The sequence below is a fragment of the Gluconacetobacter asukensis genome (genome assembly GCF_014174375.1).
Taxonomy (GTDB): domain Bacteria; phylum Pseudomonadota; class Alphaproteobacteria; order Acetobacterales; family Acetobacteraceae; genus Gluconacetobacter; species Gluconacetobacter asukensis.
In genome coordinates, this window is the sequence record NZ_JABEQE010000009.1 from 114,984 (window position 1) to 167,962 (window position 52,979).

Genomic DNA, 52,979 nt, shown 5'->3' on the forward strand with positions numbered 1-52,979 from the left:
GGGAGGCATCGGCCGGGCCGGCACTGTAGGCGGAAAGCGTGTGACCGTCCGAGGCGGTCAGGGTAATGGTCTGGCTCATGGGCGGGTCCTTTTCTGTGCCAACGATGGCCGGTAGAGTGGCGCCATGGCTGAGATCGTCAATCTGCGGCTGGCGCGCAAGCGTAAGGCCCGCGCGGAACAGGCCGCCGTGGCGGCGACGAACCGCGCCCTGCATGGCAGGACGGCCGCCGAGCGCGATCGCGACCGGCAGGAGGCCGATCGGGCCCGGCGCACGCTGGATGGCGCGCGGCTGCCCTCCGGGACCGAGCGGGACGGGCAGGGCTGACATGACCCTGGCGGCCTGCCAGCCCTGTGCTGTCAATGTTGGGCGGTCAATGTAATGTGAGACAGGTCGAGGCATGGCGCAGTGCCGGAGGGCCGATCAGGGCCTGCTGCGCCACCTTGACCGAGTGCAGTTGGCCCTCCAGCGAACGGGTCCAGAAATCGAGAAACCGGCGGAGCTGCGGATAGGACGGCGCCAGATCGAGTTCCTGCCAGATATAGGTCTGGAGCAGGGTCGGATGGTCGGGAAGGCGATAGAGGATCTCGGCGGTCGTCAGGCGGTAGTCGTTGAGCTGGAGCCGCAAGGACATGGACACCTCGGTGCGGGATCGACGGTTGTGGATACATCGTCAGCCTGCGGGATCGGCCGGGCGCATTTCAACAAAAATTCTTTATTCCCAGAAACTTGGCAGTCATCGAAAGAAAGTGCTGCCAAAGCGTTGACATGGGCGGGGTGGGCACCTACCTGTTTGTTGGCACTCTCGCAAGGAGAGTGCTAAAGCGACGCGGCTCTGGCGCGCGTGCCAACCCGGTGGCGTTGCTTATTCAAGGGCGTTACCTTTTTTGATGTGGAGCGATCCATAATGACGAATTTTCGGCCCCTGCATGACCGTGTGGTCGTCCGTCGCCTGACCGGCGAAGAGAAGACGGCTGGCGGCATCATCATCCCCGACACCGCCAAGGAAAAGCCGATGGAGGGCGAGGTCATCTCGGTCGGCCCCGGCGCGCGGAACGAGCAGGGACAGATCGTCGCCCTCGACGTGAAGGCGGGCGACAAGGTGCTGTTCGGCAAGTGGTCGGGCACCGAGGTCAAGATCAATGGCGAGGAGCTGCTGATCATGAAGGAAAGCGACATCATGGGCGTGATCGCCTGAAGTCCTTCCTCTTTCCTTTCTGATCGACGAGTTTCCCACAGGAGAATTCTAAAATGGCAGCCAAGGACGTAAAGTTCGGCGGTGACGCACGCCAGCGCATGCTGCGGGGCGTGGACATTCTGGCCGACGCGGTGAAGGTGACCCTGGGCCCGAAGGGCCGGAACGTCGTGCTCGACAAGAGCTTCGGCGCGCCGCGCATCACGAAGGACGGTGTGTCGGTCGCCAAGGAAATCGAGCTGGCCGACAAGTTCGAGAACATGGGCGCCCAGATGGTGCGCGAAGTGGCCTCGAAGACCAACGACGTCGCCGGTGACGGCACGACGACCGCGACCGTGCTGGCCCAGGCCATCATCCGCGAGGGTGCCAAGGCCGTGGCCGCGGGCATGAACCCGATGGACCTGAAGCGCGGCATCGACAAGGCCGTCAAGGCCGTCGTCGAAGAGCTGAAGAAGAACACCAAGAAGATCACGACCCCGGCCGAGACGGCGCAGGTTGGCACGATCTCCGCCAACGGCGAGCATGAGATCGGCGAGATGATCTCGCAGGCCATGCAGAAGGTCGGCAGCGAGGGCGTCATCACGGTGGAAGAGGCCAAGGGCCTGCACACCGAGCTGGACGTCGTCGAGGGCATGCAGTTCGATCGTGGCTATATCTCCCCGTATTTCATCACGAATGCGGAGAAGATGGTTGCCGATCTGGACAATCCCTACATCCTGATCCACGAGAAGAAGCTGTCGTCGCTGCAGCCGATGCTGCCGCTGCTCGAGAGCGTTGTGCAGTCCGGCCGTCCGCTGCTGATCCTGGCGGAAGATGTCGATGGCGAAGCGCTGGCGACCCTGGTCGTCAACAAGCTGCGTGGCGGCCTGAAGATTGCTGCCGTCAAGGCGCCGGGCTTCGGTGATCGTCGCAAGGCGATGCTGGAAGACATCGCGATCCTGACCGGTGGCCAGGTGATCAGCGAAGATCTGGGCATCAAGCTGGAGACCGTGACCCTGGCGATGCTGGGCCGCGCGAAGAAGGTCCGGATCGAGAAGGAAAACACCACGATCGTCGAGGGTGCCGGCGCATCCGACGACATCAAGGGCCGTTGCTCGCAGATCCGCGCGCAGATCGAGGAGACCTCCTCGGACTACGATCGCGAGAAGCTGCAGGAGCGTCTGGCGAAGCTGGCCGGTGGCGTTGCCGTCATCCGCGTCGGCGGCTCGACCGAGGTCGAGGTGAAGGAGCGCAAGGATCGCGTCGACGACGCGCTGCATGCGACCCGCGCCGCCGTCGAGGAAGGCATCGTTCCGGGTGGTGGCACGGCGCTGGCGCGTGCGTCGACCGCGCTGAGCCATCTGGAGTTCCACAATGCCGACCAGCGCGTCGGTGCGGAGATCATCCGCAAGGCCCTGCAGGCTCCGCTGCGCCAGATCGCCCACAATGCGGGCGAAGACGGTGCGGTGATCGCCGGCAAGGTGCTGGAAGTCAGCGACTACAACTATGGCTTCGACGCCCAGATCGGCGATTACAAGGATCTGGTCGCGGCCGGTATCATCGACCCGACCAAGGTCGTCCGTACCGCGCTGCAGGATGCGGCGTCGGTTGCCGGCCTGCTGATCACCACCGAAGCGATGGTGGCCGAGAAGCCGGAAAAGAAGGCCCCGCCGGCTCCCGGTGGCGGCATGGGCGGCATGGGCGACATGGATTTCTAAGATCCATCAGCCTGCCGGTCCGGGCTTCGCGCCCGGGCCGGATGCTGCCGGTTTCGGCAAGAAAAGAAGGGCCGTCCGTTCGCGGGCGGCTCTTTTTTTGTTCGACAACAGGGATTCGGGTCTCGCATCCTCTCATTCCGGAGGCTGGAAGATCGGCATGGCGATGACATGACATGCTCGTTTTTTAGAATTTCCGGCGTTCGGATGGTTTGACAAACCGGCAGGGTTCGTGCGCCCATAATCGCATCTGGATCGATGCTGATCGTCGGCGGGTGGGCCCGTCGGGTATCGCGTGTCGGACGGACATCGATCGAGCGGCATCATGCCGGCAACAAGGGACGAAGTGACTATGGCGACGGGTACCGTGAAGTGGTTCAACGCAACCAAGGGTTTTGGCTTCATCATGCCCGAGGACGGGGGCAAGGATGTGTTCGTGCACATCACCGCCGTCCAGGCGGCGGGCCTGCGGGGGCTGAATGAGAACCAGCGCGTCAGCTATGACGTCGTGACCGAGCGCGGCAAGGCGGCGGCATCGAACCTCAAGCCGCTCTGACGGCAAGATTACGGGGCGGGGGGCCCTGCGTGCTCCCCGTCCGCCGAGGCGCGCAGGAATGCTTCCAGTTCCCGCGCGGTTTCGGCAAGGCCGGCCCGGCGGATGACGACGCCGTCGGGGAAGGCCGACATCAGCCGTGATGGCGCCCGCCGGTCGAGCAGGACGAACGCGCCCCGGTCGCCGGTGCTGCGGATCAGTCGGCCGAAGGCCTGGCGCAGGCGCAGGCGCGCGATCCGGTCGTCATATTCGCCCGGCGCCCCGTGCGACAGATGCGTGCGGCGCTCGCGATGCAGGATGTCGGGGCGGGGCCATGGCACGCGCTCGAACACCACCAGACGCAGCGACCGGCCGGGTACATCCACCCCGTCGCGCATCGCATCCGTACCCAGCAGGCACGAATTTTCTTCCGAACGGAAGATATCGACCAGTGTGGCGTTATCCATGCCGTCGACATGCTGGGCATAAAGCGGGATGCCCGCTTCCTCCAGCGGTTGCGACAGGCGCCGATGCACGGCACGCAGGCGGGAAATCGCCGTAAACAGGCCCAGGCCTCCGCCACCGGCCGCCAGGAACAATGTACGATAGGCTGCGGCGAGTGCGCCGATATCGTCATGGGCCACGTCGGTCACGATGAAGGCGCGGCTCTGGTGCCGGTAATCGAACGGGCTGGCCAGCGATGCCCGCAGCGCGGGCGAGGGGAGGTGGCTGGCGCCGGTCCGGGCCTCGGCGGCCTCCCATGCGCGTTCGGCTTCCTCCGGGTCGCCTCTTCCGTTTTCGTCGCGCAGGGTCGCGGAGGTGAGCAGGACCCCGTGCGCCGGCGCCGCCAGCACGGTGGCGAAGGGAATGGTCGGGTCCAGCCAGTGGCGGTGCAGTCCGACATCCTGCTCGCCGGGTCGTTGTCCCTCGCGCCGGTCCATGCGGATGAAATCGACATATTGCGGGGCGCCGAGCTGGGTGTCGTCACGCGTCTCGCCGATCGCGCGCAGCATCGCGCTCCATCCGTCGACACGGCTCAGGGCGCGGCGGCGCATCGTCCGCACGGCGGCTTCGATCCGCTCGCGCGTGGCGGGGTCGAGTTCGCCCGATTCGTCATCCAGCCGCTCCAGCAGCCGATCGACCAGGGTGCGCAGGGCGACCGACAGCCGGTCCAGTGCCCGGGCCAGCGTGGCTGCGGCCGGCGACACGTTCTCGGCCAGCGGGTGCAGGTCGCATTCGATGGAGCCCTGCTGCATGGCAGGCGACTGGGCGGGGTCGCCGGCCCGGCTGCGTGCCAGGACCTGGCAGGCCAGCAGGTGCAGGAACTGTTCGCACGGATTGGGCAGGGTCTCGGGAGAGGGCGCCGCTATCGAGGCCGGATCGTCGGCGGGTGGTGCAGGTGTGGATGCGCGCAGCATGTTGGCCAGACGGCCCGACCAGCCGGGCGCGGGCAGGGCGTGGGCAGCCTGCAGGACGGCATCCAGCGGGGATTCCAGCCTGGCATCCCCCACTACCAGATCGTCCAGGCGGCGTTTCAGGCCACGGGCGCGGGAGCGTGCCCCTTCCGCCCCCAGAAGCCAGCGGCGCAGTTCCGCCGCTTCCAGCCCCGAGAGTTCGACGGAGAAGGCGCTATCGGCCGCGTCCATCACATGATGGCCTTCGTCGAACACGTAGCGGGTGGGGATATTGTCTTCGTCCGAGGCGGTGTCACCGCCCATGGCGTGCCATGCGGCCTGGGTCATCACCAGCGCATGATTGGCGATGACCAGGTCGGCCTGGCGCGCGCGCCGGATCGAATGTTCGACGAAACAGCGTTGATAATGCGGGCAGGCGCCGTGGATGCACTCGCCCCGGCGGTCCGCCACGCCTGCGATGGTGCCGCGCCCGAACAGGTCGCCGAACCAGCCGGGCAGGTCGCCGCCCATCAGGTCGCCATCCGCGGTGATACCGGCCCAGCGGGCCAGCAGCGACAGCGCGACGATGCCGCCTGACGGGCCGCCCCGATTGCCGGCGATATTCACGGCCTCTTCCATGTTCAGCAGGCACAGATAATTCTCCCGTCCCTTGCGCAGGACGACATGCTGTCGCCGGATGGCCGGGTCGGGGTAGAGGCGCGTCAGTTCGCCTTCGATCTGGCGTTGCAGGTGCCGTGTATAGGTGCTGATCCAGACGGAGCCGCCATTGCGTTCGGCCCACAGGCTGGCGGGGGCGACATAGCCCAGGGTCTTGCCGGTGCCCGTTCCCGCTTCGGCCAGCACCATGTGCGGGTCGCCCCGTGTCAGGCGCGGGGCGAAGGCGGCGCTGGCCGCGCCGGCGAAATCGGCTTGGCCGGCGCGGGTTTCCGCCTGCGCGCCCAGCATTTCCGCCAGCCGGCGGCGGGCATCGGTGATTGGCACCGGCAGGCTGGACGGGGCGGGGCGGGGGGCGGTTTCCTCCCATTTCGGCAGGCGGCGCCAGACGCGGATGGCATCGCCGGGTTGCAGAGCTTCCGCCGGGAGCGGGTGGGTGGCATGCAGGGCCGCCAGCACGCTGGGGCCCCATGCCCAGCCGGCATGGTCCATCCGCACCGCCAGCGCAGCCATTTCCTCGCCGGCCGGGGTCGGCTGTCGGGCGGCGATGTGGTCGAGCAGGATATCGGCGAGATCGGGCAGCAGGTCGGCTTCTGCCCCGCCGATCCGCGCATCGTCCAGTCCCAGGGCCAATGCCAGCCCACGTGCCGTGGGCGGGACCGTCCGGCCGGGCATGGCGAACAGGAACAGTTCCAGCAGGTCGAGCCATGGTGTGGGCTGGGGCAGCGGGGGAAGGCCCAGCCGGCGTGCGGTCAGCGGTGCATGCACGACCATGGGCGGCGGCATGTCGCGCAGCAGGCGTGCGGCTTCCTCTCCCGGCACGGTCAGCAGCTCGCCGTCTGGAGTCAGCAGCGAACAGGTGCCGTGGCGCGCCACCAGGGCGGGCGGGAGGTCCGGGGAGGGGGGCGGTGTGGCCATCAAGGGAACATATAGGGGACAAATCGCCGTCTGTCGCCCATCTGGCAGACAGATGATGTATGGTATGGATTGACCCATCAGGTTTCAGTTCATAGCTTCCGGCGCATCATGTCCGATCAGAACCGTCTCGACCCCGCTTCCCTGCCCAAGGCCTGGCCGTTCGAAGAGGCGGCCAAGCTGGCCGCCCATGTCGAACGCAAGGCCCTGCCGGCCGATGCGCCCGCCCTGCTGGAAACCGGCTATGGGCCTTCGGGCCTGCCGCATATCGGCACCTTCGGTGAGGTCGCGCGGACCTCCTGGGTCCGGCAGGCCTATACGCGCCTGACGGGCCGGTCGACGCGGCTGCTCGCCTTTTCCGACGATATGGATGCGCTGCGCAAAGTGCCGGACAATGTGCCGAATGGCGACATGCTGCGCCAGCATCTGGGCAAGCCGCTGTCGCGCATTCCCGATCCGTTCGGCACGCACGAATCGTTCGCCGCGCACAATAATGCACGGCTGCGCTCGTTCCTGGACGGATTCGGCTTTGAATATGAATTCGCGTCTTCCACCGAGTATTATGCCAGCGGCCGGTTCGATGCGGCGCTGCGCCGGGTGCTTGAGGTGCATGACGAGATCGTCGCGGTTATCGCCCCGACCCTCGGCCCGGATCGCCGGGCGACCTACTCCCCCGTTCTGCCGGTTCATCCGCGTACCGGGCTGGTGATGCAGGTGCGCATGGACGGCATCGACCCCGTTGCCGGGACAGTGCGTTGGACCGACGAGGATGGCGAGACGTTCGAGACCCCGGTGACCGGCGGCCATGCGAAGATGCAGTGGAAGGCCGACTGGGCCATGCGCTGGTTCGCGCTGGGCGTGGATTACGAGATGTCGGGCAAGGACCTGATCGACAGTGTGAAGCTGTCGGGCAAGATCTGCCGCATCCTGGGCGGCGAGCCGCCGGCTGGCCTGACCTATGAGTTGTTCCTGGACGAGAACGGCCAGAAGATCTCCAAGTCCAAGGGCAACGGCATCTCGGTCGAGGAATGGCTGCGCTATGCGCCTGCCGAGAGCCTGGGCCAGTATATGTTCAACGCGCCCCAGCGGGCGAAGCGTCTGTTCTTCGACGTCATTCCCAAGGCGGCGGACGAATATCTGGCCAATGTCGCACGCGCCCGGACGCAGGGGGATGATGCGGCGCTGCTGTCCAATCCGGCCTGGTTCATCCATGCCGGGAAGATCGACGACAGCGCGGGCAGCCCGCTGACCTTCGCCATGCTGCTCAATCTGGCCAGCGTGGCGAACGCGGAGACGCCTGACGTGCTGTGGAAGTTCATCCATCGCTATGACGAGGCGGCCTCGCCCGAGACCTGCCCGATGCTGGCGCGGCTGGTGGATCACGCGATCGTCTATTACGCGGATTTCGTGCGTCCTTCGAAGACCTATCGCGAGCCCGACGCGCGGGAGCGTGCGGCGCTGGCGGATCTGGCGGAGATGCTGCGTGGGCTGGATGCCGGGACGGCGGACCCCGATACGCTGCAGAACCTGGTCTTCGAGATCGGCAAGCGCCATGGGTTCGAACCGCTGCGCACCTGGTTCGGCTGCCTGTACGAGGTTCTGCTGGGCCAGACGGAAGGGCCGCGATTCGGCATTTTCATCGGATTGTACGGTGTGGCGGAAACCGTGGCGCTGATCGAGGCGGCGCTGCTTCGGGCGTCGGCGGGGACCGCGTCTGTCGTCGCCGGTTGACGCACCGGCGATGAGTTCTGCCATGGCCGGGTTCGCTCTCTCATGGTTCTGAATTGCTCCCTGCCGCCGGAGGAGCCGGCGCCGCCGACACCGGGCTGGCGACGCCTGTTGCGACACCTGCCGCATGTCGTGGGCCTGGGCCTGATGATCGCTGCGATCGTCGTGGTCCAGCACGAGGTGCGGGACCTGCATTGGGATGACATCCGCGCGGCCCTGGGGACGATACCGGCCACGACCATGATGCTGGGGATCGGCTGCACGATCCTGTCCTATTTCATCCTGTCCTTTTACGATTGCCTGGCGGTCTTGCAGGTCGGTCGCCGGTTGTCGTTCCGCAGGGCGGCCTTCGCGTCGTTCTGTTCCTATGTCCTCTCGCACAATCTGGGCTTTGCCGCGATCTCCGGGGCGGCGGTGCGCTTTCGGCTGTATGGCAACTGGGGGCTGGGGCCGTTCGATATCGCGCAGATCATTGCCTTCTGTTCCGCGACCTATCTGCTGGGGGCGGGGGCGCTGATCGGTGCGGTGCTGCTGCTGGAGCCCGGCGCGGTTCCGGTCATCGGGGCGCATCTGCCGCATCTGGTCCTGTCGGGGATCGGGCTGCTGCTGTGGGCGGGGGTGGCGGTCTATATCATGCTGGGGCTGTGGCTGACGCAGGTGCGGATCTGCCGCTGGACCATCGTGCTGCCTCGGCCGGCGATGGCGTTTGCCCAGATGCTGGTCGCGGCCGCCGAAGTCGCCGCCACGGCCGGGATTGCCTACATCTTCCTGCCGCCGGGGATCGGGCTGGGCTATGGCGTGTTCCTGGCCATCTATATCGCTTCCTACACCGCCGGGCTGGTGGCCAGCGTGCCGGGTGGGCTGGGCGTGTTCGATGGTGCGATGATGCTCGCGCTGGGGGCTTACCTGCCGCCGTCGCAGATCGTCAGCACCATTCTGGTCTTCCGGCTGTTCTATTACATCATCCCGCTCTTCCTCGCCGGGCTGATGTTCGCGGGGCATGAGCTGTTCCTGCGCGGTGATGCCGCCCTGGCGCGCAAGGCGGCGCCTCGTGCGCCCCGGCGTGGACCGCGCGAGGTCCGGCCGAGCCATGTGATCCGCGAGAGCGAGGCTGATTTCTCGGTTGTCGTGGCGACGGGGGCGGTCTCGATCTGCGGCGCGCTGCTGATCGCGCTGACGATCCTTGATCCCGCATCCTGGAGCAATGCCGGCGGCCTGCATCATCTGGTGGGCGTGGCGGGCGACTATCTGCTGTCGCTGATCGGGGTGGCACTGATCGGCCTGGCGGTGGGCCTGTCGCAGCGTGTGACCCTGGCGTGGAAACTGACATTGGGCCTGCTGGTCGGGGCTGCCGCGCTGACCCTGCTGCGTGGGGCGTCGCTGGCCGTGCCGGGCATTCTGGGGCTGGTGGCGGTCCTGATCGCGCCGTTCCGCAGTTCCTACTATCGGCATGCGCGGATCTTGAGCGAACCGCTGTCGTTTCGTACCGGACTGTCGCTGGTGCTGCTGATCGGCTGCGTGTTGGTGCTGGTCTGCTCGGGGCCGCAGGACGAGGTTGGCGGAAGCTGGTGGGAAGTGATGTTGTTCACGGCCTCTCGCGGCGTCGCGCAATGGGTCATGGGGCTGGCCGTCGTGCTCGGCCTGGTCATGATCGGCCGGCTGGTTCGCCCCGGCCGGATCGCGGTACTGCCCTGGGATAGCGCAGGCGAGGCCGAATATCGCACGCTGGACCATGCGGCGGACGATCTGGGGCCGATCCAGCCTGCCGGGCTGATCCCCGGTGAGTCCGGCCTGGCCCTGCTGCCGTTCCTGAGGACGGAGAATTTCCTGATTGGCCTGGGTGATCCCGCCGGGGCATCGACCGACTGTGCCTCGGCCATCTGGTGGTTGCGTGACCTGGCGGTGCAGGAGCGCAGGCAGCCGGCATTCTGGCAGGTTGGGGCCTCGATGCTGGATGTCTACAACGATCTGGGCCTGACATCCTGGCCGCTGGTGGAAGAGACCGGGGACGATCTGTATCTGTGCTGCGTGCCGCAGAGCGTGCAGCATGTCATTTCCGTCATGCAGACCGCTGGCGCCGCACCCGCACTCCGGCTGGACGGGGCTTGACTGGCGGGCCGGTCTGGGAAAGACGATAGGCGGCTTTCGACTGGTGGCGACTGGTCGGGCATTGCCGCACGATCGCTCCCTGGAATGCGTTCCGATGTCCCCAGCTCTTCATGCCATTCCTTCCCTCGGCTGGAAGGACGCGCTCTCGGTCTTCAGCAATACGTTCCTGCTGGCGTTTCCCGCCCTGTTTTCGATCGTCAACCCGATCGGTGCCTCCCTGATCTTTTCGCAGGTGACGGCAGGGCGGGAGCGGAGCGAATCCCTGGCGCTGGCCCGGACGGTCGCGTTCTATTCGGCGGGGCTCCTGATCGCCTCGATCTGGGCCGGCAGCGCGATCCTCGCCTTCTTCGGCATCACGGTGGATTCGCTGCGCATCGCCGGCGGGCTGGTGGTCGCCGTTCGTGCCTGGTCATTGCTCCAGGCACCGGAGGAAGCTGCCGCGCGCAAGGAGAAGCAGGCCATGCAGGGCGGGCGAACTGTCGCCGTTCCGAGCTGGACGGAGATGGCCTTCTTCCCGATGACCATGCCGTTCACGGTGGGGCCTGGTTCGATCGCGGTTGCCATTGCCCTGAGCGCCTCGCGGCCGGCATCCCCGGCGTGGCTCGTCTTCTACCTGGCTGTCTCGGTCGCCGCGATCGCGGTGGCCGCCACGGTCTGGCTTGCCTACGCCTATGCCGAGCGGCTGGTCGTGATGCTGGGTGTGACCGGCGCGCGGATCGTCTCGCGCCTGGCTGCGTTGATCCTGTTGTGCATCGGCGTGCAGATCCTCTCGGCCGGGATCGAGGGGCTGGTTGTCACCATCATGCACGCTGCGGCGGCGTCCTGACCTATTTGGGTTCCGCCAGCAGGGGGGCGATGGCGGCGCGCAATGCCGGCAGCACCTCTGCCGCGAACCATGGTGTGCGGCGTTCCCAGGCCCCGGTGCGCCACGAGGGATGCGGCAGCGGGAAATAGCGGGGGAGATAGGCGCGGAAATCGCGCACCCGGTCTTCCACCCGGCCGGGCCCCAGGGCCGCCGCATGGGCGTAGGACCCGACCAGCAGGGTCAGGGTGATATCGGGCATGCAGTCCAGTAGCCGTGCCCGCCACAGCGGGGCGCATTCCGGCCGAGGGGGCCGGTCGCCGCCCTTGGGCAGGCGCCCCGGATAACACAGGCCCATCGGCAGGATGGCGATGCGGCTGGAATCGTAGAAGGTCTCGCGATCCATGCCCAGCCAGCCTCGCAGCCGGTCGCCGGAGGCGTCGTTGAACGAGATCCCGGTTTCATGAACCCGCGTGCCGGGGGCTTGGCTGGCGATCAGCAGGCGGGCGGTGGTCGAGACATGGAGGACGGGCCGTGGCCCCAGCGGCAGGCTGTCGGCACAGACCCGGCACGCCCGTATCTGTGCAACCAGGGAGGCCAGATCCTCCGCCGCCTTGTTCTGCTCCGTCATGATCCCAGGGTTTCGGCCACCCATTGGGGAACCATGCGGGTCGCCGGCCCCACCAGCGTACGGTCGAAGAGGGCGGGGATGGCGGGGGCTTCCAGATTGATGTCCAGCGTGTCGGCATGGTCGCGGACTTCGGCGATGAAGCCGGCTGCTGGATAGACGGTGCCGGATGTGCCGATCGTCACGAAACGGTCGCAGGCGGCCAGGGCTGCCTGGATACGCTCCATATGCATCGGAATCTCCCCGAACCAGACGATATCGGGCCGCAGGGTGGGGCGGTGGCAGGCCGGGCATGGGGTCTGGGGCAGGTAGTCATCCAGCCATTCGGGTGTGGCACCGCAGGACATGCAGCGGAGGCGCCGCAATTCGCCATGCATATGCACGACATTGCGGCTGCCCGCGCGTTCGTGCAGGTCGTCGATATTCTGGGTGACGATCAGGATCTCGCCATCCCAGCGCCCGTCGCGTGCGGCCTGTTCCAGGTACGCCAGCGCCCGATGGGCGGCGTTGGGTTCGACATGCGCCAGTTCCGCGCGTCGCCCGTTATAGAAGCGGCTGACCAGCATCGGGTCCCGCTGGAACCCTTCCGGGGTGCAGACATCGTTGATGTCATGCCGGCTCCACAGGCCGTCGGCATCGCGAAACGTCTCCAGGCCCGATTCCCGGCTGATGCCGGCGCCGGTCAGGACGACGATGCGCTCTGCTGGATGAGGCTGGGTCATCGCCTCTCTATGCCCGATCGCGGCGCATAAGAAAACCGCCGCGGGGAGGCCCCGCGGCGGCTGAACAGAGACCTGGCTGGTCGGGGCGCGATTACTGCGCCTGATCCACCCCGGCGTGGGTCTGCGGGGCGAAGGTCCAGCCTGCGCCGTAAGGCTGCGGGTGCAGAAGCAGCCAGCTGCTGCTCGGTGCGCCGAAGCCGACGCCCGCGACCGCGGCACCGGTGTCACGCAGCTTGGCGACATCGGCCGCCGTCACGTTCGCCGGGGCGTGGTTGCCCCATCCGGTACGGATGAAGTTGACCACATCCGCGATCTGCTGGGCCGACAGGGTCTTGCCATAGCCCGGCATGGCCACGGCCGACGGTGCCCAGTTGGTCGGCGGCAGCACGCCACCATGCACGACCACATTGACCAGCGAGGTCGGGTTTTCCGTCACCACCACCGGGTTGCCGGCCAGCGGCGGGAACATGCGGGCCACGCCGCCGCCATCGTTGCGGTGGCAGATGGCGCATTCACGCAGATAGACGTCCGCGCCGGGCGATGACGCGGTCTTGCCCGCGTTCAGCATGTCGGCGGTCGAGGCGTCATACGTGTAGCTGCCCTGTGACGGCGGAACCGGCGGCAGGCTCTTCAGGTATTTCGCCATCGCGTGCAGATCGTCGTCGGTGAAATACTGGGTGCTCCAGCCCACCACGTCGGCCATGCCGCCGAACACGGCGGAATGGTCGATACGGCCAGTCTTCAGGAAGTAGTACAGGTCGTCCTCTGACCATCTGCCGATGCCGACCACCGGGTCGTTCCGCAGACTGGGGGCCACCCAGTTGTCGATCGGCGCACCGCCGGCCAGGAAGACCGCGCCGCCGGTGGCATCGAGCGCCTTTTCCTGCATCGCGAAGCCGCGCGGGGTATGGCAGGCGCCGCAATGGCCCGGACCGGTGACCAGATATTCACCGCGTGCCACGACCGGATCGGTGCCGGCAGCCGGCTTGAAATCGGCCGGCGCCGGGGCGAACAGGGTCCGCCAGATCGCCAGCGGCCAGCGCATGGACATGGGCCACGAAATCTCGTTGGCCTTGTTGGGCTGCGCCACCGGCTTCACGCCATGCATGAAATACGCATAGAGCGCGCGCATGTCGTCCTGCGTCATGCGCGCGAAGGCCGGATAGGGCATGGCCGGGTAGAGCGTCGAGCCGTCCTTGCGGATGCCGTGGCGGACCGCCTGGTCGAATTCCTCGAAACTATAGCCGCCGATACCGTCGGAGCTGGGCGTGATGTTGGTCGAGTAGATCGTCCCGATCGGGCTCTTGATCTCAAGACCGCCGGCATAGGCCTGCCCGTGCAGGGCGGTATGGCAGGCCACGCAGTCACCCAGGCGGGCGACATAGGCACCCTTGTCGACCAGCGCCTGATCCGGCGCCTGAGCCATTGCGGCCGTGGCAAGGAGGCTGAACGCCGCCGTGCCGATCGCAACCTTAAGCCTGTTGAGCATTCTGTTCACCATGCGTCGCGTTGATGCGGAAAAAACGGAAGATCGAGCGGAAGCGTCTCATTGAGCGGGAATGCCTTCCGCGTTCTTCCGGGCATCAACCTCCCTCTGGTAGGTTTCATTGGCGCGCTTCAGCAGGAACTGCCGGATGTCCTCGATCTGCGCGGGGGACATCGAGGAATCGAAGCGGTCCATGCCGTAGGCCGTCAGCGCGCCGCGACCGACCACGTTGTAGAACGCGTCCTGGTGGCGGATCGCCCCGGACCAGCGCAGGTCGGGCAGAACGCCGCCGGCTTCGCCATTGTCGCCATGGCAGGCCGCGCAATAGGTCTGGAATTCGAAATAGCCGTTATCGGTTCGCTTCTGGTCGAACTCGGCGGGCGGCTTGACCGGCAGGAAGCCCTTGTCGTTCTGCGGCGGCAGCTTGGCGTTGCCGTCCAGCGAGAAGGCGATGACGCGGGAATGGTTGACGGTCCAGCCGCCGGTACGCGCAAGCCCGCCCAGGAAGAACGGATAGATGCCGCCCCAGCCCACTTCGACGGCGACATACTGCTTGCCGTTCGCCAGATAGGTCACCGGCGGGGCGATGATGCCGCTCTGCGCCGCGAAGCTGAACAGGTCGGTGCCGTTCGTCGCGTCGTAGGCGTGGAATTCGCCGTTTGCCAGGCCCTGGAACAGAAGGTCGCCGCCGGTGGCCACGATGCCGCCGTTCCACGGCCCCTTGTGGTCGACGCGGAAGGCTTCCTGCTGCTTGAGCGGATCCCAGGCGACGATCCAGCCCTTCAGGTCCTTGATGAAGGCGTCCTTGGCGTCCTGCTTGTCGAGAATGCCGACCTTGTTCATGTCCAGGCCGAGATTCCAGCTGTCGGGATGGGCCTTGAAGCCGCCGACCTGGTTCGAATACAGGAACGGAACCTGCTGCGCGGGGATATAGACCAGGCCGGTGCGGGGGCTGAAGGCCATCGCCGCGAAATTGTGGCCGCCCAGATCGCCCGGGATGCCGTACCAATCCTTGCCGTTCAGGGTGTAGAGCGCGTCGGGATTATAGATCGGGCGACCGGTCTTCGGGTCCAGGCCGCTGGCCCAGTTCACGTAGACATAGTTCTTGCCCGACAGGAATTCGCCGGTCTTGGCGTCGATGACGTAGAAGAAGCCGTTCTTGGGCGCATGGACGATGACGTGCCGCATCTGACCGTTGATCGGCAGGTCGAGGGTCATGATCTGCTGGACCGAGGTGAAATCCCACTGGTCCATCGGCGTTTCCTGGAAGTGCCAGACATACTCGCCGGTATCGGGCTTGATCGCGACGATGCTGCCCAGGAACAGATTGTCGCCCTTGCCTTCGGAGCGGTACTTGTAGTTCCAGGGAGAACCGTTGCCCACGCCCAGATAGACCAGATCGGTCACCGGGTCATAGACGATCGAATCCCACACGGTGCCGCCGCCGCCCTGCTTGGTCCAGGCGCCGGTCGGGCTCCAGGTCTGGTAGGCCTTGTTCATCAGCACGCTGTCCGAGGCCGCGTTGTCCGGCTTGTTCTCGGGATTCGGCACGGTGAAGAAGCGCCAATCCAGCTTGCCCGTCTCGGCGTCGAAGGCGGAGACGAAGCCGCGGGCGCCGAATTCCGAACCGCCATTGCCGATGATGACCCGGCCCCGGGCGATACGCGGCGCGCCGTCGACCGTGTAGGAACGCTGATTGCCGAGCGCGCCTTCGGTGGGGATGGTGTTGACGCTCCAGACCAGCTTGCCGGTCTTGGCATCCAGCGCGATCAGGCGGCCGTCGAACGTGCCGAAATAGACCTTGCCGTTCCAATAAGCCGCACCGCGGTTGACGGTGTCGCAGCAGCCCTTGTCGGCGATGTTGCCGGGCACGCGCGGGTCATAGGCCCACAGCAGCTTGCCCGTGGCCGCATCGAGGGCCTTCATCTTGCTCCAGTTCGTCGTCGCGTACATGACGCCGTCGACCACCAGCGGCGTGCCTTCCTGGCCGCGATTGGTATCCAGATCGTAATACCAGGCCAGCTTCAGGTTGCCGACGTTGGAGCGGTTGATCTGGTCGAGCGGGCTGTAGCGCTGCTCGGAATAGGTACGACCGTATGTCATCCAGTCGCCCGGATGGTCATCGGCATGGATGATCGCTTCTCCGGTATCGCCTGAAGCTGGGTCAGCCGCAACGGCGGCATAGCCGCACAGAGTGACGGCGCATATCGTTCCGGCGGCAAGCGTTCCTCGCAGAGAACGTCCTTTCCGGAAAGCAGCTCGCATCATGTCCGATGTCCTCGTGACAATAAAAAAACAACCCGACGGCCCCGGTCCCGGACCGGGAAAAATCAGGCCCAGTGCGACCATACTGATGCTGTAAATTCAGTCTTCTGACGATTTTGTGTTTTTCGGGCGAAGGACTGAGGCTGGGCGGCACCGTTGATCGTTGCAGACCCTGCCATGCAACAGCATGATATGTCTCATTATATTGATTTCACGTCATTTTTCAATGCGCAGATCAGGTATGCGTGATACATGGTCAGCCGGTGGGCGAAACATTAATATGCATTAATGTAATTAAATATATGCGCCATGTGAATGGATTACGTTCATAGTTTTGTGAGGAGAGACGATTCGCACTTCCATCATCCCGCCAGATCGTATTCGGCCAGACTCTCGTAAATCGGCTCGTCCGGACCCCGCAGGGACCGGAAGAGGGTCAGGCGCGGGATGTCGACCGGCTGGAGGGGGAGGGTGGACCATCGGGCCAGCCAGGGAGCCAGCATGTCCGGCGACGGGGTCGCGATCGTGCCGATCGTGACATGAGGCACAAAGCGCCTTCGTTCGACCGCCAGGCCGGCGGCGCGGCGCATGGCCGTATCCACCTTGCGATGCAGGTGCAGCAGTGCCGGGCTGCGCTCGATCCCGATCCACAGGGTCTGCCGGCCGCCATCCTGCTCGAAAATGCCTGGCGCGGTGGGCTGCAGGCGAACGGAGGGGGCGCGGATCGCCGACAGGGCCATGTCGATATCCTCCAGCCGGTCGCGGCCCGAGACCTCGCCGATGAAGCGGAGCGTGACATGATAGGTGGCGGGATCGACCCACCGGACGCCGGCGAGGCTGCCGCGCATGGCCGCGATCGCTTCGCGGAGCGGCGATCCGATGTCGAGGGCGATGAAGAGTCTCACTGTCGTGCCTCGTGCGGGAAGGTTTTCGCGATTCCGTCCATTGCCTTATAGTATACTGGTCGTTGTGGGGGCGGCTCTGTTGCAGAAAAGTCATCCGGAAGCGAGATGATTTTCCTTGAAATATCGCCCGTTCCCCCCACATCTCTGACATGTTGCGTCCGGAATTGCCCGGACAAAGGAAGGATGTCATGGCTTTCAGCCCGGATTTTCGAACAATGTCCCGACCCGCTGGCACCGGGGTCGGCGCTGGAGTCATCGACCAGGGGCTGCGTGCCTATATGCTCCGGGTCTATAACTGGATGGCTTCGGGCCTGGTACTGACCGGGCTTGTGGCCTATCTGGTCGCCAATACCAGCCTGCGCGCCGCGTTCTTCGCTGCTGTGATGACGCCCAACGGGGTGGCCGTGCGGCCGACCGGACTGGGCATGCTGGCGATGATCGCGCCGCTGGGCTTTGTGCTGGTCATGTCGCTGGGGGTGAACCGTCTGTCGCGGCAGACGGTGCAGATGCTGTTCTGGGCGTTCTGTGCAGTGATGGGCGCCAGCCTGTCCAGCATTCTGCTGACCTTCACCGGGGTATCGGTGGTGCGCGTCTTCTTCGTCACGGCCGGCACATTCTCGGCGATGTCGATCTGGGGATATGTCACGAAGACCGACCTGACGCGCTTCGGCTCGTTCCTGATCATGGGCCTGTTCGGGCTGGTGATCGCGGGGCTGGTGAACATGTTCCTGCACAGTTCGATGGTCTATATGCTGTACAGCATCGTCGGCGTGTTCATCTTCATCGGCCTGACCGCCTTCGATACCCAGCGGATCAAGATGACCTATCAGCAGGTTGCCTATTATGACGGGCCGGACGGTGCGGCCAAGCGCGCGGTCTATGATGCCCTGGCGCTGTATCTGAACTTCATCAACCTCTTCCAGTTCCTGCTGCAGTTCATGGGTGTGCGCAGCAACCAGGATAATTGAGGGCGCGCGCGAATCCGCCTTTCGATGTCTTGGCCGGAAATCAGGCCCCGCCTCACGGCGGGGCCTTTTTTTTATCCTGTGGCCGAAGGTGGGAGAAAAACGGACCGGGCCCGCGAACGGTGTGGAAATTCGGCTAAAATAAGACTTATTCTTCCATGGAAAGAGTGCGATGACGTGTATGTGATGTTGGGCATGTCAGATTACCACATTGAAATAAAACGATTTAATTTGGATACTTTGGCGTATTCGAAATAATCTGAAACATTATGTGAAGGCTTGCTTGTGAGGTCCATCCAGTCGGATAAGGCGGTAAGAGAACTATGAACGAAAGGATAGCTGCGCAGACAGGACGCTCGAAGCACGCGGCGGCACATGAGGCGCCAGTTCGGCCCTGCGGGATGGAAAAGAGGCTTGACCGTTCCGATCCTTGATCAAGATCAAGGCCAAGAAGCCGGCGGCTAATCATGACGGGATCGATCCGGCGAAGGCCTCCTATTCCGAGAGGGAGGTAGACGGCGGTTTGATATCAACGGATGTAACATACGGCGAGAGACCCGCACCGGGATTCGCGGCAGACGTGAAACATGGCCGTTGTTGCTTTGGGGGCCCGTGAACGAAGCGAGCATATGAGCAAGGGTGATGTCGAAACCAACGAGGCGTGAGATGAAGAAAAAAATCTTGCCAAGATTATCGAGTTTATTGTGTTTGTCCTCAGCGTTCCTCTTGGCGGGATGTGACTGGGCACTGCTCGACCCGAAGGGCACCGTGGGTGTCCAGGAGAAGAGCCTGATCCTGACCTCGACCTATGCGATGCTGCTTGTGGTCATACCGGTCATCGTTCTGACGCTGCTGTTCGCGTGGCAGTACCGCCAGTCGAACACGAGTGCCGAATACCTGCCGAAATGGTCGCACTCGAACAAGATCGAAGTCGTGATCTGGGTGGTTCCGTCCCTGATCATTCTCTTCCTGGCAGTGCTGACCTACCAGACCTGTCATTCTCTGGACCCCTACCGTCCGCTCGAAGAAGAAGCCAACGTGAAGCCGATTCACGTCGAGGTTGTCGCGCTGGACTGGAAGTGGCTGTTCATCTACCCCGACGAGGGGATTGCCACGGTCAACCAGGTGGCCTTTCCGGTGAATACGCCGGTCGACTTCCGGATCACCTCCGATGCGGTGATGAACTCGTTCTTCATTCCGCAGCTTGGCTCGCAGATCTATGCCATGGCCGGCATGCAGACGCAGCTGCACCTGGTGGCCAATACCGCCGGCAACTATCTCGGCGAGTCCGCGAACTTCAGCGGCCGGGGCTTCTCCGACATGCGCTTCCGCGCGCTGGCGCTGAGCAACGACGACTACGCCGCCTGGATCCAGAAGGTGAAGGCAGCGTCCGAGCAGCTCGACAATTCGAACTATCCCAAGCTGGCCGCGCCCAGCGAGGCGAATCCGGTCGAGTATTTCTCGCATGCCGAACCCGGCCTCTTCGACCAGATCGTGGCCAAGTACAACAATGGCATGGTCATGGATAAGAGCACGGGCAAGATGTTGCATGTGCAGTCCGCGATGTCCGACATGAATATGAAGGAATAGGACCGATGTTAGGAAAATTAAGCTGGTCGGATATTCCGATCGATGTGCCTATCCTTGTTGGTACCTTTGCCGGTGCCGCGATCGCCGGTCTGGCGGTGCTTGGGCTCATCACCTATTACGGCAAATGGGGCTATCTCTGGAAAGAGTGGCTGACCTCGGTCGACCATAAGCGTCTGGGCGTGATGTATATCGTGCTGGCGCTGGTTGCCCTGTTCCGTGGCTTCGCGGACGCCATCATGATGCGCTCGCAGCTCGCGCTGGCCTATGCCGGCAATCCGGGCTACCTGCCACCGCATCACTACGACCAGATCTTCTCGGCCCACGGCACCATCATGATCTTCTTCATGGCGATGGCGTTCATGACCGGGCTGATGAACGTGATCGTGCCGCTGCAGATCGGCGCGCGCGACGTGGCCTTCCCCTTCCTGAACTCGCTCAGCTTCTGGATGACGACCATCAGCTTCGTGCTGATCAACGTGTCGCTGTTCATCGGTGAGTTCTCGCAGTGCGGCTGGCTGGCCTATCCGCCGCTGTCCGAGCAGCAGTTCAGTCCTGGTGTCGGTGTCGACTACTATATCTGGGCGGTTCAGCTTTCGGGCGTCGGCACACTGCTGACCGGTGTGAACTTCTTCACCACCATCGTGAAGATGCGGGCCCCGGGCATGACGTTCATGAAGATGCCGGTGTTCACCTGGACCATCTTCTGCACCAGCGTGCTGATCATGCTCTCGTTCCCGATCCTGACTGTGGCCCTGGGCCTGCTGGGTCTGGACCGTTACCTCGGCATGCACTTCTTCACCAATGACGGTGGCGGCAACCAGATGCTGTATCTGAGCGTCATCTGGGGTTGGGGGCATCCGGAAGTCTACATTCTGGTTCTGCCGGCCTTCGGTGCGTTCTCGGAAATCACGCAGACCTTCTCGCGCAAGCCGCTGTTCGGCTACAACACCATGGTCTATGCGACCTGCTCGATCATGGTCCTGTCGATGGTGGTGTGGCTCCATCACTTCTTCACCATGGGTGCCGGCGCCAACGTCAATACGTTCTTCGGCATCATGACGATGATCATCGCGATCCCGACGGGCGTGAAGATCTTCAACTGGCTGTTCACCATGTATAAGGGCCGCGTCGAGTTCCACGCGACCATGTACTGGGTGATCGGCTTCATGATCACCTTCACCATCGGTGGCATGACCGGCGTCATGCTGGCCATCCCGGCTGCCGACTTCGTGCTGCACAACTCGCTGTTCGTTATCGCCCACTTCCACAACGTCATCATCGGCGGTGTGTATTTCGGCTATGTTGCGGCGATGAACTTCTGGTTCCCCAAGGCTTTCGGCTTCAAGCTGAACGAAGCGTGGGGCAAGCGGGCGTTCTGGCTGTGGTTCGTCGGCTTCTACTTCGCGTTCATGCCGCTCTATGTTCTGGGCTTCGAGGGCATGACCCGTCGTATGAACCATTACGACAATCCGGAATGGTATCCGTGGCTGCTGGTTGCCGAAGCCGGCGCCGTGATGATTGCCCTGGGCATCGTCTGCCAGCTGACGCAGCTCTATGTCTCGATCCGTGACCGCAACCTGGCCGAAAACCGCGATCTGACGGGCGATCCGTGGAACGCGCGCACGCTGGAATGGTCGACCTCCTCGCCCCCGCCGTTCTACAACTTCGCGGTTGTTCCGGTGGTGCATGACCTGGATGCGTTCGCCCACGACAAGGAGGCCGGCATCGATACCCGTGCCGCCGGTTCGAACTACCAGCCGATCCATATGCCGAAGAACACCGCCGCGGGCTTCTTCATCGGCATGTTCAGCCTGATCCTCGGCTTCGCCGCGGTGTGGTGGATCTGGTGGCTGGCGGCCGTTGGCCTGATCGGTGTCATCGCGACCGTGATCGCGCGGAGCAGCAACAACGATGTCGACTACTATGTGCCGGCGTCCGAGGTTGCCCGTATCGAGAACGAGCATACCCGTAACCTTCTGGCGGCACAGGCGGCGGAATAATGGCGCACGATATCACTGCTGATGCGGCCCACGCCCACGAGGAACACCACGAATCTCCCGTGGTGTTCGGGTTCTGGCTGTATCTGATGACCGACTGCATCATCTTCGGAACGCTGTTCGCGGTGTTCGCTGTGATGCGTAACCAGTTTGCCGGTGGTCCCACCGGCAAGGACATCTTCGATCTGAACGGGGTCGGGATCGAGACGGCGCTGCTGCTGCTCAGCTCGATCACCTACGGTTTCGGGATGATCAGCGCGCACCAGAACAAGCTGGGCGCGCTGCGGGGCTGGCTCGGGGTGACCTTCATCCTGGGCCTGGGCTTCCTGTTCATGGAGCTCCGCGAGTTCTCGCACATGATTGCGGAAGGCAATGGACCGGATCGCAGCGCGTTCCTGTCGGCCTTCTTCACCCTGGTCGGGACCCACGGTCTGCACGTGACCTGCGGCCTGCTGTGGATGGCGGTTCTGATCGTCCAGACGGGTGGGAAGACCGTCCTGTCCGAGCGCATGACGAACAAGCTGACCTGCCTCAGCCTGTTCTGGCACTTTCTGGACATCGTCTGGATCTGTGTCTTCACCTTTGTCTATCTGATGAGTGTGATCTGATGGCTGACGCGCATACGGACCATTCGGGAGCGAGCCACGGAAGTGTAGGGTCTTACCTTACCGGGTTCGTCATCTCTGTCCTGCTGACGGTTGCCGCCTTCGGTGTCGTGATGGCACACAGCTTCTCGCCCTCCGGGACGATTGCTGCCATTGCGGTGCTGGCTGCGGTGCAGATCGTGGTTCATCTGGTGTTCTTCCTGCATATGAACACGTCTTCGGAGCAGCGCTGGAACGTGATGGCGTTTGTCTTCACCGTCCTGACGGTCTTTATCCTGATCGTCGGCACGCTGTTCATCATGCATGACACCTCGATCAACATGATGTCGCGCTGATATCCGCCTTCCCGGGTGCCGCAAGGCGCCCGGACCGGCTGGATGCCAGACATGAAAAAGGCCGGTGAGGGAAACCTCACCGGCCTTTTTCATGTCCGTGCCGGAAGTGTTGGATTCAGTTCAAATGAGGCCAAGTGGTGTGGCGGCACGAGCGAATCTGGGATTGCTCGCTGAGAAGCGGTTGCATGCTGGCCACGCGGATAAATGACGGACAAATTCGGTCAGGAAAACTTCTCTGCCGCCATCATCTATGAGGTTCTCGCATCACAAAGGATCAGAACCGATGCCGCTCGCCATTCCGTACACGATTTAGGGATTATTCTTTTCGTATAACTCTCTACTTGGGGCGCACGTTTATGACGCAATTTTGCCCCATTTTTGCCTTCTTTACAAAATGAAACAAAAATGCTTAATCGCTATTTGGGAATGATTTCTTTCGAATAGCGGCATTCCCGGATGCGATGAGAGATGTATATATGAGAAATTCAAGAATTTTCGTTTCTTGTGCTTTAGCTGCGCCATTGGTCCTGTCCGCTTGTGCGACGCCTGGTGACGAGAACAGAGCCGACACTTACAATGCGGCTCAAGTCAACCAACGGCAGTTGGCTCATGTGATCAATATTCTTGCTGTAATGCCTGCCCGGGTCCAGGTCAGCAATGCGCAAAACCAACGCACTGCGCAGATCGTGGGGGGACTATTGGGCGCCGGTCTTGGTGCCGGCCTCGGCGCGGGTGTAGCGCATTCGACCACAGCTGGGGTGCTGGGCGGCCTGGGTGGCGGCGGCGCCGGCGCGGCCGCCGGGTCTCTCGTTCCCGGGCAGACTCTGGTCGATGGCGTTTCGATTACGTATCAGGACGGCAATCAGACCTTCAGCTCCGCTCAAGTCGGACGTTTGTGTGAATACGTGCCGGGCAAGGCTGTCATGATTCAAGGGAGCCCAACCGAAACCCGCGTTCAGCCCAACCATGAGTGCCCTCCGCCGCAGAAATCATGATCTGAGGAAATGTAATGAAACGGGTTGCCTTACTCGCGTTTCTTGCCCTGCCGTGCTCCGGTTTCGCGCAGAGCCTTACCGACCAGATTAATGCGGTTTCCGCCGCGCAGGATCAAAATGAGGCGGCGGCACGTCAGGCTTGGGCAGCACAGCAGGCGGAATTGCGGCGTCAGGAGCAGGCGCAGGCCGCTAGGGTTCAGGAGGCTCGGCGTCAGGCTGAAGCCGTTGCGGCTGCTCGGCGTGTCAAGTTGGAGGCGCGTGAGGCCAAGGATGAGGCCTACGCGGACAAGCTGCGGGAACTGGACCTCCAGAGCCGGGAACTGGATCTTCAGGCGAAAAAGACGGATGTCTCTCGTGAAAACGACATCATCAACAGCACGCTGAAGCAGAAGGACGCCACAACTGATCTGACGCAATCCCAGGCTGATGCGAACAGGAATGTTTCGCAGGGTGCGAAGGTGTTGATGGAGAAAAATGGCGCCAAAGCCGAATTGGAGGGCCAGGCTGCCGTGAAGAAGGAATCGGGCTGGTTCCATTAGTCCAGGGTCCGATGCACCCTAGTTTTTGGGCGTCGCTCTATTTCGCAGTTCTGATTAACATTCAGCCCGTTCAGGTGGGATCATCTGAACGGGCTTTCTATTCGCATTCGAGATCGTACAATGTGTCGGCCTTGTCGATCATAGTGACGAGACCCAGAGGCCGGGCTGTCGCATTCCACGGCCGCACGCAGCGAGAAAACAAGAATAATCGCCAGTGCTGCCTGCGGATATGCAGCATGGGGCCGTGGGTGGATGCGCCGGTCGAATTGGTCATGAGCAGGACCAGTAACTGCATCTTGAGGCAGATTCGCTCTTCACCGCACGGGATGTCGCCGAAACGCTGAATCTGCCTCGCAATACCGTCTGATCTCTACCGGTTGGAGACCATAATCCTTGATATCAGTCCTTGTGCGGCTCCGGCGACAGGAGGTCCTTCTTGCCGGGCTTGTCCTTCCATTCCTCGGCGTCGGCGGGGGCAGTGCCCTTGCGCGTGATGTTGGGCCATTTGGCGGAATAGCTGGCATTGATCTCGGCCCAGGCGGCAGCGCGGTCGTCGCTGTCGGGAACGATGGCTTCAGCCGGGCATTCCGGTTCGCACACACCGCAATCGATGCACTCGTCGGGGTTGATGACCAGGAAGTTCTCGCCGGCATAGAAGCAATCGACCGGGCACACCTCGACACAGTCCATGAACTTGCAGCGAATGCAGTTTTCGGTGACCACGTAGGTCATCGTTCATCTCCGATTATCTGTAGCTGCGATAACGTCGATCGACGACATCATCAGCCTTGGGGCCTGCGAGGTGCCGCCAACGGGAGCCTCGCCTATGATGGGCGTTGGTATGAAAGTCTTTTGAAGCCATGGCAAGTCAAAGACGCCATGCCGGCCTGTCGGGGCGCGGCGACGGTCAGTCCACGGGCGACAGGGCCCGCTCCGGCACGATCTCGTAGAGCAGGCGGGCCACCGTTGCCGGGCCGCGCCGCTGTGCCAGCGACACGATCCGCAGCACCATCACGCCGTCGCCGGTCGGGGGTGGCAAGGTCAGGATATCGCCCGGGCGTACCAGCGCATGGGCCTTTTCGGTCCGCTGCCGGTTGATCCGCACCAGGCCGGCCTGGGCCATGCGGGCGCAGTCGGGCCGGCTGCGGGCAAAGCGCGCGCACCACAGCCAGCTATCGAGCCTCTGTGTCGCGGCTTCATCCGGGGCGGTGCGCTCGCGGCTCATCGGCGCGGGGATTTCAGCACGGCCAGCGCCGCGAACGGGCCCTCCGGGACGGGATGCGGGGCCCGGGGGGGGATGGGGCGGGTGGGTTTTGCTGCCTGGCCCTTCGCCTTTCCGGACGGGCGGGGTGGGCCGTCATGGGGGGCGGGAACCGTCCGGTGCCGTTGGCGGCGTCGCGCATCCTGCGTCACCGCCAGCATGGCCGGGGCGGCCGGACCGTATTCGCTGGCGCCCAGTGGGCGGGCGGCGCGGACGGGAATGTCCAGAGCCTTGAGGATGGCCGCCACCATTTCCGGCCTGACGCCCAGGCGGGACGGCAATCCGTCGGGCAGGGGCACTGGGCCGTTGCGGGCCCGCCAGCGCAGTTCGCCGGACAGTTTCTCGGCAATATCGAGGCGCAGGCGCACCGGGCCGGCGGCGATCCACCCCAACTGCGCCAGGATGGCGTCATGCGGGCCGTCGGCCGGGACCGAGACCGCGCCGGGGGGCGGAAGGTCGGGCAGTTTTCGCCCGGCGCGCGCCGCTAGCAGGATCGCGCGCAGGCGCATGGCATGGGGCCGCAGCAGGGCGGGCATCAGCACCGCATGCCGGCCGATGCGCACGCCCAGATCCTTGAGGCGGGCACGGAGGGCAGGGGGCACGGACAGGCTGTCGGCCACTACGCCGCCCTGTTCTTCCAGCCGATGCAGGATGCCGCGCAGCGTCGGGTCCGCCTCCACGGCGGCGCGGGCGGCGAACAGGGGGGCCATCGCCTCGCGCACCTGGCGGTCCAGCCATTGTGCCAGATGGGCCCGGATGCGTTCCTTCTGCGCGCCGTCGAGAAAGGAATTGTCCATGACGTCGATGCGCGGCCGGAGCAGATGGTCGCCGCCGCGCAGACGCGCGATCATGCCGCCATCCCATTCGACGAACCGTCCATCGGCCGAAAACGCGAAGGCGTCGTCCGGCGCCTGCGTAAGTGTCTGGACGCGTCGGGGGATCTCGGTCCGCAGGGCACGGCGCGCGGCGCGCAGCAGCAGGCGCTGCTCGGGCAGGGCGGAGGCGGAATCCGCTACCAGGTCCAGGCCCGCCACCCGGCCCACCGGATGGCCTTCCACCACGACCTCGCCCTGGGCGGTGACGGCGGAAAGCAGATCTTCCTCGGCGGATTCGTCCAGGCGGCGGATCAGGGAGGCGGCGCGGCGATCGACGAAGCGGGCGGTCAGCCGCTCGTGCAGTGCGTCCGACAACTGGTCCTCGACCGCGCGGGTGCGTTCCTGCCAGTGGGGGGCGTTGCGCACCCAGTCCCGGCGGGCGGCGATATAGGCGCAGACGCGGATGCCCGAGAGGCGGTGCATGAGGGAATCGATATCGCCGTCGATCCGGGTGAAGCCCGCGATCTGCGCCTCCATCCAGGATTCGGGCACATGCTGGTCGCGCACGACATGGGTGAAGATCCGCGCGCAGAGCCTGGTGTGGCTCTCGTCGCCCAGCTTGCGGAAATCGGGGATCTGGCAGGCCTCCCATAGCAGCCGGGTGGCGCGGGACGAGCGGACGAGATTGCGGATATCCGGCACTGCCGCCAGGCTGCTGAGGGTCAGCACGTCGGTCGCCTCGTTGCCGGCGGTCAGTCCCACCAAGGGCGGGGGGCGGCTCAGGCTGGCCAGCAGGGCCTCGGGATTGGAGAAATCCAGATCGCTGTTGCGCCAGAACAGGCGCTCGATCGGATCGAAACGGTGGGTTTCGACTGCCTCGACGACTTCCTCCGACAAAGGGGGGCAGGTGCCGGCGGTGCCGAAGGTGCCGTCGCGCATGCCGCGTCCGGCCCGGCCGGCGATCTGGGCGATTTCGGCGGGGAAGAGCCGCCGGGCCCGCATGCCGTCGAATTTCGACAGGCCGGCGAAGGCGACATGGTTGACGTCCATGTTCAGGCCCATGCCGATCGCGTCGGTCGCGACCAGGTAATCGACCTCGCGTTCCTGATACAGCGCGACCTGCGCGTTGCGCGTGCGCGGGGAGAGCTGCCCCATGACGACGGCGCAGCCCCCGCGCCGGCGCCGGATCAGCTCGGCGATCGCATAGACTTCGGTCGCCGAGAAGGCGACGATCGCGGAGCGGGGGGGCAGGCGGGTGAGCTTGCAGGCGCCCAGATGCGTGAGGCTGGAGAGGCGGGGGCGGGTGTCGATCTCGATCCCCGGCACCAGGCGGCGCAGCAGCGGGCGGATTGTTTCCGCCCCCAGGAACATGGTTTCCACCATGCCGCGGGCATGCAGCAGCCGGTCGGTAAAGATATGGCCCCGGTCGGGATCGGCGCAGAGCTGGATCTCGTCGACCGCGACGAATTCCGCGCGCTGGTCCAGCGGCATGGCCTCGACGGTACAGGAGAACCAGCGGGCGTTGGGCGGGACGATCTTTTCCTCGCCCGTGATCAGCGCGACCGCGCCGGCACCTTTCGCGGCGACCATGCGCTCGTAATTCTCGCGGGCCAGCAGGCGCAGGGGAAAGCCGATGATGCCGCTGGAATGGGCCAGCAGCCGCTCGATGGCCAAGTGGGTCTTGCCCGTATTGGTCGGGCCGAGGACGGCCCTGATTCTCCTGGCATTCGCAGGATGGAGAGCGTGTCGCGCGGCACTGGGGGACCCGGCCCCCGAGGATGCACCCATCATGGTGCCATGCTCAGATGACCCCGGACGGATTGCAAGCAAAACCCGCGTCACGATTGTAGAATAAGGTACTGACCGGTTGCGTTGCCTGCGTACTGGACGCACGCTGGGGGTGTTCGGATCGCGGAGGCCGCTGATGTCCATTGAAGAATTCCCCTGCCTGTTACCGTCCACACGGGGGCGACGCAGTGGCGTCCGCGTGGTCCATGCGATCACCCAGGCCGATCTCGGGACCCTGGCGGAACGAGTCGGTGAGTCGGGTGCTGCCTTCCTTCGCGATTCGGGTTTTCGGGGGCAGGTCGGGGAACTGGGGCTGGTGCCGGGCAAGGATGGTGTGGGCGCGGCGGTGCTGGGCGTACGGGCGGGGCCCGACCCGTTTCAGTTCGGCACGCTGGCGAGCAGTCTGCCGGCGGGGGCGTGGAAGATCGCGCTGCCTGATGGTATTGCCCCCGACACGGCGGTTCTGGGGTTCTGCGTCGGGGCTTATCGCATGCCCGCGTTCGGTCGTGCGGCCTCGCCAGACCGGGATATTGCGCGCCTGGTCGTGCCGGCGGGCGGTGCGGCGGGGGCGGAGGTCGCGCATGCGATCCGGCTGGGGCGTGACCTGATCAATGCGCCGCCCAACCTGATGGGGCCGGCCGAACTGGCCGACGCCGCCCGCACCCTGCTGGAACCGCTGGGCGCGCGGCTGGAGATCGTGAAGGGGAGGAAGCTGGCGCGGGCCTATCCGACCGTGGCCCATGTCGGGGCCGGGTCGGCGCGCGCCCCGAAAGTGGTCGTGGCCCGCTGGGAGGGCAGCCGGGCCGGCCCGAAGGCGCCGTTGCTGTCGCTGGTCGGCAAGGGCGTGTGCTTCGACACCGGTGGCTATGACATCAAGCCGGCGGCCGGGATGCTGCGCATGAAGAAGGACATGGGCGGGGCTGCCGTCATGCTGGCCCTGGCCCGGCTGGTGATGGTGCGGGACCTGCCCATCCGCCTGGAGCTTCGCCTGGGATGCATCGAAAACAGCATCTCGGGCACCGCCATGCGTCCGTCGGATGTCGTGGTCACGCGGTCAGGGCAGACGGTGGAGATCGGCAATACGGATGCTGAAGGCCGGCTGGTGCTGTGCGACCTGCTGACCGAAGCCGGCGATGCGGACCCGGACCTGCTGATCGACGCCGCCACCCTGACCGGCGCCGCTCGGGTGGCGCTGGGGCCGGACTTGCCGGCTCTGTTCAGCAATGACGATCGGGTCGCGCAGGCGATTCTGGAGGCCGGAGAGGGATGCGGCGACCCGCTGTGGCGCCTGCCGCTATGGGATGATTATGCCTCGTGGCTGCGGAGTCCGGTGGCCGATATGAACAATGTGTCGGCAAAACCCATGGCCGGATCGCTTACGGCGGCCCTCTTTTTAAAAAAATTCATCAAAACAGGCGTGCGCTGGGCACATATCGATCTGTATGCATGGAACGATCATTACCGTTCCGGACGGCCGGAAGGAGGGGAAATCCCGGTTTTGCGGGCTGTGTACGCAGCTTTGTTGCCGATCCTTCATGCAAGGGACAGCGCGCAATCGTGAAATAATGACAAGGATCGAACTATCCCCGTTGCACGGGCTTATATCTGCCGCATTCTGAAACTATATACGGTTCTGGAATGACCGTCGGCCCTGAGCGGGAACGCTGGCGGCAAAACTTTTTGGGGGCGTTGCCGACCTCCTCGGGAAAGGCTTTTTCACTATGGCTCAGAACTCATCGACCACTGACCAGTTGGTCAACACCCTGCGCGACACCATCGTTGCCATGGTGCGCCGTGACGGGCCCGATCTGTCGGCCCGCCAGCTTGGCGTCTTCCTCACCTGCTATCTCGAGGAAGGGGCGCATACCGTCCGTGGCCTCGCGGCGGCGCTGAACGTGTCCAAGCCCGCCATCACCCGTGCCCTCGACCGGCTCGGCGAACTGGATCTGGCCCGCCGCAAGGTGGACCCGATGGATCGCCGTTCGGTGCTGGTGCAGCGCACGCTGAAGGGCTCGGCCTATCTGCGCGAACTGCGTTCGATCATGGGTGAGGCCGCTGGCGTGCCGGCGACCGGGCGCACGGCCAAGATCGTGCGCGAAGAGCGCGCGCCGCGCCGCGCCGCCGGCTGAATTCGGCGGGACGGCTGCCCGTCCGGGCAGCCGTCATTTCCATTCTGGAAGACGACAGACCGATCGGACGAGCGGGCCGATAGCCAGGTGTGACCGATGGTCCGCCCGCGGCGTGCCTGCGCGCGCCCATAGGGGTGCCGATTCCCCATGCACGTCGATTCAGCCGATCGGGACAGACCGAAGGAGAAAGATCATGCATATGGCATCGCGTTTCGTTGCCGTGGCCGCTCTTGCCGTTCCGTTTCTGATGACGTCCCTTCCGGGCCCGGTGACCGCCCGTGCCGCCGATGAACTGGGTACGCCCGTCGGGCATATCCGGTTGGTTGCCAAATCCGCCGATGTCGGCGTCGGCTGGACATGGGGCAGGGGAAAGCTGACCTACGGCCACCATACCTACTCTTTCACGATCAAGGGCGGGTCGATCGCGGCGGTTGGATATTCGGAGATCGAAGGCACGGGCACCGTCTATAACTTGAAGAACCTGCACGATTTCAACGGCACCTATGTCGCCGGCAATGGTGAGGCGACGCTGGTTAGCGGTGTGGGCGGCAGCCTGCTGCACAATGGCAATGGCGTGACGATCAAGATCGATACGATCTCGAAGGGCGCGCGGCTGGCTGGCGCCGCTCAGGGGCTGGAACTGACGCTGACCAACTGATCGGCTCTTCGGCCGCCGACCTCCGATTCGCCGCTTAGGCGATCCGGGTCGGTGGCCGCACGCGCCGTTCGACGACGGCGCTCCACAGCAATTGCGGCAGCAGGGCGGCCATCAGGCCTGCCGCTACCCCCATGATATCGTGCAGGACGGCGTATGCCGCCATTCCTCCCCACAGGACGAACGACCAGTGGACAAGAGTGACGGCAACCGGCGAGAGGCCGCTCTGTGTCGCACGCTGGTATAGATGCTCGCGATGGCCTTCCATCAGGCGGGCACCGTTCCGCCAGCGACGGACAAGCGTATACAGGACATCGTAGATCAGTCCGCCCAGCAGCATGGGAACCACGTACCATGCGGTCATGCCGGGGTGGCTTGCGCAGGTCAGCGCGAATGCGCCCACCAGAAGCCCGCAGGGCTGGCTGCCGACATCGCCCATGAAGATGCGGGCCGATGGAAAATTGAACGGCAGGAAGCCTGCCAGCGCCGCCGCCAGCAGAAGGGCCATGCCCCCGAGGGGCGTGCCTGCCGCCAGGGTGCCGAGGAGGAGGCAGGCCAGCATGACGGACCCCGATACCAGCCCGTTCAGCCCGTCCATGAAGTTGACCGCATTGGTCGTGAAAACCAGGGCCGAAATCGCCAGGACCCACCAGGCTGGAAAGGCCAGGGGCGTGGGCAACATGGCGGAAAGGCCGGGGGGGGGCGGCAGTGTCATGGCCACCAGGATAGCTGCCCCGATCTGCGCCCCCAGTTTGACGAGGGGTGGCCATTGATAGACATCGTCCAGCCAGGAAATCGCGCCCAGCAGGAGTGTCGCGGCCAGCAGGGCGGCGACGGGCAAGTCCAGCGGCGTCATGCCATGGAGCATGCGCCCGACGGGCACCGCCAATACGAATGCCCCCACGATGCCGATGCCCCCGCCCTTGGGCGTGGGCCTTGTGTGGGAACTGCGATGTCCCGGATGGTCCATGACGCCCAGGCGGATCGTCGCCGCGACGACGAGGCCGGCGGTGATCCAGGTGGCGAACAGCAGGAACGGGAAGGCCAGGGTCGGGAAGGGGGCGATCACGACCGGCTGCCGCGATGTTTTGTCGTCATGGCTTCTTCTAGCATGGAATGGGCTGGGCTATATGGTCGGGATAATGGCCTCGCAACGTCCTGACCCCGACGAGCCCGCCGACTGGCGGCGTCCGGTCAACCGAATCGCCGTCAACGTGATGTTGGATGGAGGGCTTGCCGCGCTCTCGGCTCCGCTGGCCCGCTGGCTGGCCGACCCTGGGGGCGGCCTGCTGCATCCGCTGTGGTTCATCGCGGGTGGCGCGATCACGCTGGTGCTCAGCAGCCTACCATTCCGCGTCCAGCAGCAATATTGGCGCTTTTCCGGGGTGGACGACCTGCTGGGAATTGCCGGGGCGTCGGCGGCGAGCGCCATCCTGTTCTCGTTGGGCCTCTATGTCACCGGCTTTCCGATTCCCACCCCGGCCTTTCCGTTCATCCATGCCCTGGTGCTGCTGGTGTCGCTGGGCGGTCTGCGGATCGTCTACCGCCTGTCCTGCCGGCATGCGACGCGGCGGTATCCGTCCTGCCAGGTAGTGCTGATCGGGTCCGATCAGTCCGCCGACCTGTTCATCCGCGCCATCGAGCGCGCGCCGCATTCGGCGTTCCGGGTTGCGGGCATCGTGACCGGAGGGCGGCGGCAGACGGGGCGCAGAATCCATGGCGTGCCCATTCTGGGCCATGTGCGGACCATGGACGACATCCTGGACCGCGCCCGTGGCGGGAGGGACTGGCCCGACCTGCTGATTGTGACCGATGCCGAATTCCGGGGTGAGGAACTGGCGCGGGTCCTGACATCGGCCGAGCAGCGGGGCCTGTCCGTCCAGCGGGCGCCGAACCTGACCGAATTGACCCCGGCCACGCGCCTGGAACTGCGGCCGATCGCGATCGAGGACCTGCTGAACCGGCCGCAGGTGGATCTGGACCGGGAGGGGATGGCGGCCCTGCTGGGGGGGCGCACGATCCTGGTGACGGGGGCCGGCGGGTCGATCGGGTCGGAGCTGGCCCGGCAGATCGCGGGATATGCGCCCGGGCATCTGCTGTTGCTGGACCATGGGGAGTTTGCCCTGTGGCAGATCGACCTGGAACTGTCCGAACGGGCGCCCGCCATCCGGCGCGAGGCGATCCTGGCCGATATCCGTGATCGCGACCGGATGGAGGAGATCTGCGCCCTCTATCGGCCGGAACTGGTCTTTCATGCCGCGGCTCTGAAGCATGTGCCGATGGTCGAGGCCAACCCGTGCGAGGGCGTGCTGACCAATGTGATCGGAACCCGCGTGGTGGCCGATGCGGCGGCGCGCAACGGGGCGCTGGCCCTGGTCATGGTCTCGACCGACAAGGCGGTGAACCCGTCCAGCCTGATGGGGGCGTCCAAGCGCGCGGCCGAGATGTATTGCCAGGCGCTGGATGTCGAGGCCCGAAGCGGGGGCGGCAACGCCATGCGCTGCGTGACCGTGCGATTCGGCAATGTGCTGGGGTCGACGGGATCGGTCGTGCCGCTGTTTCGCCGTCAGTTGGAGCGGGGGGGCCCGCTGACCGTTACCCATCCGGACATGCAGCGTTATTTCATGACGGTGTCCGAAGCCGTGGGGCTGGTCCTGCAGGCCAGCGTGCGCGGCACGATCCGCGACCAGGCCGGAAGCGGGACGGACACACTGCTGCGCAATGGCGGGATTTTCGTGCTGGACATGGGCAAGCCGGTCAAGATCGTCGATCTGGCGCGGCAGATGATCCGTCTGGCCGGGCTGCGTCCGCAGATCGACGTGCCGATCCATTTCACCGGCCTGCGTCCCGGCGAAAAACTGTTCGAAGAACTGTTCCATGGGCGCGAGGCCCCGGCGCCGACCGATCATCCGGGCCTGCGCATGGCGACGCCGCGCATCGTGGACAGCCATGCGGTGGGGCTGGTCATCGACCGGCTGGCGGCGACCTGCCACAGCGGCGATGCGCCTTCGGTCCTTGCGCTGATCAAGGGTCTCGTTCCCGAATTCGCCCATAACCCGACAGGCGATCTGCACGATACGATGGCGGAACCGACCCCGGAGCCGACTGACGCCGAAAGGACGATGCATCCATGACTGCCCCGCTTTCCGACAGCCTTCCGCCCATCGCGTTTCTCGACCTGCCGGCGCAGCAGGCGCGGCTGGGCGATGCGATCCGGCGGCGGGTCGACACGGTAATGGCTCATTGCCGGTTCGTGATGGGGCCGGAAGTGGCGGAACTGGAACAGGCCCTGGCGGCCTATGCCGGCGCGGGCGAATGCGTCGGCGTGTCCTCCGGCACCGATGCGATCCAGATCGTGATGATGGCCGAGGGCATGGGGCCGGGGGATGCCGTCTTCCTGCCGGCCTTTACCTATACGGCAACGGCGGAGGTGCCGCTGCTATTGAATGCGACGCCGGTGTTCGTCGATGTCGATCCCCGGACTTTCCAGATCGACCCGGCCAGCCTGGAGCAGCGAATTGACCAAGTGCGCGCCGCCGGGCGGTTGCGCCCGCGGGCGATCGTGGGGGTCGATCTGTTCGGCCAGCCGGCGCCCTGGCCCGAATTGCGGGCGATCGCGGAGCGCGAGGGGCTGTTCCTGATGGATGATTGCGCCCAGTCGTTCGGCGGGGCGCTGTCGGGGCGCAAGCTGGGGTGCGAGGCCACGGCGACGACCCTGTCCTTCTTCCCGTCCAAGCCGCTGGGCGGCTATGGCGATGGCGGCGCGATCCTGACCGACGACCCGGAGCGGGCGGAGCTGTACCGCTCGCTGCGCACCCATGGCGAAGGCAAGACGCGGTACGAAGTGCTGCGTACGGGCATGAACGGGCGGCTCGATACGATCCAGGCGGCGATCCTGCTGGCGAAGCTGGAAGGGTTCGACGACGAGCTGGCGCGGCGCGAGGCGATCGCGCGGGCCTATGATCTGGGCCTGGAGGGGGCCGTCGTTACGCCGGCACGGGTGGCGGACGCGCAGAGCGCGTGGGCGGTCTATGCCGTGCTGACCGAAAGCGAGGCCGCCCGCACGGCCTTGCAGGATCGGCTGAAGGCGCATGGCGTGCCCTCGGCCATCTATTATCCGCGCCCGCTCCACCTTCAGCCCGCATATCAGGGCCATCATGACGGAACGGCGTTGCCTGTTGCCGAAGATCTGGCTTGCCGTATTCTTGCCCTGCCCATCCACCCCGAACTGACGGATGCGGAGGTCGCGCGCATTGTCGCGGCTGTTCGCGGATAAACGAGAAAGACATTGGCATGAGACGGGAAACAGCGCTGCTTCTGGGATTCCTGGGGGTCACGGTCGGAACAACGGCCGTGCTGTGGTCCTTCGCGATGCCGAATTTCAAGCCGCTGGCCATTCCCGAGATGACATCGGGGGTGATCAGTGTGGGGCCGATGCGCCAGCAGCGTGCGCTGTCGGCGGCGGAAATCCATACGCTCAATGACTGGCTGCAACATCATCGCGCCGTCTGGGGGCCGCTGGGACAGACGCCGCCTTCATCGGGCGATGCCACCATCACCCTGACGGCAAACCGGCCGGCCGGGCCGGACGGCAAGCCCGTCCCCTACAGCATGACGCTGTGGACCGGTATCAGCGCCGCCGACTGGAACGATACGGTGTTCCTGGAGGACCGGCCGGGTGCCGTGATCCGTGTTCATCAGTTCTCCGAAGGCGATTTCGCGCCGCTGCGCCAGCTTGTGGACCAGCATCCCTACGAGCGGACCGCCTTTCCGTGATTGCCGTCCCGGCGCATGCGACGGCGCTGATCTTCGATTGCGACGGCACACTGGTCGATACGTTGCCGCTCTATCTGCGGGCGTGGCTGGCCGCGCTGCAGTCGGAGGCGGCGCATGAGGTGGCGCCGGAATGGTTCCATGGCCGGGGCGGTCTTTCGGAACATATGGTGCTGGACCTGATGGAGGCGGAACTGGGGCGCTCGCTGGATCGTCCCGCCATCGTCCGTGCCGCCCGGCGGAATGTGCTCTCCGCAATGGCCGACCTACGGGAAATCGCCGTGGTGGCGGACCTGGCCCGCCGGTATCGGGGCACGCTGCCGATGGCGGTGGCGTCCAGCGGTTCGCGCGAGATTGTGCTTGCGTCGCTGACCCGCACCGGATTGCTGGACCTGTTCGATACGGTCGTGACCATCGACGATGTGGCGCGCCCCAAGCCGGCCCCCGACCTGTTTCTGGAGGCCGCGCGCCGGCTCGGCGCCGCGCCCGATGGCTGCCTGGTGCTGGAGGATAGCGCCGAAGGGCTGGCGGCGGCCGGTCATGCCGGCATGCAGGGGGTGGATATCCGCCCGTATATCCGGCCGGTTACCGACCGGCTATGAACGCGTCGACCGGGTTCAGACCCGGTCGGACTCGTCGAGCGGCGGGCTGGCGCGGTCCATCACGGCCAGCAGAGCCGCCGTCAGCGGCGAGGCCAGGATCAGTCCCGGCAGGCCGAGAATGGTGCCGAACACGGTCTGCGACAGGATGGTCACGCCGGGCGGCATCTGCACCGCATGGCGCTGGATCAGCGGCGCCATGACATTGCCCTCAAAGAACTGGATGGCGGTATAGAGCCCCAGCACCATCAGCCCCTCGCGCGTGCCGACCGACAGGCCCAGCAGGATGGCGGGAATCGCGCCGATGAAGGCCCCGATATAGGGAATGAAATTTGCCAGGCCGGCGACGACGCCCAGCGCCAGCGCCAGCGGCACGCCGATGAACCACAGGCCGAGTGCGGACAGCAGGCCGACGACGAACATATCCAGCGCCTGGCCGGCGGTCCAGGCCCATAATGTGCGCCCCGCCACCAGCAGCAGTTCGCGCGCGGTCGGGCGGTGCGCCGTGGGGAACAGGCGCAGCAGGCCGTTGACGTACAGCGCGGGAGAAAGGGCGAAATACAGGCCGGCGATCAGGATCACCGCCAGCGTGCCGACGGCACCGAATGCCGAGGAGAGGACGCCGGTCATCGACCCGGCGATGCGTGAGCCCATGCCTTCGCCACCGCTGCCGCCGGTCTGGGTGCCGCCCAGCGCCTGGGGCAGATAGTCCAGCAGCGTGCGCCCGAACTCGCTGGTGCCCAGTTGTGCCCGCACCGCATAGGCCTGCGTGGTCAGCGCCACGCGCAGGCGTGTCGCCTGTTCGGCGATCGTGGGACCGCTGCTCCAGATCAGGCCGGCGAAGGCGGCTAGCAGGATCACGACGACCAGGGTGAGCGCCAGCCAGTAGGGCAATCTGATCCATCGCTGGGCCAGTAGCGCCAGGTTGTGAAGGATGACCGCCAGCAATGTCGCGGCGAAGACGACCATCAGCACGGGACCGAGCAGCCAGATCGACAGGATCACGGCCGTCAGCAGGATCGTCTTCTGGAGCAGGGCGTGGATCTTGGCCAGTTGGATGGCACGCGGATCGGCGGGAGGCGTTTCGTGCCGGGATTCGCGCTTCTCGATCGAGGCGGCTGGCTTGGAGTCGGTCACGGCGATGGGGGGCATGGCGTTTCCGCTTTGTGGTCGGCAGGAGGATTGGTTCGCATATCCGTCCGCGCGCGTCGATGCCGGCGGAGGCCGCAAGGGCGCGCGCCTACGGAACAGAAGGCATAGTGGCAACGTTCCCGTGAATGAAAGGATACCAGAGGGACGCCGCGCCGGACAAACGGGACTGGACGGCCCGGTCGGGCGTTTGGTGTCCGATCAGTCCTGGGTGGAAGCTTCCTCGATCGCGGCCTCGGCCAGCAGCCATTCTTCCTCGGCCGCCGCTTCTTCGCGCCCGATGGCGGCGAGGCGGGTGTTGATCGCCGTCACGTCTTCCGCGCTGCCGGCGGCGTAGAGCGCCGGGTCGGCCAGGCGGGTTTCCAGCCGGGTGCGTTCCGCCGTCAGTTTGCCGATGCGTGCTTCGGCGTCGCGCGCCTTTTTCCGCAGGGGGGCTACGGCCTTGCGTGCTTCGGCGCGGTCGCGACGGTCCTCGCGCTTCGGTGCGGTGGGCGAGGTTGCCGGCCGGCTGGCCGCGCGGGCGCGTTCGGAGAGCCAGACGCGATATTCGGCCATGTCGCCGTCGAAGGGGCGGACGGTGCCGTCGCCCACCAGCCACAGCCGGTCGGCGACCAGTTCGACCAGATGCGGATCATGGCTGATCAGCAGCACCGCGCCTTCGAATTCGGCCAGGGCGCGGATCAGCGCCTCGCGGGCGTCCAGGTCCAGATGGTTGGTCGGTTCGTCCAGGATCAGCAGATGAGGGGCGTCCCGGGTGGCGAGCGCCAGCAGCAGCCGGGCCTTTTCGCCGCCTGACAGGTCGCGGGTCACGGTGTCCGCGCGGTCGGCATCCAGCCCGAAGCGGGCAAGCTGGGCGCGTACGGCCGTGGGCGGGGCCTTGGGCATGGCGCGGGCCATGTGGGCGACGGGTGTTTCGTCGGGCACCAGCTCTTCGGCCTGGTGCTGGGCGAAATAGCCGACCCGCAGGCGCGGATTGTGGTTGGCCGTCCCGGACAGGGGGGCCAGGCGGCCGGCGATCAGTTTGGCGAAGGTCGATTTGCCGTTGCCGTTTGCCCCCAGCAGGGCGATCCGGTCTTCCATGTCCAGCCGCAGTGACAGGTTCGAGAGGATCGGCTTGCCGTCATAGCCCACCGACACGCGGTCCAGCGTCAGCATCGGCGGCGGCAGGGGAGTGGGTTCGGGGAAGGCGAAGCGGGTGGGTGTGTCCTCGACCACCGATTCGATCACCGGCAGTTTTTCCAGCGCCTTCACGCGGGCCTGGGCCTGCCGGGCTTTGGTGGCCTTGGCACGGAAGCGGTCGACGAAGGATTGCATATGGGCGCGCTGGGCGGCGATCCGCTCGGCGGCGCGGGCCTGTTGCAGAGCCTGCTCGGTGCGGATGCGGACGAACTCGTCATAGCCGCCGGGGGTCAGCGACAGGCGGCGCTGGTCGAGGTGGGCGATGGCGTCGACCGAGCGGTCCAGCAATCCGCGATCGTGGCTGACGATCAGCGCCGCGCCGGAGAAGCGGGCCAGCCAGCTTTCCAGCCAGATGGTGGCTTCCAGGTCCAGATGGTTGGTCGGTTCGTCCAGCAGCAGCAGGTCGGGGTTGAGGAACAGGGCGGTGGCCAGCGCCACGCGCATCCGCCAGCCACCCGAGAAATCCGAGACCGGGCGAGCCTGGGCGGCGGCGTCGAACCCCAGCCCCGACAGGATGGTGGCGGCGCGTGAGGGGGCGCTGTCGGCGCCGATGGCGCGCAGGCGTTCGTGAATGTCGGCCAGTCGTGCCGGGTCGGCCGTCTGTTCGGATTCGGCCAGCAGGGTTGTGCGTTCGAGATCGCCGGCCAGCACGGTGTCCAGCAGGTTGGCGTCGCCGGAGGGGGCTTCCTGCCGGATACGGGCCATGCGGGCGCGCGAGGAGAGGGTGATGGTGCCGCCATCGGGTGCGATGTCGCCGGCGATGGCAGCCAGCAGGGTGGATTTGCCGGCACCGTTACGCCCGACCAGGCCGATCTTGCGCCCCGGGTCGACGCTCAGCGACGCCCGGTCCAGCAGGGTGCGCCCCGCGATGCGAAGGGTCAGGTCGGAGATGACGAGCAGACTCACGGGGGCGGGCTCCGGAAATTTGGCGGTACGCCCGGCGAGGCGGGCAGGATTCGTGATGCTGTACCTACCAGTCCTGCCCAATATGCTCTAGATGGCGCGCGTAAGGGGCGCCGGTCCGGATGGGCAGGGGGTCCCGGTCATGCAATTCGACCAAGAAGAAGGAGCCATCCCATGGCGACCGAACGTACCCTGTCGATCATCAAGCCGGACGCGACCCGGCGCAACCTGACCGGCAAGATCAATGCCGTGTTCGAAGAGGCCGGCCTGCGGATCGTGGCGCAGAAGCGCGTTCAGCTGACCGAAGCGGTCGCCGGCGCGTTCTACGCCGTCCACAAGGAGCGTCCGTTCTACAACGACCTGGTGTCGTTCATGATCTCCGGCCCGGTCGTGGTGCAGGTTCTGGAAGGCGAGAACGCCGTCCTGAAGCATCGTGACGTCATGGGCGCCACCGACCCGAAGAAGGCCGCCCCCGGCACCGTGCGCGCCGAGTTCGCCGAGAGCATCGAAGCGAATTCGGTCCATGGTTCGGACAGCCTGGAAAACGCGAACAACGAGATCGCGTTCTTCTTCGCGCAGACCGAAATCCTGCCCTGATCGGCAGTGGGCGGGCACCCTCGGGTGCCCGCCACCGGCTGGTCAGACGACCAGCAGCGATCCGCCATCCTCGGCCGATGGCGACGTTTCGGGCCGCAGGAGCCTGCGCAGGGCGGCCGGATACAGGCGATGTTCCTGTTCCAGCACGCGTGCGGCAAGATTTTCGGGCGTGTCGCCGGCATGGACCGGCACGGCCGCCTGGCCCAGGATCGGGCCGTCATCCATCACTTCCGTGACCAGATGCACCGTGCAGCCATGCAGCTTCACGCCGGCTTCCAGCGCGCGCTCATGCGTGTGCAGGCCGGGGAAGGCGGGCAGCAGGCTGGGGTGGATGTTGAGCATCCGTCCGGCCCAGGATTCGGTCAGGAAGGGCGTCAGCAAGCGCATGTAGCCGGCCAGGCAGACCAGTTCCACGCCGGCCTCGCGCAGCATGGCGTCCACCGCGCGTTCATGCGCCGCGCGGTCCTTGCCGAACGCGCGATGGTCGATTGCCTCAGCCCGCAGGCCCGCTGCACGGGCGACATCAAGTCCCGCCGCCTCCGGCTTGTTGCTGAGGACCATGACGATGCGCGCCGGGAAATCCGGCGCGGCGCAGGCATCGATCAGCGCGCGCATGTTGCTGCCGCGCCCGCTGATCAGAATCGCGATCGGACAGCGATCGTCCGATGAAGTTTCGCTCACGGATGGTCAGCCGGTGAAATCGGGGCGGGTGGTGAAGCGCAGGCCGGCCGGGGCGTCGGGAGCGGAGGCTTCCAGGCGGCCGATCACGACCGGGGCTTCGCCCGCCGCGCGCAGGGCGGTCAATGCGGCGTCGGCGTCGCGGGCGACCAGTACCATGCCGATACCGCAATTGAACACTTTCAGCATCTCGTCGGCATCGACCTGCCCGGTTTGTGCCAGCCAGCGGAAGACCGGGGGGATCTGCCAGGAATCGCCGTCGACCACCGCCGTCAGGCCTGCCGGCAACACGCGCGGCAGATTACCCGGCAGGCCGCCGCCGGTGATGTGCGCGGCGCCCTGGATCAGGCCCTGCCGATGCAGGTCCAGCACCTGCCTTACATAGAGGCGCGTGGGCGTCATCAGCGCCTGGGCCAGGGTCTGGCCTTCGGCGAAGGGGCAGGGGGCGTTCCACGACAGGCCGCTGCGCGCGACGATGGAGCGGACCAGCGAGAAGCCGTTGGAATGCACGCCGCTGGCCGTGAGCCCGATCAGCGTGTCGCCGGCGGCGATGCCGGAGGGCAGCAGCGCCGAACGTTCGGCGGCGCCGACGGAGAAGCCGGCCAGGTCATAATGGCCGGGGGCGTACATGCCCGGCATTTCGGCGGTTTCGCCACCCACCAGCGCGCAGCCCGATTCGGCGCAGCCCTGGGCGATGCCGCGCACCACCTTGGCCGCGTCCTCGACCGCCAGCCGGCCGGTGGCGAAATAATCCAGGAAGAACAGCGGCTCCGCGCCCTGGACGACCAGATCGTTCACGCACATTGCCACCAGGTCGATGCCCACGGTTTCGTGCAGCCCGCTTTCGATGGCGATCATCAGCTTGGTGCCGACGCCGTCGGTGCAGGAGACCAGGACCGGATCGCTGAAACCCGCCGCCTTCAGGTCGAACAGGGCCCCGAATCCGCCCAGGCCCCCCATGGTGCCGGGGCGGTCCGTCGCCTTGGCCGCCGGCTTGATGGCATCGACCAGCGCGTCGCCGGCTTCGATGTCCACGCCGGCGTCGCGGTAGGTGGCGCCGGCGGCGGGCGGGGCCGAAGAAGAGGAGGGGGCGGAGGTCATGTGCGGGGCCTTCGTCGTCGCCGCGCCCCGTCCGTCGCCCCGTCGTAACGGCGGGGGTCGAAGAATGGGGCGAGGTAGGGTAAACGCTCAGGGTTCCTTTACGGCAGGCGAAGGCGGCACGCAAAGCAGTGGTTGAACAGGCGGTGCAGAATCCGGGCGAACAGGCGCTGGCAGGCGGGGCAGACCAGCTTGCGTTGCCCTTTGGGCATCGCAGCCGGTTCGTCCGGACCGATTTTGTCGCGGCGGCGTCGAACGGCGCGGCACGGGCCTGGCTGCTGGGGGCGAACCCGTGGCCCGAGCACAGGCTGGCGCTGTGGGGCGCGGCCGGTGCCGGCAAGACCCACCTGCTGGAGATCTGGGCGCAGGAGCATGGAGCCGTGCTGCTGCGCGGCGCGGATGTCACGCGGGCGACGCTGGGTGAATTGCTGGATGGCCCGGCGAATATGTTCCGCGCCGTGGCGGTGGATGATGCGGACCGCGCGGAGGACCAGCAGGCGATATTGCATCTGCTGAACGCGGCCCGCGAGCAGCGGATTGCGCTGGTGATGGCGGCGCGCCTGCCGCCCGCGCGCTGGCCGGTGGTGCTGCCGGACCTGGCGAGCAGGCTGCGCGCGACGATGGCGATCGAACTGCGTCAGCCCGAGGATGCGCTGCTGCGGATCCTGCTGCTGCGTCATCTGGCGGACCGGCAGATCGTGGTCAGCCAGCCGGTGACCGAATGGCTGCTGCGCCGCCTGCCGCGCACGGCCTCGGCCATTCGCGATGCCGCGATACGGCTGGATCAGGCTGGGCTGGCGGCGGGACGGCGCGTGACCCGTGCACTGGCGGTGTCGGCGCTGCATGACCTGCTGGACCATGAGGAGATGGCGCCCGACCGGATGGGGGATGGTCCCGTTTCCTAAGCCCTACGCGTTGGCATCGCGGGGTGTTTCCGCTTAGTTTGACGAACGAAGGCGGATTTGTGGCAGGAGATTGGATTGACCAGACCGACGGGGAAAACGCCCGCGCGCCGGACATCCGGACGGACAGCCGGCAAGCGTGCCGCCGCGCCTGCGACGCGGCGGAAGCTGGCGCCAGCCGCGCAGACACCGCCGCCGCCGCCGATCGACATGCATTCCCCCGCCCGGTTCATCAATCGGGAGCTTTCCTGGCTCGATTTCAACCAGCGCGTGGTCGAGGAAGCGGATAATCCGCGCAACCCGCTGCTGGAGCGGCTGCGTTTCCTGTCGATCAGCGCGGGGAATCTCGACGAGTTCTATTCGGTCCGCGTTGCCGGCCTGGTGGGGCAAGTGCGCGAGGGGCTGTTGAGCATGTCGCCCGACGGGCTGACCCCGGCGCAGCAGCTTGCGGCGGTGCGCACCCGCACCGCCCGCCTGCTGCGCGAGCAGCAGCGGATCTGGAAGGATCTGCGCGGGTTGCTGGCCGAAGCCGGGATCGTGGTCTGCGGCCTGGACCACATTACCGAGGCCGACCGCGAATGGCTGGATGGCTGCTTCATGGACCGGGTCTTTCCCGTCCTGACGCCGCTGGCGATCGACCCCGCGCATCCTATGCCCTTTATTCCGCATATGGGACTGGCGCTGTCGCTGCGGCTGATGAGCAAGGACACCGGGCGCTTCGTCATGAGCGCGATGATCCTGCTGCCGGCCCAGATCGACCGGTTCATCCGGCTGCCGGCCAGCCTGTCGCCCCCCGGTGTTGCCCGGTTCATCATGCTGGAAAACATGATCGCGCTGTGCATCGACCGGCTGTTCCCCGGCATGATGGCGGGCGATTGGGGCGTGCTGCGGGTGATCCGCGACACCGACGTGGAATTCGAGGATGAAGCCGAGGATCTGGTCCGCTCCTACGAGACCGCGCTGAAGCGCCGGCGCCGGGGCGTGGTGATCCATCTGGATATCGATTCCCGCATGCCGCCCGATCTGGGGCAGGCGGTGGCCAACGACCTGAACGTGCCGCCCGACGAGATCGAGATCCAGCCTGGCCTGATCGGCGTGGTGGACCTGAAGCAGCTGATCGTGGACGACCGGCCCGAACTGCTGTTTCCGCCCTACACGCCGCGCTTTCCGGAACGGGTGCTTGATTTCGGTGGGGATTGCTTCGCCGCCATCCGCGCGAAGGACATGATCGTCCATCATCCGTTCGAGAGTTTCGACGTGGTGGTGCAGTTCCTGCGGCAGGCGGCCCAGGACCCGGCAGTGGTGGCGATCAAGCAGACGCTGTACCGGACTTCGCGGGACAGTCCGATCGTCAAGGCGCTGATCGAGGCGGCCGAAGCCGGGAAATCGGTCACCGCGATGGTGGAACTGCGCGCCCGGTTCGACGAGGAAGCCAATATCCGCCTGGCGCGTGCGCTGGAGGCCGCCGGCGCGCAGGTCGTGTTCGGCTTCGCCGACCTGAAGACCCATGCCAAGCTCAGCCTGGTCGTGCGGCGCGAGGGCGGGACGCTGCGGTCCTACGCGCATTTCGGCACCGGGAATTATCATCCGATCACGGCGCGGATCTATACCGACCTGTCCTTCTTTACCTGCGACCCGGAGCTGGCGCGGGATTCGGCGCGGCTGTTCAACTACATGACCGGCTACGCCATGCCGGCGCGGATGGAGGCTATCGCCTTTTCGCCGGTGACGATCCGCCGCACGCTGGAAGAGCTGATCCAGGCCGAGATCGAGCATGTCCGGGCCGGGCGCCCCGGGCAGATCTGGCTGAAGATGAATTCGCTGGTCGATCCGGACCTGATCGATCGCCTCTATCGCGCATCGTGCGCCGGGGTGCGGATCATGGCGGTGGTGCGGGGGATCTGCTGCCTGCGGCCGGGGGTGGCGGGGCTGTCGGAGAATATCCGCGTCAAGTCGATCGTGGGGCGGTTTCTGGAACATGCCCGGATCTTCGCATTCGGCGATGGGCACCGGCTGCCCTCGCGCTATGCGAAGATCTATATCTCGTCGGCCGACTGGATGGTGCGGAACATGGACTGGCGGGTGGAAAGCATGGTACCGATGCGCGACCCCACGGTACATGCGCAGGTGCTGGACCAGATCATGGTCACGGACCTGAAGGATAATCTGCAATCCTGGGTCCTGCAGCAGAGCGGCGTGTGGCGGCGGCTTGAACCCGGTGCCAAGCCGTTTTCGGCCCATGATTACTTCATGACCAATCCTTCGCTGTCCGGGCGGGGGCTGGCCGCGCAGGACAGCGCCATTCGGGTCAGCACGCCGCTGCCGCGGCATCAGGACCGGATTCTCGATGATTGAGGGTTTCAGTGAAGGTTACAGCATGACGCAGCTTCCGCCGGTCGCCGTTCGCATGTGCCGGGCCCGATGATCCGGGTTCCGCATCGCCGCTCGGCCGTTGTCGATCTGGGGTCGAACTCCGTCCGGCTGGTCGTGTTCGACGGTATTTCGCGGAATCCGATTCCGATCTTCAATGAAAAGGCGGTGCTGCGCCTGGGGCGGGGACTGAACGCCACCGGGCGGCTGAACGAGGAAGGCGTGGGCCTGGCGATGCAGGTCATGGACCGGTTCCATGCCATCGCGCGGGGCATGGATGCCGACCCGTTCGAGATCCTGGCCACCGCCGCCGTGCGCGACGCCACCAACGGTCCGGAATTTGTCGCCGCCCTGCGCGCACGCATGCCCGGTGTGCCGATCCGCATTTTGTCGGGCGAGGAAGAGGCTGATTATTCGGCGACCGGCGTGCTGTGCGGCCTGCCCGAAGCTGATGGGCTGGTTGCCGATATCGGCGGCGGGTCGTTGGAGCTGATCCGCTTGTCGGCGGGGCGCAAGCTGGATGCCTGCACCCTGCGGCTGGGGGTGATTCGGCTGAACGATCGTGCCGAGGGCGATTTGCAGAAGGCGCGGACCATCGCCGATGCCGATATCGGGCAGGTCGGCTGGCTGGACGATGTGGTGGGCCGGCCGCTCTATCTGGTCGGTGGGGCCTTCCGCGCGCTGGCGCGCCTGCAGATTGCCCGGACCAACTATCCGTTGAACATCGTGCATCTCTTTACCCTGTCGGGTGAGGGTGCGCGGGACATGTCCGAGTGGGTGATCAACACGCCCCGCCGCACGCTGGAACGAGTGCCCGGCGCGCCGCGCAAGCGGCTGGAGGACGTGCCCTTTGCCGCCATCGTGCTGCGCCGCCTGCTGCGCCGGCTGCAACCGTCCAGCGTGATCTTCTGCGTCGATGGGCTGCGCGAGGGCTGGTACATGCGCCGGGTCGCGGCGTCGGTCGCGGCGCTGGACCCGCAGGAGGCGGTGGCACGGGAAATGTGCCGTCGGCTGGGGCGTAGCGAGACGCTGCCGGACCAGTTGATGAACTGGACGGCCCCGCTCTTTCCCGGCGAGAGCACGCCCCAGCGGCGGTTGCGCCGGGCTGCGTGCCTGCTGTCCGATATCGGGTCCTACGATCATCCGGAATATCGGGCCGAGCAGACTTATCTGCGGGTGCTGCGCATGCAGGGTGTGGGGTTCGACCATCAGGCCCGCGCCTTCGTCGCCCTGACGCTGGCGGTGCGTTATGAAGCCGAACTGAACCATGATTTCCTGCAGCCGTCGCGGCTGCTGCTGACGGCCGAGGATTTCCAGCGGGCGCTCGTCCTGGGACTGGCGCTGCGGCTGGCCTATACGGTCTGTGGCAGCACCGAGGAATTGCTCGACGGGACATGGGTCAAGCTGTCGGCGGATGAAGTGACGCTGCATCTGGCGCGGGGGCGCGGCGTGGTGCGCGGCGAGAGCGTGCGGCGCCGGCTGGACCGGCTGGCCGAAGCCTTTGCGCTGCCCGCACGGATCGAGGAGGCCGGCACGGCATGAGGCGTCGTGTGCTGGCGTGCCTTGTCCCCGCCGCCATGGCGGCGGGCGTGTTGTTGGCGACTGCCCGGGCGAATGGTCCGCCCCGGCCCGATCATGATCCGAACGTGCTGTGGAACATTGTCCATGGGCGCTGCGTGCCGAACCAGCTTGGCGAGAATTCACCCGCGCCCTGTGCCGTGGTGGACCCCAGCCGGGGCTATGCGGTGCTGAAGGATCGCGACGGAGCGGCGCAATATCTGCTGATTCCGACCGACCGGGTTACCGGCATGGAAGACCCGTCGATCCTGCGCTCCGACGCGCCCGATTATTTCGGCGCGGCCTGGCACCAGGTCGATCGCGCGCTGGCGCGGCTGGGCCATACCATGCCGCGCGAGACGATGGCGCTGGCGATTAATTCGCAACATGGGCGCTCGCAGAACCAGTTGCATATTCACATCGATTGCCTGGCGCCCGAAATCCGCGTGGCGCTGCATTGGGCGCGCCCCCATATCGGCGCCGGCTGGACCTCCCTGGATCTGGCGGGCCATCACTATCGTGCCACCCGGATCGACGGGCAGAATCTGGACGGTGCCTATCCGTTTCGGCGCCTGGCGGCTTCCCTGGCCGATCCGGCACGCGAGATGGGAGGGCATACGCTCGTCGTGGTGGGTACGATCTGGCCCGGTGGCCGCCCCGGCTTCATTCTGCTGGACGACAGGGTCAAGCCCGTGTCGGGCGATCGTGCATCGGGCGAGGAACTTCAGGACCATGCCTGCCGGATCGCGCATTTCGAACCTGGGCATGCGATCCGGGATTCGTCTTATACCCCGTGAGGGGCGGCGCCCGATGCGGGGTCAGGCGCCGGAGGGCGATACGCTCTCGCTGGCCTGCGGACTTTCCTGCCGGGGGGATAGCGCCAGATAGACAACGGCGCCGGCTGCGACACCGACAAACCAGGACAATGTGTTCAACGCGGCCAGGGCAGGCAGGAACTGGCCGGCCGATGCCATGACGCCGCCAGCCGCGAACGCCGTCAGTGCGGGGGGATTCCACCCGTCGCGGCCATCATAGCGGCCGCCGCGACGATAGAGGGCGGCCACGTCCAGCGTCTGGCGACGTACCAGATAGAAATCGGCCAGCATGATTCCGGTGACGGGCCCCAGCAGGCCGCCGACCACGTTCAGCACCTGATAGATGCTTGCCGCATCGTCGAACCACAGCCAGGGCACGAAGAATACGCCCAGGACCAGGACCAGGGACGAGGCGCGGTCGAAATTCAGCCGGCGTGGCATCAGGTTCATCAGATCGTAGGCGGCGGGCATGATATTGGCCACGATATTGACCGACAGCGTGGCCAGGACCAGCGTTGCCCCGCCGAGGACCGTGACCACCGGGTGATTGAGCGTCAGCAGCAGTTCGACCGGGTTCCAGATCGGCCGGCCGAACAGGATCATGGTGGCCGAAGTGGTGATGATGCCCATGGGGGTGAAGACCAGGGCCGTGACCGGCAGACCGATCGCCTGGCCGATCACCTGATCGCGCTCTGACCTGACGAAGCGTGACAGGTCGGGGATATTGACCGCGAAGGTTGCCCAAATGCCGATCATGCCGGTCACGCCCATTGCGAAGGCGGACCAGAAGGCGGTGCCGTGCAGCCGCGAAGGTTGGGCGAACAGCGGGCCTAGCCCGTGCCCGACCCGCAGCGCCCAGATGGTGGCGAGCGCCCCGATGGCAATGACCAGCGGGCCGGCGACCAGTTCGAAATTGCGGATGCGATGCACGCCGTGGCCGGCGATCCAGGCATGCAGCGCCCAGATCAGCGCCATGGCCAGCCACATATGCACCCGCATGCCGAGGAGGGAGACGTTCAGCGAACTCCAGCCGCTGATAAGGGTGGAAAGGATGGCATCGACGGCCTGGGAGGCGGCGTAGGATTGCACCGAAAACCAGAAGATCGCGCAGAATCCGCGCAGCAGCACCGGAACCTGCGCGCCGGACGGGCCGAAGGCGGAGCGGATCAGCACACAGAACGGAATGCCGTATCGCGTCCCGGCCCGGGCGTTGAACCACATGGCCAGGAACAGGACCATGTAGGCGACCGCCACGACGCCCAGGCATTCCCACGCCGAGAACCCCAGGGCCATCAGCCCCGCAGCGGCCTCGTAGACCACGATATTGTGGACCATGCCCATCCATACCGTGGCCATGTTCAGCCACGTCCAGTCCCGCCGCGCGGGCGGGACCGGTGCCAGGTCGGCATTATACAGGCCGGGATCGTATCCGGCGGGCGTGGTGTCTGCCATGCGTGCTCCGTGCCGTGCCGTGTCGTGCGGATCGCCGGGAGAGGCGGATTGCGTCGGGCCTGGGGCGGCTTTGCAGACCGCTCTTAATCGACCGTGCGGAGAATGTCGGCGATCGTGCCGAACAGTTGGTCGATCTCCGATTTCTGGATGATCAGCGGCGGCGAGACGGCCAGCACGTCGCCGGTGTAGCGCAGCAGCACGCCCTTGTGGAACGCGCGGTCGAAGATCTCGTACGCGCGCGCGCCCGGCGCGCCGGGGCGGGAGCTCAGTTCGATGCCCGCGACCAGGCCGACATTGCGGATGTCGATGACGTGGGGCAGGCCGCGCAGGGCGTGGACTGCTTCCTCGAAATAGGGGGCGATGTCGCCTGCGCGCTCGAACAGATTTTCCTCGGCATAGGTGTCGAGGGTCGCGAGGGAGGCCGCGCAGGCCACCGGATGCCCGGAATAGGTGTAGCCGTGCGGGAGTTCGATCCCGGCTTCGGGGCCGTTCATGAAGGCCTCGTAGACATGGTCGCGCGCGATCGCGGCGCCCATCGGAATGGTGCCGTTGGTGATGCCCTTCGCGCAGGTCAGGATATCGGGCAGCACGCCGAATTTCTCGGACGCGAAGGGTGTGCCGCCCATGCGGCCGAAACCGGTGATGACCTCGTCGAAGATCAGCAGGATGCCGTATTTGTCGCAGATCTCGCGCAGGCGCTTCAGATAGCCGACGGGGGGCGGCAGCACGCCGGTCGACCCGGCCATGGGCTCGACCATGACGGCGGCGATGGTCGACGGATCGTGCAGGGCGACGATCCGTTCCAGATTGTCGGCCAGTTCCGCGCCATAGGCCGGCAGGCCCTTGCTGAAGGCGTTGCGTTCCAGGTCCAGCGTATGCGGCAGGTGGTCGACGCCGGTCAGGAGCGAGCCGTACAGCTTGCGGTTGCCGGAGATGCCGCCCACCGAGATGCCGCCGAAGCCGACGCCGTGATAGCCGCGCTCGCGCCCGATCAGGCGGGTGCGGGCGCCTTCGCCGCGTACGCGGTGATAGGCGATGGCGATCTTGAGCGCGGTATCGGCGGCTTCGGACCCGGAATTGCAGAAGAAGACGTGGTTCAGATCGCCCGGTGCCAGGGCTGCGATGCGGTCGGCGGCCTGGAAGGCCAGCGGATGGCCCATCTGGAAGGTCGGGGCGAAATCCAGCGTCGCGATCGTCTTCTGCACGGCCTGGGTGATGCGGGGGCGGTTATGGCCCGCATTTACGCACCACAGGCCGGCGCAACCATCCATTACCTTTCGCCCGTCCTCGGACGTGTAATACATGCCATCGGCCGCGACCAGCATGCGCGGCGTCCGGCGGAATTGCCGGTTGGCCGTGAACGGCATCCAGAACGCGTCGTGATTGGTAGGCGACATCGCGCGAGGCTCCTGAGATCGAAGATGCGTATCCGCCCGGCGAAAGGATGACCGTCACGGCTTCGCAACCATCGGAGGATGGAACAGGTCGCGCCGCCGGGCTAGATGATTTTTGCCCCGGTGACCCGCTGATCTGGCGTGTCAGGCATTCAGCCTGGTGTCGGCGTCCAGCACCGCGCGTAGCAGCACGTTGGCCCCGGCGGCGACATCGGCGGGCGCGGCGCTTTCCGCCTCGTTATGGCTCAGTCCACCGGCGCATGGGACGAAGATCATGGTCGTGGGGGCGACACGGGCCAGATAGGCGGCATCGTGCCCCGCGCCCGAGACGATATCGCGGGCCGGGTAGCCGAAGGAGTCGGTGGCCGCGCGGACCGATGCGATACAGTCCGGGTCGAAATGCACCGCCGGCGAATCCCATACCCGCTCCATCGCCAACCCGATTCCGGCAGCGGCCACGATCCGTTCGATGCGTGCGCGCAGGTCGGTTTCCATCGCCGACACCACCGTATCGTCCGGGTGGCGCAGGTCGATGCTGAAGAAGACCGCGCCGGGGACGACATTGCGGCTGTTCGGCCGGTTTTCCATCAGCCCGACCGTGCCGACGGCATCGGGCCCGTGGGCCAGGGCGACGGTGCTGACAGCCTCGATGATCCGTGCCGCCGCCAGCAGGGCGTCTGCGCGCATGGTCATGGGCGTGGTGCCGGCATGGGAGTCGCGCCCTGTCAGCGTGACCTCGTACCACCGCATGCCCTGCACGCCGGTGACGATGCCGATGGTCTTGCCCTCGGCTTCCAGGATCGGTCCCTGTTCGATATGCAGTTCGAAATAGGCCGCGACCGGGTGCTGGCCGCACGGCGCCTCGCCGCGATAGCCGATCGCCGCCAGCGCATCGCCGAAGCGGATGCCGTCGCGGTCGGTCTTGTTGAGGGCTTCCTGCTCGGTGAAGATTCCGGCGAATACGCCGGAGGCCAGCATGGCGGGGGCGAAGCGTGCGCCTTCCTCGTTGGTCCAGTTGATCAGTTCGATCGGATGGCGGGTCTCGAACCCCGATGCGTGCAGGGCGCGCAGGACGGCCAGCCCGCCCAGCACGCCCACGATGCCGTCGAACTTGCCGCCGGTGGGCTGGGTGTCGAGATGGCTGCCCATGGTGATGGGCGGCAGGCCGGCATCGCGCCCCGGCCGGCGGGCGAACTGGTTGCCCATCGAATCGTGGCTGACGGTGCAGCCCAGGGCAGTGCAGGCGGCGGCGAACCATGCGCGCACCTGCCGGTCTTCCTCGGTCAGGGTCAGGCGCCGGATGCCGCCCTTGGGTGTGCTGCCGAACCGCGCGGTTTCCAGGATGTCGGTCCACAGCGCCGTGCCGTCGACGGTGATGTTGCCGCCAGCCTGAAGGACACCCGAATTGCTCATCTCTGCTCTCCCGCAATGCGATCCGTGCCGCGGCCGGCGGGCCTCTGGCCGGATCTGCCGGGCGGCGGGTTTCAGGCGGATCGTGTCGTCAGATAACCGTATGGCCGGAATATTGCCGCCGATGCGGTTGCGGGACGTTACGGATGTTCAGAAGCTGACATAAGCAAATGGCTGATATTAATTCGTTTCTATCCCGTTCAGGACGAGCGCGATGATGGTGGACGCGGCGTCGTCGTAATCGTGCGGTGCGAGCGTGGCCCTGCCCAGTACGGCGCCGATCTGTGCGCTCATGTCGGCATAGGTCTGGGTCATGGCCCAGATGCAGAACATGAGGTGCGAGCCGTTGATCAGGCGCATCTGCCCGCTGCGCTGCCAGATGCGGAAGACATCTTCCAGGGTCTGGACGTGCTGGCGCAGCGCGCTGTTGAAATAGGTCTGGATATTCGGTGCGCCCTGCAGGACTTCGTGCGCGAAGATGCGCGAGGCATCGGGCCGGTCGCGCGAGAAGGCGATTTTTGCGCGGACATAGCCTTCCAGCGCCGCCCGGGGGGAGGCACCGGCGTGAATCCAGACCGTCGCGTCCCCCAGCCAGTTGTCCAGGATGTTTTCCAGCACCGCGCGGTAGAGATCCTCCTTGGTGCCGAAATAATAATGGATGTTGGCCTTGGGCAGGCCGGCCGCGGCGGCAATGGCGGACATGCTCGCCCCCTTGTAGCCGTCCCGGCCGAATTCCCGTTCGGCGGCGTGCAGGATCTGCCCGGTGCTGGCGCGGCGGGGGGCACCGGCCGACCGTTCCCGGACGGTGGTCTGGGTCAGGGAGGGGGAGAGGGCGCTGGAGCGGGTCATGCTGCAAGGTTTTAGGCTTTGCGCGCGCCGCGCAAGTCGGAAAACGTTACGAGGATTGTTACAGGCTGCACCATTCCCCAACCGGCCGCCGGCTGGCATGCTCCATGCATGGCAGCGTGATGCCTGGGCCCGATAATGTGGGGAGAGGGACGATGCGCCGGCGTATCGTGCGTCATCACGCGCGGGCCTGACGCTCGCCCGTTTCTTTCCCCGAAGGTTTCGGGTCATAAACTGAGCGGGATCGGATTGCCTCGGGGGAGGTGGGCCGGCCCGCGTTCCGGTTGTCTGTCCTGTATGGGGGGTGGGCAGCCAGGACATTTGCCCCTGCCGGGGCATGTCACTTGCTCGACGGAACCGAACGATGCGCGACCATATCCGCTTCTATCTGGGTGATACGCTGTGTGAACTCTCGGCTGTCCCGCCGACCCTGACCGTGCTGGACTGGTTGCGGGAGCATTGCGGCCGGACCGGCACCAAGGAGGGCTGCAACGAAGGCGATTGCGGCGCCTGCACGGTGCTGGTGGTGCGGCTG

The 52,979-nt window shown here is 65.8% G+C and carries 47 protein-coding genes (1 of these 47 only partly in view); 27 read left to right on the forward strand and 20 right to left on the reverse strand.

The genetic code is table 11. The annotated features are described in order from the left end of the window. Positions 1-79 carry the 5' portion of a dienelactone hydrolase family protein gene (locus tag HLH35_RS11750; RefSeq protein ID WP_182979311.1) on the reverse strand. The gene continues 590 nt to the left of window position 1, outside the view, so 79 of the gene's 669 nt are visible here — the first part of the coding sequence; its start codon is at positions 77-79; the stop codon falls past the left edge of the window. Between the two features lie 45 nt (positions 80-124). On the opposite strand from HLH35_RS11750, the gene HLH35_RS11755 reads away from it, so the two are divergent. Further along, positions 125-325: a DUF4169 family protein gene (locus tag HLH35_RS11755; RefSeq protein WP_182979312.1), complete on the forward strand. Its 201-nt coding sequence runs from the start codon at positions 125-127 to the stop codon at positions 323-325. A gap of 46 nt (positions 326-371) precedes the next feature. Here the strand turns inward: HLH35_RS11755 and HLH35_RS11760 are convergent, their stop codons facing one another. Then, a complete protein-coding gene (locus tag HLH35_RS11760) occupies positions 372-632 on the reverse strand; it encodes an usg protein (protein ID WP_182979313.1) in 261 nt (86 codons plus the stop codon). 273 nt (positions 633-905) lie between these two features. Here HLH35_RS11760 and HLH35_RS11765 point away from each other — a divergent pair, with 273 nt between their 5' ends. The 3 genes from HLH35_RS11765 (at position 906) to HLH35_RS11775 (ending at position 3,443) form a co-directional block, all read left to right on the forward strand. Further along, positions 906-1,196, forward strand: coding sequence for a co-chaperone GroES (locus tag HLH35_RS11765; RefSeq protein ID WP_114726807.1), 291 nt, complete (start codon positions 906-908; stop codon positions 1,194-1,196). Positions 1,197-1,249: 53 nt separating this feature from the next. Next, positions 1,250-2,890 (forward strand): chaperonin GroEL, encoded by a 1,641-nt coding sequence (gene groL, locus HLH35_RS11770; RefSeq protein WP_182965596.1) that lies wholly within the window; start codon positions 1,250-1,252, stop codon positions 2,888-2,890. 349 nt (positions 2,891-3,239) lie between these two features. After that, positions 3,240-3,443 (forward strand): cold-shock protein, encoded by a 204-nt coding sequence (locus HLH35_RS11775; protein ID WP_012225746.1) that lies wholly within the window; start codon positions 3,240-3,242, stop codon positions 3,441-3,443. A gap of 8 nt (positions 3,444-3,451) precedes the next feature. On the opposite strand, the gene HLH35_RS11780 is transcribed toward HLH35_RS11775, so the two are convergent. After that, the gene (locus HLH35_RS11780) at positions 3,452-6,406 is read right to left on the reverse strand and encodes an ATP-dependent DNA helicase (protein WP_182979314.1); all 2,955 of its coding nucleotides are present in this window, start codon (positions 6,404-6,406) and stop codon (positions 3,452-3,454) included. 108 nt (positions 6,407-6,514) lie between these two features. On the opposite strand from HLH35_RS11780, the gene HLH35_RS11785 reads away from it, so the two are divergent. The 3 genes from HLH35_RS11785 to HLH35_RS11795 all read left to right on the forward strand — a co-directional run bounded on the left by HLH35_RS11785 (position 6,515) and on the right by HLH35_RS11795 (position 11,066). After that, positions 6,515-8,134: a lysine--tRNA ligase gene (locus HLH35_RS11785; protein WP_182979315.1), complete on the forward strand. Its 1,620-nt coding sequence runs from the start codon at positions 6,515-6,517 to the stop codon at positions 8,132-8,134. Positions 8,135-8,176: 42 nt separating this feature from the next. After that, positions 8,177-10,240, forward strand: a complete 2,064-nt coding sequence (locus HLH35_RS11790; protein WP_182979316.1) for a lysylphosphatidylglycerol synthase domain-containing protein — start codon at positions 8,177-8,179, stop codon at positions 10,238-10,240. Positions 10,241-10,334: 94 nt separating this feature from the next. Then, complete coding sequence (locus tag HLH35_RS11795) at positions 10,335-11,066, forward strand: MarC family protein (RefSeq protein ID WP_182979317.1); 732 nt, start codon at positions 10,335-10,337, stop codon at positions 11,064-11,066. Position 11,067: 1 nt separating this feature from the next. Here the strand turns inward: HLH35_RS11795 and HLH35_RS11800 are convergent, their stop codons facing one another. The 5 genes from HLH35_RS11800 to thpR form a co-directional block, all read right to left on the reverse strand. Continuing rightward, positions 11,068-11,673 carry a uracil-DNA glycosylase family protein gene (locus tag HLH35_RS11800; RefSeq protein WP_182979318.1) on the reverse strand — a complete coding sequence of 202 codons (606 nt, stop codon included), beginning with the start codon at positions 11,671-11,673 and terminating at the stop codon, positions 11,068-11,070. Then, entirely contained in the window at positions 11,670-12,392 is a 723-nt protein-coding gene (locus HLH35_RS11805) for an NAD-dependent deacylase (protein ID WP_182979319.1), read from the reverse strand. Before HLH35_RS11805 ends, HLH35_RS11800 begins: the two co-directional genes overlap by 4 nt. Positions 12,393-12,483: 91 nt before the next feature. Continuing rightward, positions 12,484-13,881, reverse strand: coding sequence for a c-type cytochrome (locus tag HLH35_RS11810; RefSeq protein ID WP_182979320.1), 1,398 nt, complete (start codon positions 13,879-13,881; stop codon positions 12,484-12,486). A 57-nt stretch (positions 13,882-13,938) separates the two neighbouring features. Continuing rightward, positions 13,939-16,146 (reverse strand): PQQ-dependent dehydrogenase, methanol/ethanol family, encoded by a 2,208-nt coding sequence (locus HLH35_RS11815; protein ID WP_182979321.1) that lies wholly within the window; start codon positions 16,144-16,146, stop codon positions 13,939-13,941. 359 nt (positions 16,147-16,505) lie between these two features. Further along, a complete protein-coding gene (thpR, locus tag HLH35_RS11820; RefSeq protein ID WP_182979322.1) occupies positions 16,506-17,048 on the reverse strand; it encodes an RNA 2',3'-cyclic phosphodiesterase in 543 nt (180 codons plus the stop codon). Between the two features lie 188 nt (positions 17,049-17,236). Between thpR and HLH35_RS11825 the strand changes: the two genes are divergently transcribed. The 7 genes from HLH35_RS11825 (at position 17,237) to HLH35_RS11855 (ending at position 24,074) form a co-directional block, all read left to right on the forward strand. Then, a complete protein-coding gene (locus HLH35_RS11825; RefSeq protein WP_182979323.1) occupies positions 17,237-18,016 on the forward strand; it encodes a Bax inhibitor-1/YccA family protein in 780 nt (259 codons plus the stop codon). 663 nt (positions 18,017-18,679) lie between these two features. After that, positions 18,680-19,603 (forward strand): ubiquinol oxidase subunit II, encoded by a 924-nt coding sequence (gene cyoA / locus HLH35_RS11830; RefSeq protein WP_182979324.1) that lies wholly within the window; start codon positions 18,680-18,682, stop codon positions 19,601-19,603. 5 nt (positions 19,604-19,608) lie between these two features. Further along, entirely contained in the window at positions 19,609-21,603 is a 1,995-nt protein-coding gene (cyoB, locus tag HLH35_RS11835; RefSeq protein WP_182979325.1) for a cytochrome o ubiquinol oxidase subunit I, read from the forward strand. Next, positions 21,603-22,208, forward strand: coding sequence for a cytochrome o ubiquinol oxidase subunit III (gene cyoC / locus HLH35_RS11840; RefSeq protein WP_182979326.1), 606 nt, complete (start codon positions 21,603-21,605; stop codon positions 22,206-22,208). The genes cyoB and cyoC overlap by 1 nt, the downstream gene beginning before the upstream one ends. Beyond that, positions 22,208-22,540 (forward strand): cytochrome o ubiquinol oxidase subunit IV, encoded by a 333-nt coding sequence (cyoD, locus tag HLH35_RS11845; protein ID WP_182979327.1) that lies wholly within the window; start codon positions 22,208-22,210, stop codon positions 22,538-22,540. Before cyoC ends, cyoD begins: the two co-directional genes overlap by 1 nt. A 476-nt stretch (positions 22,541-23,016) precedes the next feature. Beyond that, a complete protein-coding gene (locus HLH35_RS11850) occupies positions 23,017-23,535 on the forward strand; it encodes a hypothetical protein (protein ID WP_182979328.1) in 519 nt (172 codons plus the stop codon). 14 nt (positions 23,536-23,549) lie between these two features. Further along, on the forward strand, positions 23,550-24,074 hold the full coding sequence (locus HLH35_RS11855) for a DUF5384 family protein (protein ID WP_182979329.1): 525 nt from the start codon (positions 23,550-23,552) through the stop codon (positions 24,072-24,074). A 399-nt stretch (positions 24,075-24,473) separates the two neighbouring features. On the opposite strand, the gene fdxA is transcribed toward HLH35_RS11855, so the two are convergent. The 3 genes from fdxA to HLH35_RS11870 all read right to left on the reverse strand — a co-directional run bounded on the left by fdxA (position 24,474) and on the right by HLH35_RS11870 (position 27,941). Next, complete coding sequence (gene fdxA / locus HLH35_RS11860) at positions 24,474-24,806, reverse strand: ferredoxin FdxA (RefSeq protein ID WP_012225727.1); 333 nt, start codon at positions 24,804-24,806, stop codon at positions 24,474-24,476. Between the two features lie 175 nt (positions 24,807-24,981). Beyond that, positions 24,982-25,299, reverse strand: a complete 318-nt coding sequence (locus HLH35_RS11865; RefSeq protein WP_182979330.1) for an RNA-binding S4 domain-containing protein — start codon at positions 25,297-25,299, stop codon at positions 24,982-24,984. Then, positions 25,296-27,941, reverse strand: coding sequence for a helicase-related protein (locus tag HLH35_RS11870; protein ID WP_182979331.1), 2,646 nt, complete (start codon positions 27,939-27,941; stop codon positions 25,296-25,298). Before HLH35_RS11870 ends, HLH35_RS11865 begins: the two co-directional genes overlap by 4 nt. Before the next feature lie 133 nt (positions 27,942-28,074). Here HLH35_RS11870 and HLH35_RS11875 point away from each other — a divergent pair, with 133 nt between their 5' ends. From HLH35_RS11875 to HLH35_RS11885, 3 genes are all read left to right on the forward strand, one after another. Then, complete coding sequence (locus HLH35_RS11875) at positions 28,075-29,499, forward strand: leucyl aminopeptidase family protein (RefSeq protein WP_182979332.1); 1,425 nt, start codon at positions 28,075-28,077, stop codon at positions 29,497-29,499. Positions 29,500-29,659: 160 nt separating this feature from the next. Next, entirely contained in the window at positions 29,660-30,067 is a 408-nt protein-coding gene (locus HLH35_RS11880) for a MarR family transcriptional regulator (protein ID WP_182948548.1), read from the forward strand. 199 nt (positions 30,068-30,266) lie between these two features. Continuing rightward, a complete protein-coding gene (locus HLH35_RS11885) occupies positions 30,267-30,725 on the forward strand; it encodes a hypothetical protein (RefSeq protein WP_408870121.1) in 459 nt (152 codons plus the stop codon). 34 nt (positions 30,726-30,759) lie between these two features. On the opposite strand, the gene HLH35_RS11890 is transcribed toward HLH35_RS11885, so the two are convergent. Next, complete coding sequence (locus HLH35_RS11890) at positions 30,760-31,791, reverse strand: MraY family glycosyltransferase (RefSeq protein WP_182979333.1); 1,032 nt, start codon at positions 31,789-31,791, stop codon at positions 30,760-30,762. 73 nt (positions 31,792-31,864) lie between these two features. On the opposite strand from HLH35_RS11890, the gene HLH35_RS11895 reads away from it, so the two are divergent. Genes HLH35_RS11895 through HLH35_RS11910 form a run of 4 tightly spaced genes read left to right on the forward strand, consistent with a single transcriptional unit; the run spans position 31,865 to position 36,097 of the window. Beyond that, positions 31,865-33,856, forward strand: coding sequence for a polysaccharide biosynthesis protein (locus HLH35_RS11895; RefSeq protein ID WP_246385042.1), 1,992 nt, complete (start codon positions 31,865-31,867; stop codon positions 33,854-33,856). Beyond that, positions 33,853-34,998: a DegT/DnrJ/EryC1/StrS family aminotransferase gene (locus HLH35_RS11900; RefSeq protein ID WP_182979335.1), complete on the forward strand. Its 1,146-nt coding sequence runs from the start codon at positions 33,853-33,855 to the stop codon at positions 34,996-34,998. The genes HLH35_RS11895 and HLH35_RS11900 overlap by 4 nt, the downstream gene beginning before the upstream one ends. Positions 34,999-35,015: 17 nt before the next feature. Then, the gene (locus tag HLH35_RS11905; protein ID WP_182979336.1) at positions 35,016-35,498 is read left to right on the forward strand and encodes a hypothetical protein; all 483 of its coding nucleotides are present in this window, start codon (positions 35,016-35,018) and stop codon (positions 35,496-35,498) included. Continuing rightward, the gene (locus HLH35_RS11910; protein ID WP_182979337.1) at positions 35,495-36,097 is read left to right on the forward strand and encodes an HAD-IA family hydrolase; all 603 of its coding nucleotides are present in this window, start codon (positions 35,495-35,497) and stop codon (positions 36,095-36,097) included. Before HLH35_RS11905 ends, HLH35_RS11910 begins: the two co-directional genes overlap by 4 nt. A gap of 15 nt (positions 36,098-36,112) precedes the next feature. On the opposite strand, the gene HLH35_RS11915 is transcribed toward HLH35_RS11910, so the two are convergent. Then, positions 36,113-37,246 (reverse strand): AI-2E family transporter, encoded by a 1,134-nt coding sequence (locus tag HLH35_RS11915; RefSeq protein ID WP_182979338.1) that lies wholly within the window; start codon positions 37,244-37,246, stop codon positions 36,113-36,115. A 198-nt stretch (positions 37,247-37,444) separates the two neighbouring features. Further along, positions 37,445-39,328, reverse strand: a complete 1,884-nt coding sequence (locus tag HLH35_RS11920; protein ID WP_182979339.1) for an ATP-binding cassette domain-containing protein — start codon at positions 39,326-39,328, stop codon at positions 37,445-37,447. A 171-nt stretch (positions 39,329-39,499) separates the two neighbouring features. On the opposite strand from HLH35_RS11920, the gene ndk reads away from it, so the two are divergent. Then, on the forward strand, positions 39,500-39,922 hold the full coding sequence (gene ndk, locus HLH35_RS11925; RefSeq protein ID WP_182965653.1) for a nucleoside-diphosphate kinase: 423 nt from the start codon (positions 39,500-39,502) through the stop codon (positions 39,920-39,922). A 42-nt stretch (positions 39,923-39,964) separates the two neighbouring features. Here ndk and purN read toward each other — a convergent pair whose 3' ends face one another. Continuing rightward, complete coding sequence (gene purN / locus HLH35_RS11930; RefSeq protein WP_182979340.1) at positions 39,965-40,603, reverse strand: phosphoribosylglycinamide formyltransferase; 639 nt, start codon at positions 40,601-40,603, stop codon at positions 39,965-39,967. Between the two features lie 6 nt (positions 40,604-40,609). After that, complete coding sequence (gene purM / locus HLH35_RS11935) at positions 40,610-41,701, reverse strand: phosphoribosylformylglycinamidine cyclo-ligase (RefSeq protein ID WP_182979341.1); 1,092 nt, start codon at positions 41,699-41,701, stop codon at positions 40,610-40,612. Positions 41,702-41,829: 128 nt separating this feature from the next. On the opposite strand from purM, the gene HLH35_RS11940 reads away from it, so the two are divergent. The 4 genes from HLH35_RS11940 (at position 41,830) to HLH35_RS11955 (ending at position 47,324) form a co-directional block, all read left to right on the forward strand. After that, positions 41,830-42,603 carry a P-loop NTPase family protein gene (locus tag HLH35_RS11940; protein WP_182979342.1) on the forward strand — a complete coding sequence of 258 codons (774 nt, stop codon included), beginning with the start codon at positions 41,830-41,832 and terminating at the stop codon, positions 42,601-42,603. Between the two features lie 207 nt (positions 42,604-42,810). Then, positions 42,811-44,955 carry an RNA degradosome polyphosphate kinase gene (locus HLH35_RS11945; protein WP_246385049.1) on the forward strand — a complete coding sequence of 715 codons (2,145 nt, stop codon included), beginning with the start codon at positions 42,811-42,813 and terminating at the stop codon, positions 44,953-44,955. Positions 44,956-45,021: 66 nt separating this feature from the next. Then, positions 45,022-46,512, forward strand: a complete 1,491-nt coding sequence (locus HLH35_RS11950) for a Ppx/GppA family phosphatase (protein WP_182979344.1) — start codon at positions 45,022-45,024, stop codon at positions 46,510-46,512. After that, positions 46,509-47,324, forward strand: coding sequence for a CDP-diacylglycerol diphosphatase (locus HLH35_RS11955; protein WP_182979345.1), 816 nt, complete (start codon positions 46,509-46,511; stop codon positions 47,322-47,324). The genes HLH35_RS11950 and HLH35_RS11955 overlap by 4 nt, the downstream gene beginning before the upstream one ends. 21 nt (positions 47,325-47,345) lie before the next feature. On the opposite strand, the gene HLH35_RS11960 is transcribed toward HLH35_RS11955, so the two are convergent. The 4 genes from HLH35_RS11960 to HLH35_RS11975 all read right to left on the reverse strand — a co-directional run bounded on the left by HLH35_RS11960 (position 47,346) and on the right by HLH35_RS11975 (position 52,447). Then, a complete protein-coding gene (locus HLH35_RS11960) occupies positions 47,346-48,794 on the reverse strand; it encodes an NCS1 family nucleobase:cation symporter-1 (RefSeq protein WP_182979346.1) in 1,449 nt (482 codons plus the stop codon). Positions 48,795-48,877: 83 nt separating this feature from the next. Further along, complete coding sequence (locus HLH35_RS11965) at positions 48,878-50,191, reverse strand: aspartate aminotransferase family protein (RefSeq protein ID WP_182979347.1); 1,314 nt, start codon at positions 50,189-50,191, stop codon at positions 48,878-48,880. A 141-nt stretch (positions 50,192-50,332) separates the two neighbouring features. Continuing rightward, on the reverse strand, positions 50,333-51,601 hold the full coding sequence (locus HLH35_RS11970) for a Zn-dependent hydrolase (RefSeq protein ID WP_182979348.1): 1,269 nt from the start codon (positions 51,599-51,601) through the stop codon (positions 50,333-50,335). A gap of 177 nt (positions 51,602-51,778) precedes the next feature. Next, positions 51,779-52,447, reverse strand: coding sequence for a TetR/AcrR family transcriptional regulator (locus tag HLH35_RS11975; RefSeq protein WP_182979349.1), 669 nt, complete (start codon positions 52,445-52,447; stop codon positions 51,779-51,781). A gap of 361 nt (positions 52,448-52,808) precedes the next feature. Here HLH35_RS11975 and HLH35_RS11980 point away from each other — a divergent pair. Beyond that, positions 52,809-52,979 (forward strand): 2Fe-2S iron-sulfur cluster-binding protein (locus HLH35_RS11980; protein ID WP_182979350.1); only part of this gene is annotated, 171 nt, incomplete at its 3' end.

Bases quoted from the DNA above. Each gene is read 5' to 3' on its own strand.
- cyoD (WP_182979327.1), top strand. From the start codon at position 22,208: ATGGCTGACGCGCATACGGACCATTCGGGAGCGAGCCACGGAAGTGTA.
- HLH35_RS11825 (WP_182979323.1), top strand. From the start codon at position 17,237: ATGGCTTTCAGCCCGGATTTTCGAACAATGTCCCGACCCGCTGGCACC.
- HLH35_RS11760 (WP_182979313.1), bottom strand. From the start codon at position 632: ATGTCCTTGCGGCTCCAGCTCAACGACTACCGCCTGACGACCGCCGAG.
- HLH35_RS11755 (WP_182979312.1), top strand. From the start codon at position 125: ATGGCTGAGATCGTCAATCTGCGGCTGGCGCGCAAGCGTAAGGCCCGC.
- purM (WP_182979341.1), bottom strand. From the start codon at position 41,701: ATGACCTCCGCCCCCTCCTCTTCTTCGGCCCCGCCCGCCGCCGGCGCC.
- HLH35_RS11895 (WP_246385042.1), top strand. From the start codon at position 31,865: ATGGCCTCGCAACGTCCTGACCCCGACGAGCCCGCCGACTGGCGGCGT.
- HLH35_RS11815 (WP_182979321.1), bottom strand. From the start codon at position 16,146: ATGATGCGAGCTGCTTTCCGGAAAGGACGTTCTCTGCGAGGAACGCTT.
- HLH35_RS11885 (WP_408870121.1), top strand. From the start codon at position 30,267: ATGGCATCGCGTTTCGTTGCCGTGGCCGCTCTTGCCGTTCCGTTTCTG.
- HLH35_RS11865 (WP_182979330.1), bottom strand. From the start codon at position 25,299: ATGAGCCGCGAGCGCACCGCCCCGGATGAAGCCGCGACACAGAGGCTC.
- HLH35_RS11790 (WP_182979316.1), top strand. From the start codon at position 8,177: ATGGTTCTGAATTGCTCCCTGCCGCCGGAGGAGCCGGCGCCGCCGACA.
- ndk (WP_182965653.1), top strand. From the start codon at position 39,500: ATGGCGACCGAACGTACCCTGTCGATCATCAAGCCGGACGCGACCCGG.
- HLH35_RS11800 (WP_182979318.1), bottom strand. From the start codon at position 11,673: ATGACGGAGCAGAACAAGGCGGCGGAGGATCTGGCCTCCCTGGTTGCA.
- HLH35_RS11775 (WP_012225746.1), top strand. From the start codon at position 3,240: ATGGCGACGGGTACCGTGAAGTGGTTCAACGCAACCAAGGGTTTTGGC.
- HLH35_RS11960 (WP_182979346.1), bottom strand. From the start codon at position 48,794: ATGGCAGACACCACGCCCGCCGGATACGATCCCGGCCTGTATAATGCC.
- cyoA (WP_182979324.1), top strand. From the start codon at position 18,680: ATGAAGAAAAAAATCTTGCCAAGATTATCGAGTTTATTGTGTTTGTCC.
- cyoC (WP_182979326.1), top strand. From the start codon at position 21,603: ATGGCGCACGATATCACTGCTGATGCGGCCCACGCCCACGAGGAACAC.
- HLH35_RS11805 (WP_182979319.1), bottom strand. From the start codon at position 12,392: ATGACCCAGCCTCATCCAGCAGAGCGCATCGTCGTCCTGACCGGCGCC.
- HLH35_RS11905 (WP_182979336.1), top strand. From the start codon at position 35,016: ATGAGACGGGAAACAGCGCTGCTTCTGGGATTCCTGGGGGTCACGGTC.
- HLH35_RS11875 (WP_182979332.1), top strand. From the start codon at position 28,075: ATGTCCATTGAAGAATTCCCCTGCCTGTTACCGTCCACACGGGGGCGA.
- HLH35_RS11810 (WP_182979320.1), bottom strand. From the start codon at position 13,881: ATGCTCAACAGGCTTAAGGTTGCGATCGGCACGGCGGCGTTCAGCCTC.
- HLH35_RS11850 (WP_182979328.1), top strand. From the start codon at position 23,017: ATGAGAAATTCAAGAATTTTCGTTTCTTGTGCTTTAGCTGCGCCATTG.
- HLH35_RS11900 (WP_182979335.1), top strand. From the start codon at position 33,853: ATGACTGCCCCGCTTTCCGACAGCCTTCCGCCCATCGCGTTTCTCGAC.
- HLH35_RS11880 (WP_182948548.1), top strand. From the start codon at position 29,660: ATGGCTCAGAACTCATCGACCACTGACCAGTTGGTCAACACCCTGCGC.
- HLH35_RS11795 (WP_182979317.1), top strand. From the start codon at position 10,335: ATGTCCCCAGCTCTTCATGCCATTCCTTCCCTCGGCTGGAAGGACGCG.
- HLH35_RS11780 (WP_182979314.1), bottom strand. From the start codon at position 6,406: ATGGCCACACCGCCCCCCTCCCCGGACCTCCCGCCCGCCCTGGTGGCG.
- HLH35_RS11765 (WP_114726807.1), top strand. From the start codon at position 906: ATGACGAATTTTCGGCCCCTGCATGACCGTGTGGTCGTCCGTCGCCTG.
- HLH35_RS11785 (WP_182979315.1), top strand. From the start codon at position 6,515: ATGTCCGATCAGAACCGTCTCGACCCCGCTTCCCTGCCCAAGGCCTGG.
- HLH35_RS11955 (WP_182979345.1), top strand. From the start codon at position 46,509: ATGAGGCGTCGTGTGCTGGCGTGCCTTGTCCCCGCCGCCATGGCGGCG.
- fdxA (WP_012225727.1), bottom strand. From the start codon at position 24,806: ATGACCTACGTGGTCACCGAAAACTGCATTCGCTGCAAGTTCATGGAC.
- HLH35_RS11975 (WP_182979349.1), bottom strand. From the start codon at position 52,447: ATGACCCGCTCCAGCGCCCTCTCCCCCTCCCTGACCCAGACCACCGTC.
- HLH35_RS11965 (WP_182979347.1), bottom strand. From the start codon at position 50,191: ATGTCGCCTACCAATCACGACGCGTTCTGGATGCCGTTCACGGCCAAC.
- HLH35_RS11945 (WP_246385049.1), top strand. From the start codon at position 42,811: ATGCATTCCCCCGCCCGGTTCATCAATCGGGAGCTTTCCTGGCTCGAT.
- HLH35_RS11915 (WP_182979338.1), bottom strand. From the start codon at position 37,246: ATGCCCCCCATCGCCGTGACCGACTCCAAGCCAGCCGCCTCGATCGAG.
- HLH35_RS11870 (WP_182979331.1), bottom strand. From the start codon at position 27,941: ATGATGGGTGCATCCTCGGGGGCCGGGTCCCCCAGTGCCGCGCGACAC.
- HLH35_RS11970 (WP_182979348.1), bottom strand. From the start codon at position 51,601: ATGAGCAATTCGGGTGTCCTTCAGGCTGGCGGCAACATCACCGTCGAC.
- cyoB (WP_182979325.1), top strand. From the start codon at position 19,609: ATGTTAGGAAAATTAAGCTGGTCGGATATTCCGATCGATGTGCCTATC.
- HLH35_RS11855 (WP_182979329.1), top strand. From the start codon at position 23,550: ATGAAACGGGTTGCCTTACTCGCGTTTCTTGCCCTGCCGTGCTCCGGT.
- HLH35_RS11950 (WP_182979344.1), top strand. From the start codon at position 45,022: ATGATCCGGGTTCCGCATCGCCGCTCGGCCGTTGTCGATCTGGGGTCG.
- groL (WP_182965596.1), top strand. From the start codon at position 1,250: ATGGCAGCCAAGGACGTAAAGTTCGGCGGTGACGCACGCCAGCGCATG.